This is a genomic window from Paracerasibacillus soli (assembly GCF_042432965.1).
Classification (GTDB): Bacteria; Bacillota; Bacilli; order Bacillales; family Amphibacillaceae; genus Paracerasibacillus; species Paracerasibacillus soli.
Genome location: NZ_JBHLWL010000022.1, coordinates 324,692 through 382,362, shown reverse-complemented (window position 1 = coordinate 382,362; position 57,671 = coordinate 324,692). Strand labels below are relative to the sequence as shown.

At 35.0% G+C, this 57,671-nt stretch carries 61 protein-coding genes, 1 tRNA gene and 1 pseudogene (1 of these 63 cut by a window edge); 22 read left to right on the top strand and 41 right to left on the bottom strand.

The genetic code is table 11. The annotated features are described in order from the left end of the window. A protein-coding gene (locus ACFFIS_RS08540; protein ID WP_320378722.1) for a 2,3-butanediol dehydrogenase crosses the window boundary here: on the top strand, positions 1-578 show its 3' portion. 472 nt of this gene lie to the left of the window's left edge; the window shows 578 of its 1,050 coding nt (coding positions 473-1,050); its start codon lies beyond the left edge, outside the window; it ends in the stop codon at positions 576-578. A 138-nt stretch (positions 579-716) separates the two neighbouring features. On the opposite strand, the gene ACFFIS_RS08535 is transcribed toward ACFFIS_RS08540, so the two are convergent. From ACFFIS_RS08535 to ACFFIS_RS08510, 6 genes are all read right to left on the bottom strand, one after another. Next, positions 717-1,259 (bottom strand): histidine phosphatase family protein, encoded by a 543-nt coding sequence (locus ACFFIS_RS08535; protein ID WP_320378721.1) that lies wholly within the window; start codon positions 1,257-1,259, stop codon positions 717-719. Between the two features lie 82 nt (positions 1,260-1,341). Continuing rightward, the gene (locus tag ACFFIS_RS08530) at positions 1,342-1,935 is read right to left on the bottom strand and encodes an HAD-IA family hydrolase (protein WP_320379767.1); all 594 of its coding nucleotides are present in this window, start codon (positions 1,933-1,935) and stop codon (positions 1,342-1,344) included. A gap of 67 nt (positions 1,936-2,002) precedes the next feature. Continuing rightward, a complete protein-coding gene (locus tag ACFFIS_RS08525; RefSeq protein ID WP_320379766.1) occupies positions 2,003-2,800 on the bottom strand; it encodes a DUF817 domain-containing protein in 798 nt (265 codons plus the stop codon). Between the two features lie 46 nt (positions 2,801-2,846). Continuing rightward, entirely contained in the window at positions 2,847-3,062 is a 216-nt protein-coding gene (locus tag ACFFIS_RS08520; RefSeq protein ID WP_320378720.1) for a helix-turn-helix domain-containing protein, read from the bottom strand. Between the two features lie 11 nt (positions 3,063-3,073). Next, complete coding sequence (locus ACFFIS_RS08515) at positions 3,074-3,556, bottom strand: DUF2975 domain-containing protein (protein ID WP_320378719.1); 483 nt, start codon at positions 3,554-3,556, stop codon at positions 3,074-3,076. A 317-nt stretch (positions 3,557-3,873) separates the two neighbouring features. Next, on the bottom strand, positions 3,874-4,452 hold the full coding sequence (locus ACFFIS_RS08510; protein ID WP_320378718.1) for a DUF4256 domain-containing protein: 579 nt from the start codon (positions 4,450-4,452) through the stop codon (positions 3,874-3,876). A 473-nt stretch (positions 4,453-4,925) separates the two neighbouring features. Between ACFFIS_RS08510 and ACFFIS_RS08505 the strand changes: the two genes are divergently transcribed. After that, positions 4,926-5,513, top strand: a complete 588-nt coding sequence (locus ACFFIS_RS08505; protein WP_320378717.1) for a cell wall hydrolase — start codon at positions 4,926-4,928, stop codon at positions 5,511-5,513. Positions 5,514-5,654: 141 nt separating this feature from the next. On the opposite strand, the gene ACFFIS_RS08500 is transcribed toward ACFFIS_RS08505, so the two are convergent. Beyond that, the gene (locus ACFFIS_RS08500) at positions 5,655-5,978 is read right to left on the bottom strand and encodes a DUF4870 domain-containing protein (protein WP_320378716.1); all 324 of its coding nucleotides are present in this window, start codon (positions 5,976-5,978) and stop codon (positions 5,655-5,657) included. A 210-nt stretch (positions 5,979-6,188) separates the two neighbouring features. Between ACFFIS_RS08500 and ACFFIS_RS08495 the strand changes: the two genes are divergently transcribed. Continuing rightward, on the top strand, positions 6,189-7,124 hold the full coding sequence (locus ACFFIS_RS08495; protein ID WP_320378715.1) for a metal ABC transporter solute-binding protein, Zn/Mn family: 936 nt from the start codon (positions 6,189-6,191) through the stop codon (positions 7,122-7,124). A gap of 202 nt (positions 7,125-7,326) precedes the next feature. On the opposite strand, the gene ACFFIS_RS08490 is transcribed toward ACFFIS_RS08495, so the two are convergent. The 4 genes from ACFFIS_RS08490 to ACFFIS_RS08475 all read right to left on the bottom strand — a co-directional run bounded on the left by ACFFIS_RS08490 (position 7,327) and on the right by ACFFIS_RS08475 (position 12,245). Then, positions 7,327-7,983, bottom strand: coding sequence for a reverse transcriptase-like protein (locus ACFFIS_RS08490; RefSeq protein WP_320378714.1), 657 nt, complete (start codon positions 7,981-7,983; stop codon positions 7,327-7,329). 55 nt (positions 7,984-8,038) lie between these two features. Next, complete coding sequence (locus ACFFIS_RS08485) at positions 8,039-8,464, bottom strand: OsmC family protein (RefSeq protein ID WP_390186974.1); 426 nt, start codon at positions 8,462-8,464, stop codon at positions 8,039-8,041. A gap of 152 nt (positions 8,465-8,616) precedes the next feature. Next, on the bottom strand, positions 8,617-9,789 hold the full coding sequence (locus ACFFIS_RS08480) for a hydroxymethylglutaryl-CoA synthase (protein ID WP_390186973.1): 1,173 nt from the start codon (positions 9,787-9,789) through the stop codon (positions 8,617-8,619). 254 nt (positions 9,790-10,043) lie between these two features. Beyond that, positions 10,044-12,245, bottom strand: coding sequence for an MMPL family transporter (locus ACFFIS_RS08475; RefSeq protein WP_390186971.1), 2,202 nt, complete (start codon positions 12,243-12,245; stop codon positions 10,044-10,046). A gap of 236 nt (positions 12,246-12,481) precedes the next feature. Between ACFFIS_RS08475 and ACFFIS_RS08470 the strand changes: the two genes are divergently transcribed. Continuing rightward, positions 12,482-13,105 carry a TetR/AcrR family transcriptional regulator gene (locus tag ACFFIS_RS08470; RefSeq protein ID WP_320378713.1) on the top strand — a complete coding sequence of 208 codons (624 nt, stop codon included), beginning with the start codon at positions 12,482-12,484 and terminating at the stop codon, positions 13,103-13,105. A 158-nt stretch (positions 13,106-13,263) separates the two neighbouring features. Here the strand turns inward: ACFFIS_RS08470 and ric are convergent, their stop codons facing one another. The 3 genes from ric to ACFFIS_RS08455 all read right to left on the bottom strand — a co-directional run bounded on the left by ric (position 13,264) and on the right by ACFFIS_RS08455 (position 15,848). Next, positions 13,264-13,956 (bottom strand): iron-sulfur cluster repair di-iron protein, encoded by a 693-nt coding sequence (gene ric / locus ACFFIS_RS08465; protein ID WP_320378712.1) that lies wholly within the window; start codon positions 13,954-13,956, stop codon positions 13,264-13,266. Between the two features lie 242 nt (positions 13,957-14,198). Further along, positions 14,199-15,104, bottom strand: coding sequence for a Gfo/Idh/MocA family protein (locus tag ACFFIS_RS08460; RefSeq protein ID WP_320378711.1), 906 nt, complete (start codon positions 15,102-15,104; stop codon positions 14,199-14,201). Between the two features lie 126 nt (positions 15,105-15,230). Beyond that, positions 15,231-15,848, bottom strand: coding sequence for an NUDIX hydrolase (locus tag ACFFIS_RS08455; protein ID WP_320378710.1), 618 nt, complete (start codon positions 15,846-15,848; stop codon positions 15,231-15,233). Between the two features lie 182 nt (positions 15,849-16,030). Between ACFFIS_RS08455 and ACFFIS_RS08450 the strand changes: the two genes are divergently transcribed. Further along, on the top strand, positions 16,031-16,270 hold the full coding sequence (locus ACFFIS_RS08450; RefSeq protein ID WP_320378709.1) for a thioredoxin family protein: 240 nt from the start codon (positions 16,031-16,033) through the stop codon (positions 16,268-16,270). 24 nt (positions 16,271-16,294) lie between these two features. Here the strand turns inward: ACFFIS_RS08450 and ACFFIS_RS08445 are convergent, their stop codons facing one another. The 8 genes from ACFFIS_RS08445 to ACFFIS_RS08410 form a co-directional block, all read right to left on the bottom strand. Then, positions 16,295-17,206, bottom strand: a complete 912-nt coding sequence (locus ACFFIS_RS08445; RefSeq protein WP_320378708.1) for a LysR family transcriptional regulator — start codon at positions 17,204-17,206, stop codon at positions 16,295-16,297. A 117-nt stretch (positions 17,207-17,323) separates the two neighbouring features. Then, positions 17,324-19,417 (bottom strand): catalase, encoded by a 2,094-nt coding sequence (locus tag ACFFIS_RS08440; protein ID WP_390186967.1) that lies wholly within the window; start codon positions 19,415-19,417, stop codon positions 17,324-17,326. Between the two features lie 251 nt (positions 19,418-19,668). Beyond that, on the bottom strand, positions 19,669-20,520 hold the full coding sequence (locus tag ACFFIS_RS08435) for a formate/nitrite transporter family protein (protein ID WP_390186965.1): 852 nt from the start codon (positions 20,518-20,520) through the stop codon (positions 19,669-19,671). Between the two features lie 679 nt (positions 20,521-21,199). Then, a complete protein-coding gene (locus tag ACFFIS_RS08430) occupies positions 21,200-21,832 on the bottom strand; it encodes a response regulator (RefSeq protein ID WP_390186963.1) in 633 nt (210 codons plus the stop codon). Continuing rightward, positions 21,825-22,865, bottom strand: coding sequence for a sensor histidine kinase (locus tag ACFFIS_RS08425; RefSeq protein ID WP_320378706.1), 1,041 nt, complete (start codon positions 22,863-22,865; stop codon positions 21,825-21,827). The genes ACFFIS_RS08430 and ACFFIS_RS08425 overlap by 8 nt, the downstream gene beginning before the upstream one ends. Next, complete coding sequence (liaF, locus tag ACFFIS_RS08420; protein WP_320378705.1) at positions 22,862-23,593, bottom strand: cell wall-active antibiotics response protein LiaF; 732 nt, start codon at positions 23,591-23,593, stop codon at positions 22,862-22,864. The genes ACFFIS_RS08425 and liaF overlap by 4 nt, the downstream gene beginning before the upstream one ends. Positions 23,594-23,690: 97 nt before the next feature. After that, entirely contained in the window at positions 23,691-24,329 is a 639-nt protein-coding gene (locus ACFFIS_RS08415) for a PspA/IM30 family protein (RefSeq protein ID WP_320378704.1), read from the bottom strand. A 51-nt stretch (positions 24,330-24,380) separates the two neighbouring features. Further along, entirely contained in the window at positions 24,381-24,734 is a 354-nt protein-coding gene (locus ACFFIS_RS08410) for a lmo0954 family membrane protein (protein WP_320378703.1), read from the bottom strand. A gap of 610 nt (positions 24,735-25,344) precedes the next feature. Here ACFFIS_RS08410 and ACFFIS_RS08405 point away from each other — a divergent pair. Beyond that, a tRNA-Val gene (locus ACFFIS_RS08405) sits at positions 25,345-25,417 on the top strand. A gap of 271 nt (positions 25,418-25,688) precedes the next feature. Beyond that, positions 25,689-26,096, top strand: a complete 408-nt coding sequence (locus tag ACFFIS_RS08400) for a DnaA N-terminal domain-containing protein (protein WP_320378702.1) — start codon at positions 25,689-25,691, stop codon at positions 26,094-26,096. A 485-nt stretch (positions 26,097-26,581) separates the two neighbouring features. Here the strand turns inward: ACFFIS_RS08400 and ACFFIS_RS08395 are convergent, their stop codons facing one another. Beyond that, a complete protein-coding gene (locus ACFFIS_RS08395) occupies positions 26,582-28,642 on the bottom strand; it encodes a catalase (RefSeq protein WP_390186961.1) in 2,061 nt (686 codons plus the stop codon). A 351-nt stretch (positions 28,643-28,993) separates the two neighbouring features. On the opposite strand from ACFFIS_RS08395, the gene ACFFIS_RS08390 reads away from it, so the two are divergent. The 6 genes from ACFFIS_RS08390 (at position 28,994) to ACFFIS_RS08365 (ending at position 35,446) form a co-directional block, all read left to right on the top strand. Continuing rightward, on the top strand, positions 28,994-30,724 hold the full coding sequence (locus ACFFIS_RS08390) for an ABC transporter ATP-binding protein (RefSeq protein WP_390186960.1): 1,731 nt from the start codon (positions 28,994-28,996) through the stop codon (positions 30,722-30,724). After that, positions 30,714-32,537 (top strand): ABC transporter ATP-binding protein, encoded by a 1,824-nt coding sequence (locus tag ACFFIS_RS08385; RefSeq protein WP_390186959.1) that lies wholly within the window; start codon positions 30,714-30,716, stop codon positions 32,535-32,537. The genes ACFFIS_RS08390 and ACFFIS_RS08385 overlap by 11 nt, the downstream gene beginning before the upstream one ends. Before the next feature lie 249 nt (positions 32,538-32,786). Continuing rightward, positions 32,787-33,515, top strand: coding sequence for an alpha/beta hydrolase (locus tag ACFFIS_RS08380; RefSeq protein WP_390186958.1), 729 nt, complete (start codon positions 32,787-32,789; stop codon positions 33,513-33,515). A 177-nt stretch (positions 33,516-33,692) separates the two neighbouring features. Then, positions 33,693-34,211, top strand: coding sequence for a YjcG family protein (locus tag ACFFIS_RS08375; protein ID WP_320378701.1), 519 nt, complete (start codon positions 33,693-33,695; stop codon positions 34,209-34,211). Beyond that, positions 34,208-34,636 (top strand): GNAT family N-acetyltransferase, encoded by a 429-nt coding sequence (locus ACFFIS_RS08370; protein WP_320378700.1) that lies wholly within the window; start codon positions 34,208-34,210, stop codon positions 34,634-34,636. The genes ACFFIS_RS08375 and ACFFIS_RS08370 overlap by 4 nt, the downstream gene beginning before the upstream one ends. A 108-nt stretch (positions 34,637-34,744) precedes the next feature. Beyond that, positions 34,745-35,446: a DUF421 domain-containing protein gene (locus ACFFIS_RS08365; protein WP_320378699.1), complete on the top strand. Its 702-nt coding sequence runs from the start codon at positions 34,745-34,747 to the stop codon at positions 35,444-35,446. Between the two features lie 17 nt (positions 35,447-35,463). Here ACFFIS_RS08365 and ACFFIS_RS08360 read toward each other — a convergent pair whose 3' ends face one another. From ACFFIS_RS08360 to ACFFIS_RS08350, 3 genes are all read right to left on the bottom strand, one after another. Further along, complete coding sequence (locus ACFFIS_RS08360) at positions 35,464-35,688, bottom strand: hypothetical protein (RefSeq protein ID WP_320378698.1); 225 nt, start codon at positions 35,686-35,688, stop codon at positions 35,464-35,466. A 56-nt stretch (positions 35,689-35,744) separates the two neighbouring features. Next, on the bottom strand, positions 35,745-35,945 hold the full coding sequence (locus tag ACFFIS_RS08355; RefSeq protein ID WP_320378697.1) for a hypothetical protein: 201 nt from the start codon (positions 35,943-35,945) through the stop codon (positions 35,745-35,747). Between the two features lie 273 nt (positions 35,946-36,218). Continuing rightward, entirely contained in the window at positions 36,219-36,497 is a 279-nt protein-coding gene (locus tag ACFFIS_RS08350) for a hypothetical protein (protein WP_390186955.1), read from the bottom strand. A gap of 355 nt (positions 36,498-36,852) precedes the next feature. Between ACFFIS_RS08350 and ACFFIS_RS08345 the strand changes: the two genes are divergently transcribed. Then, entirely contained in the window at positions 36,853-37,341 is a 489-nt protein-coding gene (locus ACFFIS_RS08345) for a CotY/CotZ family spore coat protein (protein ID WP_320378695.1), read from the top strand. A gap of 67 nt (positions 37,342-37,408) precedes the next feature. On the opposite strand, the gene ACFFIS_RS08340 is transcribed toward ACFFIS_RS08345, so the two are convergent. After that, entirely contained in the window at positions 37,409-38,011 is a 603-nt protein-coding gene (locus ACFFIS_RS08340) for a CotO family spore coat protein (RefSeq protein ID WP_390186954.1), read from the bottom strand. A 135-nt stretch (positions 38,012-38,146) separates the two neighbouring features. Then, positions 38,147-39,502: a magnesium transporter gene (mgtE, locus tag ACFFIS_RS08335; protein ID WP_390186953.1), complete on the bottom strand. Its 1,356-nt coding sequence runs from the start codon at positions 39,500-39,502 to the stop codon at positions 38,147-38,149. Between the two features lie 220 nt (positions 39,503-39,722). Between mgtE and prpE the strand changes: the two genes are divergently transcribed. Further along, entirely contained in the window at positions 39,723-40,478 is a 756-nt protein-coding gene (gene prpE, locus ACFFIS_RS08330) for a bis(5'-nucleosyl)-tetraphosphatase PrpE (protein WP_320378693.1), read from the top strand. Here the strand turns inward: prpE and ACFFIS_RS08325 are convergent. From ACFFIS_RS08325 to yjbM, 3 genes are all read right to left on the bottom strand, one after another. Beyond that, on the bottom strand, positions 40,462-41,340 hold the full coding sequence (locus ACFFIS_RS08325; protein ID WP_390186951.1) for an RluA family pseudouridine synthase: 879 nt from the start codon (positions 41,338-41,340) through the stop codon (positions 40,462-40,464). The two genes, prpE and ACFFIS_RS08325, sit on opposite strands and share 17 nt — an antisense overlap. A 69-nt stretch (positions 41,341-41,409) precedes the next feature. After that, complete coding sequence (locus ACFFIS_RS08320) at positions 41,410-42,213, bottom strand: NAD kinase (RefSeq protein WP_390186948.1); 804 nt, start codon at positions 42,211-42,213, stop codon at positions 41,410-41,412. Positions 42,214-42,252: 39 nt separating this feature from the next. After that, complete coding sequence (gene yjbM / locus ACFFIS_RS08315; protein ID WP_320378690.1) at positions 42,253-42,858, bottom strand: GTP diphosphokinase; 606 nt, start codon at positions 42,856-42,858, stop codon at positions 42,253-42,255. 148 nt (positions 42,859-43,006) lie between these two features. Between yjbM and ACFFIS_RS08310 the strand changes: the two genes are divergently transcribed. The 4 genes from ACFFIS_RS08310 (at position 43,007) to ACFFIS_RS18190 (ending at position 45,594) form a co-directional block, all read left to right on the top strand. Further along, entirely contained in the window at positions 43,007-43,579 is a 573-nt protein-coding gene (locus tag ACFFIS_RS08310) for a CYTH domain-containing protein (RefSeq protein ID WP_320378689.1), read from the top strand. A 120-nt stretch (positions 43,580-43,699) separates the two neighbouring features. Then, a complete protein-coding gene (locus ACFFIS_RS08305) occupies positions 43,700-44,095 on the top strand; it encodes a globin domain-containing protein (protein ID WP_320378688.1) in 396 nt (131 codons plus the stop codon). Positions 44,096-44,111: 16 nt separating this feature from the next. Then, positions 44,112-45,008, top strand: a complete 897-nt coding sequence (locus ACFFIS_RS08300) for a ClpXP adapter SpxH family protein (RefSeq protein WP_320378687.1) — start codon at positions 44,112-44,114, stop codon at positions 45,006-45,008. A gap of 406 nt (positions 45,009-45,414) precedes the next feature. Beyond that, positions 45,415-45,594: a hypothetical protein gene (locus ACFFIS_RS18190; RefSeq protein ID WP_320378686.1), complete on the top strand. Its 180-nt coding sequence runs from the start codon at positions 45,415-45,417 to the stop codon at positions 45,592-45,594. 101 nt (positions 45,595-45,695) lie between these two features. On the opposite strand, the gene pepF is transcribed toward ACFFIS_RS18190, so the two are convergent. The 4 genes from pepF to spxA form a co-directional block, all read right to left on the bottom strand. Then, positions 45,696-47,531: an oligoendopeptidase F gene (pepF, locus tag ACFFIS_RS08295; RefSeq protein WP_390186944.1), complete on the bottom strand. Its 1,836-nt coding sequence runs from the start codon at positions 47,529-47,531 to the stop codon at positions 45,696-45,698. A gap of 119 nt (positions 47,532-47,650) precedes the next feature. Beyond that, complete coding sequence (locus ACFFIS_RS08290; protein WP_390186943.1) at positions 47,651-48,856, bottom strand: competence protein CoiA; 1,206 nt, start codon at positions 48,854-48,856, stop codon at positions 47,651-47,653. 208 nt (positions 48,857-49,064) lie between these two features. Beyond that, positions 49,065-49,745, bottom strand: coding sequence for an adaptor protein MecA (mecA, locus tag ACFFIS_RS08285; RefSeq protein WP_390186942.1), 681 nt, complete (start codon positions 49,743-49,745; stop codon positions 49,065-49,067). 387 nt (positions 49,746-50,132) lie between these two features. Further along, the gene (gene spxA, locus ACFFIS_RS08280) at positions 50,133-50,528 is read right to left on the bottom strand and encodes a transcriptional regulator SpxA (protein ID WP_320378682.1); all 396 of its coding nucleotides are present in this window, start codon (positions 50,526-50,528) and stop codon (positions 50,133-50,135) included. Positions 50,529-51,144: 616 nt separating this feature from the next. Here spxA and ACFFIS_RS08275 point away from each other — a divergent pair. Beyond that, positions 51,145-51,306, top strand: a complete 162-nt coding sequence (locus tag ACFFIS_RS08275; protein WP_320378681.1) for a hypothetical protein — start codon at positions 51,145-51,147, stop codon at positions 51,304-51,306. Then, positions 51,294-51,536, top strand: a pseudogene (locus tag ACFFIS_RS08270) (transposase); the annotation flags it as partial. The gene ACFFIS_RS08275 and the pseudogene ACFFIS_RS08270, both read left to right, overlap by 13 nt. Positions 51,537-51,651: 115 nt before the next feature. Here the strand turns inward: ACFFIS_RS08270 and ACFFIS_RS08265 are convergent. The 3 genes from ACFFIS_RS08265 to ACFFIS_RS08255 all read right to left on the bottom strand — a co-directional run bounded on the left by ACFFIS_RS08265 (position 51,652) and on the right by ACFFIS_RS08255 (position 54,340). Further along, positions 51,652-52,242, bottom strand: a complete 591-nt coding sequence (locus ACFFIS_RS08265) for a GNAT family N-acetyltransferase (protein WP_320378679.1) — start codon at positions 52,240-52,242, stop codon at positions 51,652-51,654. Positions 52,243-52,480: 238 nt separating this feature from the next. Continuing rightward, a complete protein-coding gene (locus ACFFIS_RS08260; protein ID WP_390186940.1) occupies positions 52,481-53,695 on the bottom strand; it encodes a putative glycoside hydrolase in 1,215 nt (404 codons plus the stop codon). 306 nt (positions 53,696-54,001) lie between these two features. After that, the gene (locus ACFFIS_RS08255) at positions 54,002-54,340 is read right to left on the bottom strand and encodes a DUF4363 family protein (RefSeq protein ID WP_390186939.1); all 339 of its coding nucleotides are present in this window, start codon (positions 54,338-54,340) and stop codon (positions 54,002-54,004) included. 153 nt (positions 54,341-54,493) lie between these two features. Here ACFFIS_RS08255 and ACFFIS_RS08250 point away from each other — a divergent pair, with 153 nt between their 5' ends. After that, the gene (locus tag ACFFIS_RS08250; protein WP_320378678.1) at positions 54,494-55,183 is read left to right on the top strand and encodes a YetF domain-containing protein; all 690 of its coding nucleotides are present in this window, start codon (positions 54,494-54,496) and stop codon (positions 55,181-55,183) included. A 45-nt stretch (positions 55,184-55,228) separates the two neighbouring features. On the opposite strand, the gene ACFFIS_RS08245 is transcribed toward ACFFIS_RS08250, so the two are convergent. The 3 genes from ACFFIS_RS08245 to ACFFIS_RS08235 all read right to left on the bottom strand — a co-directional run. Next, positions 55,229-56,347, bottom strand: a complete 1,119-nt coding sequence (locus tag ACFFIS_RS08245; protein ID WP_390186938.1) for an ABC transporter permease subunit — start codon at positions 56,345-56,347, stop codon at positions 55,229-55,231. After that, a complete protein-coding gene (locus tag ACFFIS_RS08240) occupies positions 56,344-57,228 on the bottom strand; it encodes an ABC transporter ATP-binding protein (protein WP_390186935.1) in 885 nt (294 codons plus the stop codon). The genes ACFFIS_RS08245 and ACFFIS_RS08240 overlap by 4 nt, the downstream gene beginning before the upstream one ends. A gap of 18 nt (positions 57,229-57,246) precedes the next feature. Beyond that, positions 57,247-57,671, bottom strand: a 425-nt coding sequence (locus ACFFIS_RS08235; RefSeq protein ID WP_390186934.1) for a hypothetical protein, incomplete at its 5' end; no start/stop codon positions are given.

The following is a 57,671-nucleotide window of genomic DNA, read 5'->3' as shown; positions in this document are numbered from 1 at the left end:
AAGCTGTGAAAGAAGGTTCCCTACAATTTGGAGATACCGTCGCTATTTTTGGTGCAGGACCAATCGGATTATTAACAATTGTTGCAGCAAAAGCAGCTGGTGCAAGTAAAATTATCGTACTAGATTTATCACAAACTCGCTTGGACAAGGCTAAAGAAGTAGGTGCAACACATATCATTAATTCTGGTGAACAAGACCCTGTACAAGCTATTAAAGAGTTAGTGCCAAATGGAGTCGATGTTTCATTTGAAGTAGCTGGTGTTTCACCAACATTTAAACAATCTATTGAGGCTACCAAGGCACGTGGTACAATGGTCATTGTTTCTATTTTCGCTAGACCGATAGAATGGAATCCACTTCAACTTACAAATAAAGGTGTAAAAATTACATCTTCTATTGCTTATACACCTACATCATTTAAGCAAACTGTTGATTTAATGGGAACTGGTCAATTAAAACCACAAAGTATTGTGACTAGCCAAATAGAATTGGACAATATCGTTTCTGAAGGCTTTGAAGCACTTACAACAGATAAATCACAGGCAAAAATTTTAGTTAAATTAAGTGGCGAAATGTAATTGACATCAAATAATTATAAAGTAACTACCCATGCTTGTTAAGCTGACGGGTAGTTACTTTTTTTAAAAACCCAAATTGTTTGTTCACCTTTGAATAGTTCTAATTAAGTAGTCTTACAATCATTTACCATTTGCTCTTTAGGCCCATATACGTTTCACATCGAAATCGCTATATGAAATATTCAAATGATAAACGTCTGGATTACTTAGTTTTTTCCATTGTTCAAATCCAAAGTTATCATCATAGTAATTTAATAATAAAGAAATAATGCCTCCATGTGCAACAATAACCGTATTTTTAAAATCATTTACCATAATATCATCTACAACTTCTACAATTCGATTTCTCGCTTCAATACTAGATTCTCCACCTTCATACTTTAATTCCATATTATAAAATGTTGCCTCCAGTTTTTCCATCCAATTTGGCAAGAAGGTAGAACTAAGTACTCGTTCCGTTAAGCGACTATCCGTCTCCATTTTCATATTTTTGCGTTTTACTAAAGGCTCTATCGTTTGAATTGCTCGCAAAAAAGGACTAGAAATAACGCTATCAACTTTTATACGAGATAGAAATGTTGATAGTTCTTTTGCTTGAATGAATCCTCTTTCCGTTAATGGTGCATCAGCGGATTGCCCTTCCGCTTCGCAATGTCTAATCACGTAAATATTTTTACTCATATTTTCTCCTATTCCTTTTATTTTTTAGCTTTTGTTCCCACACTTCACATCTCCGTACATTTCATACCTTTCATCCTAACTACTATACTATCTTTTTCCAAAAATCACGATAATCATTTAGATGAAAGTCTGCCAGTTTACTCATATTATTTTGAAACAAACACGTTGCGATTCCTAATTCTTTTGCAGGAATTATGTCAAGCTCACGATCACCAATTACTAAATCAATCCTATGATTTTGATGAAGATATACATAAGATTCTTTATTAGGTTTCCGAGGAAAACCATCGTCTCCCGCAACAATCTCACTAAAATACTTATTCCACCCATAATATTCCAGTATGTTATGTACATCATTCCTTGGTTTATGTGTCATCATCACATTTTTATTCGCATATTTTAAAACATCTTCAACACCGTCGAAAGGCTTCATTCTTTCTGGTGTAATACCTTCTTCTAATAAAGACATTTCATTTAGCTGTTCCGAAGATAATTTGTAATAATCACTAGCATGTCGAAATGATATCTTTAATTGCGCATAAACTTCTTTTTCACATATTTCTTCATTGTTCAGTATCCTTTTAAATATTTTAGTATAAACAGGGTAAGTATCAAATAGTGTACCATCAAAATCCCATAAAATAGTTAATTTTTCATTATGATTTAGCACCTTCATCATTCCATTCCATTTTTTAATCAATCCTCATTTTCATCATCGTAAACAAAACGTATATAAAAAACTTTTAAGTCGCCTGTTTTCCCTTAACTAGTTTTAATGTCGCTACGATAAGGAAACTAACAATGACGAGTAATATCCATGAACTAACCTTTCCAAGACCTACGAGACTCCATGAAGCAGTCTGATTGGGATATTTCCATGCTCCAAAAAACGTGGCAATATTTTCAGCTATCCAAATAAAAAATCCAATAAGTACGAAAGAAAAAGCAAGTGGCATACGGTAGAGAATACCATTAACCTCATATCTAACCTTAGATTGCCAAAAAACAATAATGACTAGGCCAAATAGCCACCAACGAATATCAATCCAAAAATGATGTATGAAAAAGTTTAAGTAGATTGCCGTTGCAAGAGGTACAACTTTAAAAAACGATGGCCACATAATCAATTCTATTTTTAATCTGCGCCACGCCTGACAAAGATAACTCGCTACGCTTGCATACATAAATCCACTATACAAAGGAACACCTAAAATTTTAACATACCCATCTTCCGGGTAAGACCAAGATCCCATATTCACCTTAAAAATTTCTAAAGCTAAACCAATAAGGTGAAATAGCGTTATCACTTTTAATTCATCCCGTGTTTCGAGTCCAGCGCGCACCATCCACCATTGCATGATTAGAAAGATAAGAAGCAACCAATCATACCGCGGTAAGAAAGGAAATGGTATAAATTGCGTTAAAGCCAAAGAAGCAAAAACCACAACAGGAAACAAACATGACAGCGCTTGTTCCCAACCAAAGTGAATAAGTTGTTTTATTCCCTTTGTAAATTTTATCTTTAGATTTTCTTTTTGCATAACATCTTTTACAGTTGCATTCATCATTAACTCCTTTTTTAAGTTTTTAGTTTTCCACTTCTTTTCGGTATTCTAAAATATCACCTGGTTGACAATCTAGCGCCTCGCAAATGGCTTCTAACGTGGAAAATCTAATAGCTTTTGCTTTTCCGTTTTTCAATATTGATATGTTTGCCATCGTGATGCCAACCTTCTCAGAAAGCTCGGTAACGCTCATTTTTCTTTTTGCTAACATTACATCTATATTAATTATAATTGCCAATGTCATTCACCTCAGACTGTTAAATCATTTTCGGATTTTATGCGAATAGCTTCTTGTAAAAGCTTTTGTAGAACTGCAGCAAAGAACGCAATCACCATCGAAGCAAAAATAATGACCATTCCAAGTACGATAATTCCTGGAGCGTCATCCCTCTCCGCTAAAAGGTAAAAGAGTGGCAGACCAACAACATATAAAGTACTAATCACAATCGCACAATATTTTATATTTTTTAAAGCAGTTACAGAAATAGCTGAAAATGCTTTATTCTTGTCGATATAACTTAAAAGTTTAAAAGCTTGATAAAGCGCAAAATAAAATGGTATTGCCGCTGCATACATAACGATTAGAATAAGATATTTCAAATAAGCAAATTCTGGATAAAGTTCCGCAGCAAATTCGCCTATTCCCGGAACTACGAATATGCACAGTGCAAGAATTGGCATACCAATGACAATTAGCGCGATTTTTAAAAATAATGTTGATCCTCGTTTCACAATAAGCACCTCACTTTATTTATTTGAATTTAAGTTTAATACATTATTTATCGTTTTACAATAAAAACATATTAATATTCACTATTTATTTATCGTGTTACTTGGAATTCTTAGGTAAAGGGGTCTATTACTTTGGAGAATGATTGGTAAGTGGATTTATTTTCACACAGAGAAAAAAGACTGCATCTATAAAAGATCCAGCCTACATTTGAATTTACTATACGAGACATATTTTATTCCTTTATCGACAACTAATTGACTTTCAGCTACCTTAATTCGAAGTTCACTTTCCCAGGCAAAAGAAAAAATGTAGCAATCTAAACTTTTAGCGAGCCACGGAACCCCCTGGAAGCATAGTAGGATTCCGCTCCATTATGATACATAAAGACATGCCCAAAGCGGTAATCGCAAAATAGTGCACCACCGAGTTCTCTTATATCAGCAGGAGTTTGTACCCAACTAGAAGTTTTCCTATCGAAATCATCTAGTTTCTGTAATGCACGGTATTGCTCTTCTGTTAGCAATGTAATCCCCATAGCAGTCGCCATATCGATTACATTATTTTCTGGTTTATGTTTTTTTCTAGAGTCTTGTGCCTGACGATCATAACAAACACTTCGCCGCCCTTTAGGACTTTCAGCTGAACAATCATAAAAAGTATATTCACCTGTATGTTTATCATAATCTACAACATCCGGTTCACCGCCAGTTCTTTCCATTTCATGGAGCGACCACAGCTTTCCAGTATGAGCATGTAGCTTTGCTTCCACTTTATCCCATTCAAGGCCTTCATGGCGGTGCATATTCTTCTCAAATCGTTCTTTTAATACTATCAATAATTCTTCATGTTGTTTTGGTGATAACATCTTTTGATTATTATTTTCTATCAAGTTCATTTTCCTCCTTTGCATGATAAGCTTCTTGCTTATTTTGACAAACCTTTCCATAGCTCATGAATATGTCACAATCTCTCAACCTATATTTTACTTTATCATATCTTTAAGATTAGTATCTATTCATTACTTTTCATTTATAATGCTATTTCCTTTAACCAATAAGCTATGTTAAAGGAATAACATAACAATTTGCTCCAAAATTGGATAGTACCCATCGAACTCCAAGAATTCCTTTTCTAGCCAACTTTTTAACAAGTTTGTTACTAGTTTGAAAAGAAACAGCAAAATATTCCCAGTCCCACCGAGATATGTCAGATTACGGAGCCTGGTATATATTTCCTTATATTTGACAAGACCACTCATGCTCTATATTTTAGAACCATTTCATGTAGCTGCTAAATTTTAGGTAATGATAGATTATGTTACATCTAGTAGTCTAGTATGTAACAAGTTCCACTACGAGGAGGAATGGCATGAGAAAGATAAAATCATTTTTAATAACAACCGCATTATCACTTGCAGTTTTTACTTTGCCAGTTGGAGCACAGGCTGCTTCCTATACAGTAAAAAGTGGAGATTCCTACTGGAATATTGCCAATAAATATGGTGTATCCGTGAAGGATCTTCAAAATGCAAATAATAGATCAAACGCTACGCTTTATGTAGGAGAAACATTAACCATCCCTAATCAGGTTTCATCAGCAGATAAGAAACTGATGGCAAAATTAATACACGCAGAGGCGAAAGGCGAAAGCTATGCAGGAAAAGTTGCAGTGGCAACCGTCATACTAAATCGTGTAGATCATAAAGATTTTCCTAATACAGTCAAAGGTGTCATATATGAAAAGTCCGGTGGTGCCTACGCTTTTACTCCAGTACAAAATGGTTCGATTAATCAAGATTACAACACCGAAGATATGAAAGCCGTAAATGAGGCAATAGCCTTTCGTGGACAAGGTTCGGGCTCGCTTTATTTTTACAATCCAAAAACAGCAAAGAGTACGTGGATTTTATCGCGTAAAGTGACTGTCACAATCGGTAATCATAGATTTGCAAAATAAAAAGAAGAATGGGGCTGGGACAAAACCAGAGTGTCAGCCCTCAACAACTACATTTAGTTTGAAGCGCTAAGTTTTTTTACTAATCTAATAGTTAAACGAGAAGTCAGCTCCTTATGTCCCATCCGTTTTAAATCACAATATTTACTTAATGATTCTAAAAATGAGCGGAATACGGTATCGCTCACCTTGATTTGCTTTTACTAACGCAACGATTAGAAGGATAAATCCAGTAATACCCACTACAAAAATTAGTAAAAATCCAATTAACACAACCATTAATATTGTACTTACCACTACATATATAGTAAAAGAGATTAAATAATTAAAATACTCTTTTCCATGATAATCTACAAAATCAGATTCCTCACGTTTCATCAACCAAATGATTAGCGGACCTAACACTGGTACAAAAATACCTATTAAATAGATTAGCATAGCAAACATTCTTTCATCATTCGTTGGCATTGTTCTCCCCCTTTCCCCTTCTATTTTAATATCATATCTTTTATGGTAACATAATTTTCTGTTAATAAAAGGGACTTTAGTAGTATGTATTAGAAAAATATTTCATACTTATTCGGAAAGAATGTTTTACAATAAATCGGAATGGTTCTTATTTACAAATCGGAATGATTACGATAAAATCTATTTTGTACTGTAATTTAGGAGGAAAATATGAATAATCATATAAAGAAAACAATACTTACCATTGGATTGACATTACTCGTTGTTTTAAGCGCATGTGGCGCAGAAGATTCATCTCGTGATAGAAGCGAGAAGTTAATGATTTATACAACACTTTATCCATTACAGGATTTCACTGAGAAAATTGGAGGGAAATTTGTTGAGGTTAAGACAATACTTCCTCCTGGTGCAGATGCTCACACGTTTGAACCAACATCAAAGCAAATGGTTGATATTGCAAAAGGAGATGCGTTTTTTTATAACGGTTTAGGTATTGAACCATATGCTGAAACAATTGCGTCTGCTTTAAAAAAGGAAGATATCACATTAGTTGAAACTGCAAAAAATATACCATTACTTGAGAATCATGAGCATGAAGCTCACGATGATCATCATCATCACGGTGACCATGATCCTCATGTTTGGCTAGACCCAATACGCTCTATCCAAATAGCTAAAAATATTAAAGATACACTTATCTCTTTTATGCCTAAGGAAAAGGAAACATTTGAGGATAATTATCAGGAACTAAAAAGTAATTTAGAGAATTTGGATTTAGCATTTCAAAACTTAGTAAAGACGAAAAAGAATCCTGAAATACTCGTATCACACGCCGCTTATGGTTATTGGGAAAATGATTATGGAATTGAGCAAATTCCGATTGCAGGCTTGTCTTCATCAGAAGAACCTTCCCAAAAGGATTTAGTAACCATCATTAAACAAGCCCAAGAAAAAGATATTAAATATATCATTTTCGAACAAAATATTACACCGAAAGTGGCTGAGATTATTCAAAAAGAGATTGCAGCCGAACCTTTATATTTACACAATTTAGAGGTTTTAACGGATGCAGATATTGCTAATAACGAGGACTATTTTAGTTTAATGTATCGAAATATAGAAGTTTTAGATAAAGCATTGCAGTAACACAACTAAAATAAAATAAGGGACTGGGACAATCTGACTTCCTCGTCCAACTACTATAATTAATAAAAATTTCAGTATATAATACTAAATATAGTAGTTGAGAGGTCTGACACTTTGGTTTTGTCCCAGCCTTTTGAAAAATCATCCATTATCCACATGCCACTCATTTAATAGGATGCAATTAGTTTCATTTCTTTCAATCTTACGCCTTATTTATTTCCATAACACTGGAAATCTCAATTCTCTTAAGCGCCTGTATTGCTAATTGATCCGTTTCCTTGTTCTCATTTCTAGGAATTAATTGATACGTAGCCTGAATCCCAAGCTGTTCTAGTCTTTCGTCGATTCGGTCAGCCCATTTTACTAATTCAACCTCATAACACGGCCACTCGCCGCTCATTTGTTTTATAACGACCTGAGAGTCTCCAAAAAACGTTACAGGCAAATGGTGAACACCAAGCTCCTCTAACTCCTGAACAGCTAGATGTAAGGCGGCATATTCTGCCTCGTTGTTATTTAAAATTTGCTCAATACGTGCATTTTTACGTTTACGGTATGTCTTTTGACGCTGCTCATAATAAATAACAATGCCTAATCCCGCTAGTGACTTATCATATCCTCCATCAAAGTAAACTTCCACATCATGCGGCTCTTCCTGTATTTCTTCTTGTTGCTTTTTAAGTTCTTTTAACGTCCATTTATTTTCATGTGTGTCAATAAAAACAACCGATTTTACTCTACCCGTTTTTTGTAAGTCGCCTATTAGAAGGATTGCCTTCTTAGCCAATAGATCTTCAGAAGTAAATGTTGCCTCTGTTCCTTTTTTCGTTTGGTAGGTCAACTCCAATCTTCCACGCAAAAAATTTCTACCTCCATTCATGATGACCTAAATTTAGCATTTCATTACCTCACATTCACACAATTTCTTTTCCCTCCGCACCATTAATCGAATAACTTGCCGTTATTTCAGCATTTAATGAATGGGCAACCGTGCAATATTTATCTTTTGATAATGTAATCGCCCGTACAACCTTCTCTTCCGGTACATCCCCTTCCAGTGCATAATGAATATGAATTTTTGTAAACCGTTTCGGATGTGCTTCAGCACGTTCTCCTGCTACTTTCATTTCAAAACTCGTAGGATTTAGACGCATTTTGGTTAATATGGATATGATGTCTATCCCAGTACATCCTGCTACAGCATTTAGCAATAATTCCGTCGGTCTGGCACCTGTATTTTCTCCCCCCACTTTTTCCGACGCATCCATTTTTATATCATGTCCTGATGGTGTCATGCTTGAAAAAGCCATTTTTTTATTCCATTTTACTGTTAGTTCCATTTTTGTTGCACTCCTTCCTCATCGTTATCAACATAGTATTAAATTACCACTTAAAATGACAATTAAACAAAATCACACTAGGAATAAATAGGAAAAGGGGGTCTGACCCCCTTAAATGAGAGAGCCAGCCCCTTATGTTCACTTTCATTACTTTAGTTGTTTTTATTTACATATTGGCGTTTATTTTCAGTCACTCCAGCAAGGCAAATTATTGCTGGATCCTGATTAATATCTAATTCCACTGTTGATCCATCAGTTGGGAGTGTTTGTTGGAATACTTCTTCATATTCCGCAATTGATAACTCTTTACGATTAGCTAATAGTTTTTCATGCTTGTCCCTTTGTACATGTTGCTCAAAGTTTGGTTGCAATACCCCTGCAAAGAACTCCCCTACTGCACCAGAACCATAACTATATAGTCCAATTTTTGTACCTGCCTGTAAATTTTGGGCTTGTTCTAAAAATGAAAGGAGACTTAAATAAAGTGATCCCGTATAAATATTTCCGACATTTCGATTGTATGTCGTACTAATTTGATAATGGTTTAACAAACGCTCTTGCACGGCTTCCGATGTTTCATCTAAAACAGTGCGTAATGCTTTAAGGCCCATTTTCGTATAAGGAAGGTGGAAACAAATTGCTTCAAAATCTTCTAATGTTGCCCCCGTCTGTTCCTTATACTGACCCCAAACTTGATTAAAAAATGCAATATATTGTTCATTAGAAAATTTACCATCAACAAATGCAGTATCAGAGTATACTGGACGCCAAAAATCCATAATATCATTTGTAAAATATGCACTTTCACTTTCTAATTCCATAATGCTCGGATTGGCGCTAATGACTATTGCAACAGCACCTGCACCTTGTGTAGCTTCTCCACCAGTATTTAAACCATAGCGTGCAATATCTGATGCTAAAACGAGCGCTTTTTTTTCAGGATGAAGTGCAATATGTCCTTTTGCTAATTGCATCGCTGCTGTTGTACTGTAACAAGCCTGTTTCATTTCGATGCTACGCGCATGTGGATTGATTCCTAGTAAATGATGCACATAAACTGCGGCAGATTTAGAATGATCAATGCCTGATTCAGTTCCAAAAATAACGAGATCAATCTGGTTTCTATCTTCTTCATCCAAAATTTCTAGCGCTGCATTAGCTGCCAACGTGACGGAATCCTGTGTTAACGGAGGTACAGCCATTTGGCTTTGACCAATCCCGATTGTAAACTTTTCAGGTTCAACATGACGGGCAACTGCTAATTTATTCATATCTACATATAAATGTGGGGTATAAAACCCAATTTTATCAATACCAATTTTCACGATGATTTGCTCCTTTTTTAAAAAATCCTATTACTTTCTTCATATGTTTGCTAAATTGTGAGTCCATTCACATAAATACTACTTCACTATACCATATTTAGCAATGATATTTCTAAAAATATAACGTTTCAATGATTGAAAAGCCTCTGCGTTCTCTATAAACATTTTCTCATTTATAAAGAGAAAAACATAATAATAGGGCTGGAATATATCCAGCCCGTAAATTTAACTATAAATGAAAAATACATTCATACTTATTCTTTTTCAGACATAACAGTATTATCCTGTTTTCTCCACAGTTTTCCAGGCCAAAATGCATATTTTCCAAGAACTGTTGTAATTGCTGGCACAAATAACGGCCTAATAATAAAGGTATCTAATAAAATCCCGATAGCTGTAATTGTACCAAACTGAACCAACACTTGCATCGGTAATACTGCTAATACAGCGAATGTCCCTGCCAAAATAAGACCTGCTGAGGAAATGACATACCCAGTTTCTCCTACACCTTCTGAAATTGCTTGTTTATGTGGTAACGTTTTTCTTTTTCGCCATATACTCGACATCATAAAGATATTGTAATCACTACCAAGTGCTACTAAGAAAACAAAGGAATAAAGTGGGATTAAACCTTGCATGGCTGGTTCACCTAAAATGTAATGTATAACAATCCACCCAATTCCTAGTGCTGATAGGAATGAAAATACAACAGTTGTTAACATATAAAGCATGGCTGGAAGGGAACGGAAATATAGTACCAATAATAACGCCATGATGCCTAACACAACTGGCATAATGATGTTTTGATCCCGATTGGTTGTTTTTTGAGTATCATAAAGTGTCGCTGTTTCTCCTCCAATCCAAACCTCACCTTTAGAAATATCTGCTTCTTTCATCGAATCTTTCGCTAACGATTTAATCGCAGGCACATGGTCCACCGCTTCTTGTGAATACGGGTCAATTGCTAAAGTTACTTCATAGGATAAAATGTTCTCATTACTTTCCCCTATCTTGCCATCACTTACTGCACTAACATAAGGTAATGCGGCTAATTTTTCTTTTAAATCAACATCCGACTTGCCAACAGTTTCTAAAATTACATACATAGGAGCTACTTCTCCCGCAGCATAATGTTCTGAAATCAAAGTATATCCTTCTCGTGAAGGCATATCTTCTGGAAATGAATCAAGCAAACCATACGTGTATTCTATTTTTGGTACAAATAAGGCTAATCCGCCCAATAGAATCATACAAACAACAATAATCGGGATTGGCTTTTTCGTTACAAGTTCGCCCGTCATCGTACGTAAGCGACTTTTCCCTTTTGAATCGCGTAGCTTTTTCCCTTTCTTTTTCTCAAGCTCTCTTCTCATTTCTTCTGTCCGAGGGATAAATGGATAAAAAGCGACTCTACCAAACAACGCCAATAATGCTGGGAGAATTGTCATCAATGCAATCGCCATAACAAAAATAGCTAAACTAAATGGTACTGCAAAACGGTGATAAGATGCATAATGTGCTAGTGACAACGTGAATAGCCCGAGTACAGTTGTCATTGCACTCATCATAATAGCTCCCCCGGTTTTACTCATTGCCCTGCGAAGCGCGGTATATTGATTCTCAACCAATAATAATTCGTCACGGTACCTTGAAATTAAAAACAAACAATAATCCGTTCCAGCTCCAAATAATAAGACGGTCATTATCGAAACAGCTTGAGCATCAACTTCTATCCAGCCTTTGCTTGCCATCAGTCCCAACAATGGATTAATTAACCCATAAGCAAAAGCTACAGCTATTAACGGAATAAAAGCCAATATTGGCGAACGATATAAAGCAATTAATAAAACCAACACAATAACAACGGTTGCAATTAACAACTTAACATCCGCTTGACTAAATAAACTTACTGCATCTATTTGAATGGACACTGGACCGGTATATTGTACCTGTAGTTCAGATTGGTCCGAAATCCCATCCACCATTTTATTTAAATTACTTACAGCATCTTTTAACTGATCTGTTTCTGCCCGTTTACTAAAAAATATCGGAGTTACAATTGCTTCACCATCTTCTGACGATGCGGCAGCTAATGCCTGAGCTGGCATTTGATCAAAAGGTGGAATTTCTGATTGATAAGCTAACGGTTTTTCTCCCAGTACTTTATATAATGATTGTATTGTTTCAAAATCCGCCTCTTGTAAGCCACCATCTCGTTGCCAAACGACTAATAAAGGTACTCCAGCATGATTAGGAAATTGTTCGTTCATTATTTTATTTGCTTCAATGGACATCACATCATCTGGCAAAAGATTATTTGAACCAACTACCTCTTTATTTACAGACGGCCAAGAAATTGAAAAAATAGCAATAATCACAACCCAAATAATACTTATAAACCATCTACTTTTTGAATTAGCCACGATTTGGCCCCATTTATTTAAAAAACTTTGCATGATTTCACTTACCTCCTCTTTTTCTACAAACACCCTTGATTTAGTATGTAACAAGTTGTTGATTATACCCCTTCCAAACCCCGTGCATGGAGATATGGTTTCTTGTAAACTTCGCTAGTAAATTTCAATACAATTAATTATATATACTGGTTAGTTAATTTTCAATCATTATTTCGTAATTATTAAATTTCCTATGGTATAATGATGTATTATACCAACATATTGGGGGGATACAGATGGCTAGTTATAAAAAGTCCCTAGGCCGACCTCGTGCAAATGATTTAAAAAAACCTACTGAGCAAACAATTTTAGAAGCTGCTACTTCTCTGTTTTTAAATCAAGGTTATCAAGAAGTATCAATAGATGAAGTTGCTAGCAAAGCGCACGTTACGAAAGCTACTGTTTACTATTATTATGCTAGTAAAGCAGATTTATTTACAGAATCAATGGTACAAATGATGTATCGTATACAAAAACAAATCGACACAGTTTTAAATAGGGATGAACCATTACAAGTCCGCTTAAAAGAAATTACAAAAGCACATTTACAAGCTACAGTTCATATCGATATGAATGGTTTTATGCGTGAAACAAGGAGTGCTTTAACAAAAGAACAAATACAAAGCATACAGCAAGCCGAGGAAAATATGTATTCTTCTATTGAGATAGCGATTCAAAACGCAATACAAAAAAATGAAATACCACATCATATTCACCCAAAATTTGTAGCACATACTTATATTGCCCTTTTACAAGTAGGTAATTATCGCAATGCTAATAATGAACCAATATTTTCATCTGTAGATAAAATGGTCGATCAGATTTTACAATTTTTTTGGAATGGGCTTGATCATAAGTAATCTTTTTAGCTGTTCGACTAACTATTTTGCAGAATTTATTCCTACTTCATACCATTTAAAAAAGGCTGCTCATTTAAATAGGAGACAGCCGCTGTTTTTCCTTATTTACTTGTCTTTCTTTTTACAGTTTGTATCGTATGGAAAAACACTTTTTTCCTTTACAACCGTTTAAACAATATATTGTTTTCTAAGTGAATATGTTCAAACGTATTTGACTCCATTTCAGCTAGACGTGCATATGTGACACGATAAGTTCCACATGCAGTTACAGGTGGTTCGAAACCGCTTGTGACTTGCCGTATTTTTTTTAATAAATCTCCGGCAAATTCATGTTCAGCTTCTAAACCACCATTTGCTATTCTAATTCTTTCCAAAAGTTCTTCACTCGGTTTCACTGCATATTCTTTTATTAATGGAAAAACTTCCTCTTCTTCTTTTATCGTATGTTCTGCCATTTCCTGGCTAAATTCATCATAAAGGCGATGTAATTCTCTCAAATGGGGTTGATTACTTCCATGGGCATGAAATACCCTCGTAACAAACTTACTTAATGCGGGTAATTCTTTCTTCAAATAACCATGATGATGATCCACAATATAATCAACCAAATTGGAAATAGATACAGAATCCCAATCCTTCGCTTGATGACCATTCTCCAGCCATTTTTCATAGCGTGTATTTAATTCAAATAATATTGTATCGCCTGCAACTTGATGTTCTTTAAATTGATCTCTTAATATTTTGTCACCGCCACAACAAAAGTCAATGTGGTTTTCCTTAAACAAATCACTCGCATACGGGAAAACCTTTACTATCTCAGCTGGTGTATGTTCTGCAGTAAATGAACGCATATATATAGCCTCCTTATTGTATGTATATATATGATAGTCATTTATTGCATCCATTGCAGTGACCCACATCACTTTAATGAAATCTATCCGCTATACTTGGCTTGTCTATTTTCAAATTCTTTCATCAAATGAATGAGGTAATTCGTGACTTCGTACAACAATCACGAATTGCAACCTTAATAAAGAGGCGGGGACATAAGCGTCTGACACTTTGGTTTTGTCCTAGCCTTTTTGTCATTCTATTATTTATCAATTAGCGCTTGTACGACTTCTTCTGCCAAAAGATGTCTTCGTAAGTCTTGTTCATAGTCCGTTACGTTCATTGTGTTACTTTTTACCTTTTCTAAAAATCTTGCAATGATGGCATGAAAACCTCGCTTATGTAATGTTGGTTCCCAGTCATTACTGCCTAACTGAACGACATCTTTATTTTGATGACTACTCACTTCATTTACATTTTGAACCGTACGTGTTTCGTTGGAACTGAACACTTTCACATGTTCTTCTGTCGTCCCCGAATCTCGATTCATGATTCCGATTCCAGTACCTTCATTTGCTTCAAGCTGTAAGACAACATGATGGAGGCCCTGTTCGTCTTGTTTGCCACGAACATGCATTTGTTCAATGGAATACGGAAATAAATATAGTAACGTATCAATAACGTGAATAAAGTCATCAAATATAAAGGTCCGGATATCATTGACATGATGTGCACGATTTTTTTGAACGATAACCATATTAGGATTCGGTAAATCTGCTAATTTCTCATAAGGTGGTGCATACCGACGGTTGAATCCAACCATTAATAGTAATCCCTTTTGCTGCGCCTTTTCTATAAGTCGCTTCGATGATTCTCCATCATATGTGATTGGCTTATCTACATACACATGAATATCGTGGTCTAATAATGTATCAATAATTTGCTCATGAGATTCAGTCGATGAGTGGACAAAAGCAGCTTTTATCCCACTTGCAAGCCATTGCTCCATATCATCATACGAATGTTGCAGGCGATATTTTTCAGTAACCTCTTGTAAAGTAGCTTTATTTCTAGTACAAATATGTAATTCAATCCCACTTAATTGTGTTAATACTGGTAAATATGCTTTCTTAGCAATATCTCCAATTCCAATCATTCCTATTTTCATGACATTACCTCTCCATTTAGATTTTCTATTTATTAAAAGACATGGTTTTTTTTAAAAACATGTCTAAACCAATCATATTCTATGTAGTCATTCTTCATAACTATTATCAGATATCATTCACAATTACTAATCTATCATCATTTCTTTAAAAGGATCTTCCGCAAATGCAAACATACTCTTTATTTGCGACATCGTATTTCTACCGGTAGACAGTTCAGGTAAATGCGCTTTAGAGAAAAACTGTACATCATTTGTTTCCATACCGATTGTTGCTTCTCCACCAACAATTTCGCACTGAATAAACAACTTATAATAATGGTGTAACTGTGGCGTATGTGCATGAATATTCATATCTAATAGCGCTAACGGCCTCACAGCTTTCACTTGAAATCCTGACTCTTCTTCGACCTCTTTGATAGCATTCTCTAACGGAGATAAACCTACTTCACAAAAACCTCCAGGTAATGCCCATTTCTCATCATTTCTTTCTTTTACTAATAAGATTTCTCCATTTTGAAAAACAACACCTCTTACATCAACTTTTGGTGTTGGATATCCTGATTCTTGTAGAAAGATATTCTGAATTTGTTCGAACTCCAGTTCCGTATATGTTGCGATTATATCAGCACTAATCTCTCTAAGTTCTTCATATCGCTCTATATCAAACGGATCCTTTGAAAAAGTTAAACCAGCTTGTGATAATGCTTGTATTCTTCTCGCCCACTCCAGCCATTTTAGATTCATCAGACTACCTCCAAAAACTGTCTTAAACTTATTCAGAATCTTTATATAGTGTAGCATATACATCGTTCCATTTCATAGCAACCTATTGTTTTAACCTATCAGACTGATAGGATATTTTGTATTGTTTTGTAGCGCTACACAGCTTATGGTATAGATAAGTCAAGTTTAAGGAGGGAATAAAAATGAAAAAGGCAATTTTTTATCATGCAGGCTGTCCTGTCTGTGTTGACGCTGAACAATTGATACTAACATATTTAGATAAGTCAAAGATTGATGTAGAAGTCGTACATTTTGGCAATGATGCTTCTCGAATAGAAGAAGCTGAATCTTTCGGCGTCAAATCTGTACCTGCTTTATTAATTGATAAACAAGTTTATCATATTAATTTTGGAGCAAGCATGGAAGATGTAAAAAATGGTTAGTTCATATACAAACAAGGGGCCGTATTATTTTGCCTCTTGTTTGTATATATTTAAAGACTTACTTATATCTACAAGCTGATTTATAAATATTTGCGTTGCTGTACACATGTATTTATCTTTTCTGTACAAAAGTCCAATTTGTCTCATTGGTGTTGGGTTGACAAGTTTTACCGTTACAATCTTATCATTATTAATAAAATCTAAATATGGTACAGGTAAAATTGTCGCACCAATTCCTTCTGAAACCATTTGCACAATAGACTCCAATGTCGTCATTTCCAGAGTTGGCTTCAAATAAACTCCCGCTTCATTACAATATGATTGAATAAGCATGCGCAAATAATAATTTTCAGGTAGTAATACAGTTTGTATTTGTTCTATCACCTTCCATTCTATTTCTTCTACATTTGTAAGCGAATGATTTATTGGTAGTGCCAATGCAAGTTCTTCTGTAAATAAAGAAATCGTTTCAAGTTCATCATTTTCTATTGGTAAAAAAGTAATACCTAAATCTAGATTGTTCTCAAGTATTTCCTTTTTAATTTTACCTGTTCTCATTCCTAATACAGTTAGTGCAATATTTGGATACATTTTTTTAAAATTAAAAATGACTTGCGGTAGTAAATAATGCGTAGTTGTTAGCAATGAACCAATTGTAAGTTTTCCTCTTTGTAACCCATTTAAATCTTGTAGTGCGGACCGAGCTTGTTCTAGTTCAAAGAAAATGCGTTGACTATGGTGTCGTAATATTTTCCCTGCCTCGGTTAATGCCGTTCTTTTTCCGATTCGGTCAAACAGTGGTACACCTACTTCAAACTCTAAATTCTTAATTTGTTGGCTCAAAGACGGCTGGGAGATATTTAGATTTTCCGCAGCTCTTGTAAAATGTAATTCTTTACAGACTTCTAAAAAACATTCTAATTGTCTAATCTCCATTTCCTCATCCCCCATAATAATAGTCTATTACTATTATTATGACTATAATGATAATACTTTTCAATAATAGGAATAAAAAAGGACCTCACATATGCTCATGTGAAGCCTTTCCTTTCATTACGTTCTATTCCAAAATCTTTGTTGTGCAATCGCACCTACAAATTCTTCGCCAAAGTTTGGATTGTTTGCGGCAAATACAACACCTAACAAGTTATTATTTTCTGATGGCTGCAAATATCGTTGTCCTGTTGTAGCGACACCAATTGGCTTATAATGCTTATATTGTTCATAAATGAATTCCATTAAATCTTGATTAAATCTAGCTTGATTATCCGCTCTACCTCCAACAACATAAATAGAGTCGTACAATACTGGATATTTTGTAGTAAATGTCCCATCTACTTTTAATTTCGTACCATCAGACCCCGTGACATGACCAAGCTTTTCACTAATAATATCGATAAATACACCATACTGTTTCAGCGTGTCTAATGTATTTCTTACTTCTTCACTATTAAATCCATTTTCAATTAAGACACCTACTTTTTGTGTATAAGCGTAATGCGGAGTGTTTGCTTCACTTATTGCTGGTGAGCTTTTCGTAACTGGTACGTTCGTTGCCTGTGGTCGATCTACCCCGATATTATCAGCAATGATACAGGCCATTTCCCTATCAACATGCGCCCACATCTCCACGTTTTGCTGCCTAACTGATTTACTTTTTACATTTTGCAGATGATAAATAAATGTATCAACAAGGTCTTGTTTTTCAAAAGAAGTAATACTGTTCCAAAATAATCTTGCCTGTGAAAAGTAATCATAGAAAGAATCACTAGGAAGTTCCCTTGTTACGTGCCCTTGAACCTTTTCTGGATAATGAACAAATCCACCTTCTTCAAACGTAGATTCAGCAGGCGTATTGTCTGCTAACGAATTATTATGATAGGTTACTGCGTCAACATCAATACGATGTCTCTGATAACTATCACGCAAATTATAGTTTCTTTCTACAAGCGGTCTGTTAACCGGGATATCCTCAATGTTCGCGGAATTTTGTCGATATAATTCTGTATCTCTATAAGCAATTGCCCTCCCCTGTAAGACGGGATCATTCGTAAAATCAATTCCTGGAACGACATTAGAAGGATCAAATACCGACTGTTCTTCCTCGGCAAAGAAATTATCTACAAGACGATTCAATGTCAATTTTCCAACAGATTGCACAGGAATTTCTTCCTCAGGCCAAAGTTTCGTGTCATCTAAAATATCGAAATCATACTTAAATTCATCTTCTTCATTAATCAACTGTATCCCTAATTCATATTCTGGGTATGCCCCTTTTTCAATCGCTTCTATGATATCCCGACGGTGGAAGTCTGGATCGACCCCGCCGATTATATTCGCTTCATCCAGCAACAATGAGTGTACACCAAGCCTAGGAATCCATTTAAATCTAACGTATGTTGACTTTCCTTGTTCATTGATAAAACGAAACGTATTGATTGGCCAACCAGCCATCATACGCCAACTTCTTGGTCGTCCTCGTAAAGACATAAGCCACATCACCATATGTGCAGATTCCTGATTATTTGCGACATAGTCCCAAAAGCTATCATGAGCTACAGTCGCCTGGGGAACGTCCGTAATCGGATTTGGCTTTACTGAATGTGTAACATCCATAAATTTCATTGCATCCGCAAGTATAAATACTGGAAACTGAAGCGCTAACATATCATAATTTCCTTCTTGTGTATAAAACTTTGTTGCAAAGCCACGTATATCAACTGCTGTATCCTTTGATCCTTTACTACCAATAAAATTAGAAAAGCGAACAAATACAGGTGTTTTACGTCCTGCCTCACCTAAAAAATGTGCTTTTGTGAGATGCTTGAGAGATTTGTATACTTCGAAATCTCCATACACACCAAAGCCTCTAGCATGCACCACTTTTTCAGGAATACGTTCCCTATTAAAATGGGTTTGCTTTTTATAAAAATGAAAATCCTGCAATAATGTTGGACCGCGTCTTCCCGCTCTTAATGACGTCTGGTCATTGGAAACCTTTATTGCATTTTCATTTGTCATTTTCTTTCCCGGTCCCGTGTTTTTATGGCGATATTGTTCTAATTGCTCATCTTTTTCATCTTTAAAAACTCTTTTATCATTATCAATGTGATCTTTATCGACACTTTTTTCATCTTTACGATCCATGAAAACCACCTATCCCTTCCTAATCTTTTCAGTCCCATATATACATATGCAACAGTTAAAAATCCGGGACATTTTCATTAGTTTCGAGAGTATTTCACGCAAAAAAGATGATATTCGTTGTACATTTTCAAACTAACATCACCATCAAACTTATTTGAGGAAGATATGTGGCGTAAATCTATCATTTTAATATTTATATCCTCAACATATTAGTCACTTTACATCTATCATTATTGGTAAAAATATGTATATTAACTATGTATTTTTTCACCCTTCTTAGGACTAGCCTGATTAAATATCGTTTCTCTCTTATGCTTGGTTACTTCTTCATCTCTTTCCTCAAACTTTTTATATGCTAAAACATATAGTCCACTAACGAATACCGCACCTCCAACTGCATTCCCTAGCCAAACTGGAATGATATTTTGAAGAAACGCTAACCATGTTAATTTTCCAGCAAAAATAGCAGCTGGAACAATAAAGAAATTTGCAACAACGTGTTGAAAACCAATCAATACAAAAGTCATGATTGGAAACCAAATTGCAAGTATTTTACCGGCAAAATCCTTTGCCCCAAAACAAAGCCAAACACTAATACCGACCAACCAATTACAACCAATTCCAGATATAAATGCTTCTATAAATGAGGAGTCCACTTTTGCCTGTGCAGTCATCACTGTTTTTTCTAGAAATTCCCCTTCAGTTAACCCAACAACATGTCCAAACATATAGGCAACAAAAATAGCGCCTAAAAAATTAAAAAACGTGACTATCCCCCAATTTTTTAGCAAGTTTAAAAATGTAATCTTATTTGAAAACCATGCTGCGGCAACTGCCATCATGTTGCCAGTAATTAATTCACCACCGCCTAAAAGTATTAAAATGAGCCCAATTGGAAAGACACTTGCTCCTAGAAAATGAGGTAAGCTTCCCCACTCACTCGGTAAATTACCTGAAACTCGTACATAAGCTAAATAGCCTAAAGCAATAAACGCTCCCCCCAAAAAGGCGAGTACTTCAATCTTTTTTCTTGGCATTTGCGATTTTTCGGTTCCCTTTTTAATTGTAATATCAATAATTTCATCTGGACCAAAACAGTTCATATTTTCTCTCCACACTTTCATTACCTATCTATCACTGTTTTTTAGCGTCTAACCAACTACTTTGATGTCGATATGCGCAAAAAGGATTGTTAATCATTGAGCATACTACTACAAAAAAATATTATCACTGCGTATATTTACATAGAAAATAGCGGTTTCATTTCTTACTCCTATTATACATGGATAACATCAGCTATCAAACGCTATTATTAGTTAAAGTGAATAAGATCTCAGCAATCTTCATAAAGTGTTCAAGAAGTGACGAACAGGCTTTTCATCCTTCTCTTATCATACTTTAACTCCCCCCTCTAATTTTGAAGTGGATGTCTTATAGCACCACCTGTGCCCTTCCTATTGCTACATTAATTCTTTCGGGGAATTGTGTTGCAAGTAATTTATAGCATTCTACAATGTTGAAAGGTTTATAATGTGGTAATAACGTAGCCACTGCACTGAGTCGAAGCTTATTCGTTTTCGAACCAATATAAGCCAAGCTTTGCATATCGGGCCAGGTAAGCTATTACTGGCATACGGTGATACACTGCCATTCAATAACGAACATACCCCCAAGTTGGTCACATAGTACTGCAAGCTCAGCGGAAGCTTTTCGTCATCTTTAACCGTATTTCCAGTCGAAATTGGGGGTTGGTCGAGGATATTTCATTTCACCACTCCCCTATTATTTAACTAGTTCATGTTTAAATGCATAAATAACCGCTTGTGTACGGTCTGAAACCTGTAGTTTTGACAAGACGTTACTAACATGAACTTTAACCGTTTTTAAAGCAATGAAAAGTTCATCAGCAATTTCTTGATTTGATTTCCCTTGCGCGATTAATAATAAAACTTCCATTTCTCTATCTGTTAAATCCTCGTATAATTCGGTTGTTGACTGTTTTCGCATGCGATTCATTAATTTTCCAGTTACTTCTGGCTCTAAGACTGGATGTCCCCCATACGTTGCGCGGATTGCCTCTGCAATTTCATTTGCTTTCGAAGTCTTTAACATATAACTGGTAGCCCCAGCTTCCAGAGCCGGATATACCTTTTCGTCATCCAAAAAGCTCGTTACAATAATAATTTTTGCTTCCGGCCATTTTGCCATAATATTTCTAGTAGCTTCAATTCCATCCATTTCCTTCATTACGAGATCCATTAAAATAATATCTGGCCGCAAAGAAAGTGCGAGGTCAACAGCTGCTCCACCATCATCAGCTTCCGCAATTACTTCCATGTCAGGCTGTGCAGAAAGATAAGATGTTACACCAATCCGAACCATTTCGTGATCATCCGCAAATAAAACTTTAATCATGATTGACACCTCCGACCTTGGGTACTTTTACTTCCAACCTTGTTCCTTCACCTGGTATGCTTATAAATTTCATTGTCCCGCCAACTTCAATTGCGCGTTCATTCATGTTACTTAAGCCATACGAACTCATTGTTCTCGTCTCTTCTACATCAAATCCTATTCCATTATCAACAATACGCAATATAATTGTCTCATCCCGCTCAATCAACATCACATGTAACATCGTAGCTTTTGCATGCCGTAGTGTATTTGAAACTGCCTCTTGTAAGATACGGAATAACTGATCCTCCACACCTTTTTCAACTTGAAACTGTTCAATTTTCCATTCAATCTCCATTGGTACTTTATGAGTAAGTTCCATTAAAAGCTCTTCCATTCCATCTTGAATTGACTTGCCCTTTAACGGTACTGGTCGTAAATGAAGCAGTAGTGCCCTCATTTCTAATTGTGATTGATGAATCATCTTTTCCACCATTTGCAACTGTCGTTTGATAGAAGTTCCCTGAGGTGGATTCGTTTCATTAATTGTCGACATCATCATCGATGCAGCAAATAACTGTTGGCTAACCGAATCGTGTAACTCCCTAGCTAAACGATTACGTTCTTGAACAACAATTTCCTGTAAGCTTCTTTCTCGCTCATTCGCCCGTTCTGTTGCCATTTTTTGCACATGCTCTGTCTGTATGCGTAGTTTTTCTTGGACTTTATCAATTTGCTCCTCTATCTTTGCAAGTTCAGGATACGTATCTTCATCTTTTGAAATTACTTGTCCTGCAATGACATCATCTAGCTGGCGTCTCACGCTTTGAACTCTTTGTTGCCAATATATAGCGGACGATACCCCATATATAAATCCTGCAAGCAATGGCATAAAAATAATAATGGCAAGAAAAGGAATGTCACCAACTTTTAAATCAAAAAATGTTGTCCAGTTTTCAATTGGAAAAGCAATCAACAAAGCACCTGTCGTCATTGCGGTTAGTAAAATGCTGTATAAAATTGCCGTAAAGATCTGTTTCAGAATTAAATTCATATCCGTTTCACCTCGATATCTCCTGAAAATAACGAGGTAATGATTTTAACACGCGGATTTGCCACGTTATCATATTCTTTTGTTTGATAGATGAGTGATTGATTCATTAATTTCCAATGTTTTTTACCAAAAATATTTGCCCGTCCAAATACAGCACTATGTTGAATACTAACTTCAACCTCATACGGAACATAGACCTCAATCTTACCTAGTACATGTCGAATTGAAACAACGATAGTATCATTTGGCAATACAGTGTTACTCAGATCAACGATTCTATTTCCAATACCACCGTGAATATTAATATCACGCCACTTATATACACGCTCATCTGTTTTTTGATCACCAAAAAGTTGATGATTAAACAGTGGTTTGATTTGCTCTAGTGGCTCTTCTGGATTATCATCATACGTTAATATTGGCTGAATCTGTGTGACATCATGTCTTGTCTTCCAATAATCATGGATAAATAAAACAATACCTGCCACTAATAAAAAACGGACTGCCATCATGTTTAATATGGAAAATACGAGACTCACGACACCTAGCCAAAATATAATTTTTCCCCACATTTGATAAAAATACTTCCGACCTACATAAATCATCAGTACAGCAAATAGCGCTGGAAAAAGCATTCCACCGTGAAAAAAGGCAATCTCTATAATAAATAGGGCTACCCCAATTATCATGATTAAGTTTAGCATATCAGTTGAAAGTCGATGAAACACGGGACTAGCCCCCTATATATATAATCAAACAGGCGTAAGTATTACGCCTGTTCAGTATAACATGATTGTTCTTTTTCCTGCATGTAAGAAATAAATGTCATGCTCTATTTTCACTACGTTTTTGCATTTCCTTCTCTAATTTTGAGATTTTACTATCAAATGTACTACGATAATATGCACTATTCACCTTGTATTCCAATCCCTCAATGTAACGTTCCATCTCAGCAAATTTAGAAAATGGTTTATCAGATATATTTTCCATAATCCGATTCATTTGATGGCTCGCATGGGCAACATTTTCTCTTCCCATTAATTCCATACGGCGTAAACGCATATCTTTTAATTTATGTTTCATTTCCTCGTATTTTTGTTCTAATATCTCTAATTGTTCTATGGATTCTTCACGAGCTTTTTTCATACGCTCTGCACGAGTTTGATATTCTTCATACTCCTTCATTGCAAATTCATACATCTGTATTTCTTCAGCTTTTTCAGCAATGGCAGCTTGTTTCAATCGCTTATCTGCTAAATCCTGTGCTTGATGATATTCCTTTGTAAACTCATCTTTCAAACGATATTGTCGCGCAACGAGTTGTCTTACTTTTTCTGTTTCTCGCTCACTTTGTCGTAAATACTGATTTAAGGATGCTATTGGATTATTTTGCTCCTTTTGATCCATCAAATTGTGTAAATCAGCTGAAACTGAATCCTTAATACGTTTAAAAATATTTGTCATTTTATATTCTCTCCTTTTTCGGGATTACACCCTATGTTTAATAGAACATAATTAATGGTTCATATCCGCCCATTGGCGCTCAAAATTTTTAAATGGGTCATCATCCTTATCAATGATTGTCACAACTGGGTCATCTGATTTTCCCCAGTGCTTATAAATCCAGTACAATCCAAACGCGGCTGCAATACCAATAACTGAATAAATATTAGATAGGGCAATACCAAGTACGATTAATCCGGCAATGATCCATCCTACTTTGCCTATAGTAGATGTACTTTTTATAAATTGCTTGAAAATAACATAAAGTAACCAAATGCTAACTCCCAATAAAACCATTGGACCAAGATTAATAAACAAAATCATTAACGCAATTAATCCTGCAATAAATAGCATGAATTTCTTCATATAAAATGCCTCCTTTCTTGATCTTACATTTATTGTACTAGCTATAATAAAATGAGGTAACGAGCCTAGGAAGTATTTTCATATAGGTCTTGAGACTTAGTATTGTTAGCTGTTTCACAAGAATTGTTAAGGTTTGTGAAACAGCATAGGGTTTTTATATTATATAGAGCACCTAGCGTATTTTTATAAAAGCAATCAAACATAAAGCTTGTTACTCACTCATAATGTCCATTCAACATGAAATAAAAAATTGCATAAGAAAAGATGTCATGCCCACCTCTTTTTAAGTAGTAGTTCATGACACCTTACGTGTAACAACATCTTTTTTTAAGTTCCTGTTATAAAATCTAGAAAAAAAATTCTTGGCTCTTTATGATCTGTTTCTACGGTGCCTTTCTTTTCCACCTTTCATTTCATTTAATTCCTTTTTACTTTTGTTTTTCTTCTTTTTATCTTTACTCATCTGTATGACCTCCTTTACAAACAGTGTTTGTCAAACACCAAAAAAAATGTATAAAAAGGTGAGCCATGCTGCAATATTCAACAAAAGTAATTGACTTATATGAAAATCCGATTTATAATATAATTTGTTGAATAAAATAATACATATGATTCCGTAGCTCAGCTGGGAGAGCGCTACCTTGACAGGGTAGAGGTCGTTGGTTCGAGCCCAATCGGAATCACTAACTAAAACCTTGTAGTATAGCGACTTCTAGCTTTTTATTAGAAGTCGCTATACCATTTTATTTTTTCATTCACATTGCCGATATGTTGATGCCGAACTCCTAAAACACAGTATTTCTTTTTTTTTAGTGTGGCCTATTGTTTCTTAGTGGTGTCAGATCACCCCCCCTTCATAATGTTTCATACAGAAAAATTACATAGCAAATTCATTACTCCATTTTACATTAACCTGATTTCGCTATAAATTATAGACTGAAGAGGTGATACCAAATGAATAAAATTGTTAGTGAAGATATTTATAAAATTATTGATAAGGAACGTATTAAGTCTGCATTAGATAATGGTAATCTTAATGAGGCAACAATCTTACTAAAATATTCGTCATTATCAAGACAAGAATTTGATAATATACTACTAAATCATCCTTCTGCTAATAAAAGGTCGTATGACGATATTTGGGTACAAATTTTAGATTTAATATCTATCAAGGTTTCTGTTCCCCAATATAATACATGGTTTGTACATACAAATGGGATAATTAATGAAGATACATTGATAGTTTTTTGTAAAAATGAATTTCAACGTTATTTTCTAGTGGATCAATATCAGGAATTTATTGAGGCTACTGTAGAGGAAGTAACAGGTATTAAATATAGAGTAATTTTTGAAACGGAGTAGCATACTTCGGTTAATTCTTTAGCATAATAATTCTAGTAATATAAATAGAAAAGACCATGTATACGACTTTTAAGATGTATCATGGTCTTATTTTTCATTTCATTGCTCCTTCTTGCTTCTTCTCTTGTTTTGTACTTATTCTCCTTGAATTTTTTACCCGATTGTGTAAAGTGTGTTTTGAAATATTTAACTCACGAGCTACATCAGCATCCGCTTTCCAGCCGTCACTATGCGTACTGCATCAAGTTTACATTCACAATCGCCACTTCCTCTTTTCATGTTAGGACACTGCTAATTAATAAAGTGTTATAAATATTATCAACTAGTTTTTTCAATTTACTATGTCCATTTTTATACTAACATCGGAATGATTAACTAAAAGAGCCCGTAACCCCTTAATCTAAGAAGATGCAGGCTCTTTTTATTTGGAAAGCGGATGAGGGAAATTAGGCTTTGACTAAACTTTTCGCCCCCTCCCTCTCCGCTTATTTCCTATCCCAAAACCGTTGCTGTGCGATTGCAGAAACAAACTCATTTCCAAAGTTAGCATTGTTTTTGGTATAAATTACTCCTGGTGAAGTGCCGATGCCCAATGTTTGCATATACGGCTCTCCTGTTGTTGCAACACCTATTGGTTTATAATGTTCATATGCTACTCTAATATATTTGCTTATGTCAGTCTTAAATTTCGCCTCATTTTTAGGACTCCCTCCGACAACATAAAGAGTATCAAGTAAATAAGGGCTTGATGTGAGAAATGTTGCATCAACTTTTAAATTAACACCGTTATCACCTGTAACCGTACCAAGTGTTTCACTTATGATTACAAAAAATACACCATATTCTTGTAGTAAATTGAGTAGATTCGTAACCTCATTTCCGTTAAACCCATTGCTAATCAGTACACCTACCTTTAATGAATATGCATATTTAGGCGTATGATACTGACTAAGGGAAGGGTAGCTTGTAGAAACAGGTACATGGCTACCTGTTGGTCGGGCTACACCGATATTGTCTGCCACAATACATGCCAGTTCCTTATCTACTTTAACTAGTAAATTAACATTTTGCTGACGAACAGACTCACTTTTTACTTTTCCAAGTTGATAGCTAAATCCTTCAATTGTATGTTGCCTTTCTATAGGTGTCATACTATTCCAGAATATTCTTGGTTGAGAAAAGTAATCTTTAAACGAATCACTTCTCGCACGTATAACGTGTCCTTCGACCTTTTTTGGATAAGATGCATAGCCGCCTTCTTCTGGAGGTGTTGTGAATGGGGTGTTATTTGCTAGAGAATTTTCATGATAGTTTACGTTATCTACATCAATACGCTGCCTCATATAGCCTCGTCGCTGATTATTATGAAATGGACAGAGTGGTCGATTAATTGGTAATTCTACATAATTAGCACTACCAAGTCGATGTTGTTGTGTATCCCGATATGCCATTAATCTTCCTTGTAGTACAGGGTCATTGGAAAAGTCAATCCCAGGGACGACATTCGCAGGGTTAAATGCAACTTGTTCTGATTCTGTAAAGTAATTTTTAATATTTTTATTTAGTGTTAACTTACCAATAATTTGAACCGGTATAAGTTCTTCAGGCCAAAACTTTGATGGGTCAAGCACATCGAAGTCGTATTTAAATTCATCCTCCATCGAAATTAACTGCACCCCTAGTTCATACTCAGGGTAAGCACCTTTTTCAATCGCTTCTCGCAAATCTCTCCTGTGAAAGTCTGGATCAAGTCCCCCAATCTTTAGTGCTTCATCCTGAAGTAACGAATGGACACCTAAAAGCGGTTTCCATACAAATCTAACAAAGGTTGCTACACCTTTTTCGTTAACAAATAGATACGTATTAATGGACCATGATTCCATCATCCGATAACTTCTTATAATGCCTCGATCAGACATTATCCACTGTACCATATGAAGAGATTCTGGATTATTGGCTACATAGTCCCAGAACCGATCATGTGCACCAGACGCTGTTGGTATATCATCACTTTGTTTTGATTGGTACGCGTGCATTGCATCGGGGAATTTCATCGCATCTTGATTAATTAAAACAGGCATCGCAATCGTTGTTAAATCGTAATTACCTTCTTCTGTAAACAACTTGACACCCTTACAACGTAAATCTCTTGCAGTATCATAGGAACCTTTAGGACCTTGAACAGTAGAAAAGCGAACAGTTACAGGTGTCCTTTTACCAGGTTCTTGTAAAAATCCTGCCTTCGTTACTTGCCGCATCGATTGATAACATTCAAATTCTCCATGGGCACTGTAACCCCGAGCGTGAACGACCCTTTCTGGTATTTCTTCATGATTAAAGTGGGACATTTTTTCAAAAAACTCATAGTCTTGGCGTAACGTAGGACCGCGAATGCCAGCTTTTAATTGATCCTGGTCTTGTGAAATCTTTTTCCCTTCCTGTGTCGTCATTGGTTTTCCTTTGTTTTGTACACGGAATTGGTCAAGTTGCGCTTGTTTCAAATTCTGGCCAGTAGGCTTTTGGTTTCTTGATGACTTCTTATCCAATGTAATCACCCATCCCAAGGTATTATTTTTTATTCCATTTATATACCTATGCATTTAATCTGGACTTATAACAGTTTTCGTTCTATTTATGTGTGTTTTGTCATCAATTCTTCTTAAATTAGGAAGTTGCAGTATGGTTGTGTTACCTGAAAATATCAAAAGGTTCATTTTTATACGACAGTCCCTTCTGATGATCAGTTGAACGAGCTGTGCTTTTACTCCCGAAAAGTAAAAAGAAATATACATAAGCTATATATATTTCCACTCCCGAAATAAAAACATGGATTTGCAGAATATTTTCTATTATACTTATTATTAATGTTAAATAGAAATCGTATATGGAGGTCATCTGTGAAAAACATTTTATCCTTTTTAAAACCTTATAAAATTTCGATCATCATCGCCTATTGTTTAATGCTTACTGAACTAGTTATTGAACTCTTGCTCCCATTCTTTCTCGGTAAAATGATAGATTCTGGTGTAATGCATGAAGACCTAAATAACATTATCATGTGGGGAAGTATTATGATTGGGTTGGCATTTGTTTCTTTTATATGCGGTATCGTGAACTCATTTTATGCCTCTCACACAAGTCTGGGATTTTCCTATGATATTCGCAAAAAACTGTTTGCCAAGGTGCAAGCTTTTTCATTTGCAAACTTAAATGAATACCCTACATCTGGCCTTGTCACTCGATTTACAAATGATGTTCGACAAATTCAAAATACTGTTTTCATGGCTTTAAGAATTATGTCACGCGCTCCATTGCTTGTACTAGGTGGGGTGATCATGGCGTTTGTTGTAAATGCACGACTTGCCCTTATTTTTCTCATTACAGTCCCGCTACTAGTTGGCTTTATTTTATGGGTATTAAAAAAAGCATCCAAATTATTTAATTTACTGCAACAAAAAGTTGATAATGTAAACCGGGTCATGCAAGAAAACTTGGCGGGTATGCGTTTAATTAAAGCGTTTATGAGAAGGAAACATGAAAAGTCTCGTTTCCATCAAACAAATAAAGATTTGGCAGATGTAACAAGATTTACGTTTCGATTTGTTGAATCCTCCATGCCTATATTACTTTTCGTCATGAATTTAAGTTTAATTTTTATTTTATGGTTTGGAAATATGCAATCTATTGCAGGTACGACTGAAGTCGGAGATGTTGTAGCAATTGTAAACTATGCGATGCGTGTAGCAATGGCAATTTCCATGTTTACCTTTATCATTATGGCGTTTTCTCGTGCAAAAGCATCGGCAGACCGATTAAATGAAGTATTGGTTGCAGAAGTAGATTTAATTGATCGAGAAGATGCAAATGATATGTCTACTATTAAACAAGGTAAGGTTGATTTTCAACATGTTACATTTACCTATCCAGGTTCAGAAGAAGTTATTCTCCGTAATGTAACCTTTTCAATCAAACCGAAAGAAAAACTAGCAATTATTGGTGCAACTGGTTCAGGAAAGACTTCCTTGTTTCAGTTAATACCTCGGCTTTATGATACGTCAGATGGCAAAATTACAATTGATGATCGCCCTATTACACAATATAAACTAGATGCTTTACGAAAGAGTATTGGTTATGTCCCACAAAGTCCGCTACTATTTAGCGGAAGTATCGCCGATAATATCGCTTGGGGGAAGAACAATGCCTCAATGAATGAAATTGTGCAAGCAGCAAAAGATGCGCAAATTCACGAGACAATTGTCGGATTACCTGACCAATATGAAACAAAAATTGGGCAACGCGGCGTCAACCTTTCCGGTGGTCAAAAGCAAAGACTCTCGATAGCACGGGCACTCATTCGACATCCAAAGATTTTAATGCTTGATGACAGCACAAGTGCATTGGATTTGACTACTGAAGCAAGACTACTCCAAGCGATGGCTAAATATGAAACAACGACATTAATCATTACACAAAAAATATCTACTGCAATGAACAGTGATCGTATTTTATTGTTAGAACGCGGCAAATTACTTGCAATTGGTACTCATGCGGAGTTATTACAAAGCTCAGAACTATATAAAAAAATTGTAGTTTCTCAATTTGGAAAGGAGTATTCACATGCTACTTGATGAACTAAAACGTCCTTTTCAATACAAAAAGATAGCCTTAGATGATGTTTCATTACAAAAAAAGAAACGTGCTAAAAATACAACAGGAACGATAAAACGTATATGGGCATATTTAGCGAAAGAAAAAGGAAAGTTATCACTTGTGATTCTAATGGTCCTCATCAGTACTGTACTTGGATTAATGGGTCCATTTATGATTGGAATGGCAATTGATCATTACATTATAACAAAGGAAAGTTCTGGGCTTGGTATGCTACTCATTTGGCTTATTATTATTTTTCTTTTTAACTCATTAGCCATTTTTCTACAAAACTATTGGATGGTTGGCATCGCCCAAAACACTGTATATACGCTGCGTGAACAATTATTTCATCAGTTTCACCAACTGCCTATTTCCTATTTTGATAAAAGGCAGCACGGAGAATTGATGAGTCGTGTAACAAATGATATTGATAATGTTAATAACACGCTAAATCAATCAGTTATCCAAATTTTTTCAAGTGTACTTACTTTAGTTGGTACTGTTGCAGTCATGTTATATTTAAGCCCTTTACTTACAATCGTTACCATGTCCATTATCCCTATCATGTATATTGCGATGCGTTGGATTACAAAAAGAACTGGTCCTTTATACAAGTTACAACAACAAGATTTAGGTGAGTTAAATGGATATGTCGAGGAAATTGTTTCTGGGCAACATGTCGTCAAGACTTTTTCCCAAGAAGAACGTGTAATAGGAGAATTTGATGTTCGTAATGATCATTTAAAACTATCGGGTTTCTGGGCCATGACGATATCTGGATTTATACCGAAAGTAATGAACATGTTAAACTTCCTTAGTTTCGGACTAATTGCCCTTGTTGGTGGATTACTCGTTATATATAGCGACGGATTAGTAACCGTCGGGATAATCGTCATTTTTGCAGAGTATTCGCGACAATTTACACGTCCACTAAATGAATTATCGAACCAATTTAATATTTTATTATCAGCCGTGGCAGGAGCAGAGCGTGTTTTTGCCGTATTAGATGAAGAACAGGAAGAAACAGACGAAAAGGAAGCAGTAGATATACCAAACACGAATGGGAAGTTTGAATTTCATCATGTGTCATTTGCATATGAAAATGAGCTCATACTGAAAAACATCGATTTTACTGTAGATGCTGGAGAGTCTGTTGCCTTCGTTGGACATACTGGTGCAGGTAAAACAACCATTATTAATTTAATTTCCCGTTTTTATAATTATAATGACGGAGAAATCCTACTTGATGGAATTGATTTAAGGAAATGGAAACGTGGAAGTTTACGCTCCCATATGGCATTTGTTTTACAAGACTCTTTTTTATTTCATGATACAATTCGGGAAAATATTCGTTACGGCAAACTGGATGCAACAGATGATGAAGTTTTAATAGCAGCAAAAAATGCAAATGCACATGACTTTATTATGGAATTACCAAATGGATATGACACGGTGTTAGATCAATCTGGCAGTGGTATTAGCCAAGGACAAAAACAATTACTTGCAATTGCACGTGCATTTATTGCTAAACCATCCATTCTCATATTAGATGAAGCAACAAGTAATATCGACACGATTACCGAAGTGAAAATACAAGAAGCACTTGAGCAACTCATGAAAGGTAGAACTAGTTTTATTATTGCACACCGACTTAACACGATTCAAAAGGCAAATAAAATTATTTTATTAAAAAACGGGGAAATTCAAGAACAAGGTAACCACGAACAATTACTGCGTGCAAAAGGACAATATTATAATCTTTATCAAGAACAATTGAACGCTACGAAATAATACGATGTGTAGTGTTTATTGGGGTCAGACCCCTGATTTGGGGTTGACCCATTCTTTTCATTTCATTTGCATGATCTGTTCATCATGTAGCACGTGAAATCACATTTTTTTTGATATACTCAAAATAAAAAAGGCCGATTAAATTTGGACGTTAAGACTTATTAACAGCATGCTTTACATTGAAACTTCCTTCACTTTGGAATGTAGAAATGGTACGCTATCCATATAAAGTAAATGAGGGGTGTAAAGATGGCGAGAAAAGGAAAAACAATTGATCACGACATACAAAGTCGCTATTTAAACGAGAAAATTACATTACGAATCTATGAGCCGGAGTCTTTTTCGGAGCTCTATAAATACCACATATGTATCATGCAAGATGGTAATGATTATTTTCAATTAGGGCGTGTTGCTACATTTAGTGATCGCCTCCATGAAAAGGTGGAAATTGAAAATACAGTATTTGTAGGGATCCATTATCAAAATCGACAAGACCGTTGGAATAAATACCACCCTAACGGTAAACAAAATGAAGCATACATGAAGTTTCTTGTTCAGGAAGTAGTCCCGCTACTTGATACATTACTTCCTTCATATCATATGGGACAATCACGCGCCTTAATGGGAGATTCTTTAGCAGGTACACTTGCTCTGATGACTGCCATTCAATATCCACATACATTTGGAAAAGTGATTATGCAGTCACCATATGTAAACGAAACCGTTCTAAATGCAGTTAAGAATGCTACAAATCTTCAATCCATTGATATTTATCATACAATCGGAACAGCTGAAACTGCAGTAAAAACTTTGGAAGAAGATCAAGCAGACTTTTTAACGCCAAACCGAAAATTACAATCTTTACTTGCTGAAAAAGAAACGACATATACATATAAAGAATTTGAAGATGGATTACACACGTGGAAATATTGGCAAAATGATATGATAACCGCTCTAACGACAATGTTTAGCAATTAATTATTATATTTTTTATAAAACTTTCACATTTGCTATAAAATAATTTGTAATCTTTGTTATAATAAAGGATAAATTTACAAACTGAAAATGGATGTTTATATTCTTTCCTCGAATGATGAACATCCTTCAACTTCATTTAAAGCCCAAAACTTATCATTAATTAGGAGGTAATATTCGATGAATTATGGTATCGCAATTTTTCCAAGTAGAGAAATCCAAGATTTAGCAAATTCATATCGAAAACGATATGATAGCCGTTACAAGCTAATCCCACCTCACCTCACGTTGAAAGCAGCATTCCAGGCGGATGAAGCAGTAATTGACGAGCTTGTTCCAGAATTAAAAAAAATTGCCAATGAATTAAAGCCTTTTTCTATCAACATAGAAAAGGTAAGTTCCTTTGTCCCCTTATCTAATACGATATATTTAAAAGTGAACCCAATCGATGAACTAACATTGTTATATGAAAAGTTACACTCAGGTAAATTTCCAAAAGATAGTGAACATCCTTTTGTCCCTCACATTACAATTGGCCAGGACTTAAAAGATGACGAGTTCTCAGATATTTATGGCAGTCTTCGAATGGAAAAATTTAATTTATCAGATACGGTAGATCGTTTCCAACTGCTCTATCAATTAGGCAACGGTTCATGGACAGTACATGAGTCATTTGTTTTTGGTAATGAAAAACTATGATAATTAAAATTGCAAGAACAGAACAAGAAAAAAATGATGCTTTTCATGTCCGAATGACCGTTTTCGTTGAAGAACAGCATGTGCCTAAGGATATAGAACTAGATACATTTGATCAAACCGCCATTCATTTTATTGGGTATGAGAATAAAAATCCAATTGCAGCAAGTCGGCTAAGATTTGTTGATCATTATGGAAAACTAGAACGTATTTGTGTACTACAAACAAAACGCGGTAAATCATTTGGGAAACAAATGATTCAAAAAATGGAAGAAGAAATAATGAAACAAGGAGTTACACTTGCGAAATTAAATGCACAAGTACATGCTATCTCTTTTTATGAACAACTTGGCTATCAAGTCATTTCAGAAGAATTTATGGATGCAGGGATTCCACATGTTACGATGACAAAAACAATAAATAATTAAATCATAACCATCAGTATGCATATTGCACTATCTGGTGGTTTTTTCCATACATGAATACCTTTATCTTGGTAAGCATAAGCAATAGCTTAGGCAAGGATGGTGTTCTATGTGAAATATTTATTTATGTTCATAGATACAATTTTTAGCTTTATTGCTTTATTTATATTGACGAGATTACTTGGTAAGACTCAAATTTCCCAATTAACAGCGTTTGATTTTATTGCAGCAGTAGTTTTGGGTGAGCTCGTCGGGAATGCTTTATTTGATAAAAATGTTGGTGTCACCGAAATAGGCTTCATCATTATTCTTTGGGGTGGTTTACTTTATTTAGTAGAACTGATTGCACAAAAAAAGAAACGATCTCGTTATATATTAGAAGGCAAGCCAGCTTTAGTCATTCATAAAGGAAATATTATTTATGAAGTACTTAAAAAGAATAAACTTGATATTGATGAATTAAATCAATTGCTACGTCTAAAAGATGTCTTTTCCGTTAAGGAAGTAGAATATGCCGTATTTGAAACAAACGGAGAGTTATCCGTATTAAAGAAATCACCTTTTCAACCGACTACGAAGAGTGATTTAAATATTAAACCTTCCCCTGTTTACTTACCTACAACGCTTATATCTGACGGTGAAATTATTGAAGATAACCTAAAGGAAGCAAAATTGACAAGAAAATGGCTTGATGGTGAATTAAAAGTTCAAGGATTTGAAGATGTTGAAGAAGTCTTATATGCCGAATATACAGAAGGAGAAACACTGGTCGTCCACCCTTACACGAATAAAACTGAAAGGGAAATAGATTAACCGGGCATATCACCCGGTTATATTTTTTTATCAATATATATCCCTTTGTTTATTTTTTGCTCGGTAGTTAACATACGATTATAAAGTGAATATTCAGGTGTATTTTTATTCCATTTTTCATATTGCGCTGCAGCTATTATTTTAAATGGTCTTTCGATAAACATCGTCTTTCGTGCTTTCTTTATTTCCCTTACTTGATAATCAGCGTACTGTATATGATTCACTGGTAAAATATACCCCATCAGATCCACTCCCGTTTGTCTTTAACCTTTTGATTTCATTATAAACTATATTATTATTAATTTTCCATCTTTTTAATTAACTTATCCATCACTTTTTCTACTTCACTCATACTCTTTAGAAACTCTTCATTCCATGACGCCAATTCATTCTCAAATTCATACAACTTTTCCTCGGGTTTTTGAAAGAGCGATTCATTTTTTTCTAAATGCTTTGCAATAATATCCAATTGCCTCTTTAACGTGTTTTTCTGTGGCATTATCCTTACACTCCTATCCAATAACTTTCAATCCATTCGTTTATAATGAACCAACTAAGCTCACCTACACTTAAATGGATGAAGCAAAACTTCAATTCATTGGGATTGTCTCACTTCGCTCATTGTTAGCTAATCGAATCGGGCTATTACTGCAATTGATCCCTTTATCTTTCTATCAATTCCCCCTCGTATTTTTAGTACGAGTCTTATATCCAGTTAATCTGTGATAAAAAAAATGGCAGCTACTTACGCATAGCTGCATCCCCCTTTTATTTATATCCAAGAAAATGGTCGGTAATCTTTGTTATCTCCATCTTCATCATGGTTATCCTCTTCTGTATGTGCAACTTTACCATCGGAGATTTCTTCTCTTTGTAACGGTCGTCTTCCGAATAACGGCATACCCATCCTTGTTTCGCCGTCTTCCCGAGCATCCCGCAACCTCATTTGTTGATGTTCTCGTCGTTGCGGATGTTCACGAACAACTTCTACATGGTCTGCCTTAATAATGAGATTATCAACATGTAACACTTTTTTCTGCCCTTTTGACATACAATTATCACTCCTTCTCACTTTGAATCCATATTAGTCTATGTTCTATCCCTAATTTAGGTATGGACAAATGCCCTAATTTTGCTGGCTCTTTTTAGGTAAACATATTATACGCTTTCAAGTTACGAATCAGTGGCGGAATCTAAAAACATGAAATGAAAATGTCATCTAAATTGAAATGGAATCATAAGTGCTATAGAATACCACAAATAACTATCTAATTAAAATGTAATAAACTTTAATGGTTAACAAAAAGATAAACGTGTAATTTTTCAACGCCTGCCCACACCATATACCCTAAAGGACATATTCTAGTAGAGAATAAGGTATTAAATACAGAAAGGAGAATTCATTCATGGGTTGTGGATGTGAAAAGGGAGTTCATAGAGAAAATTGTGTAGTTGGTGTTATAGAGGAAATAATTGATGCACAAAATGACATTGTAGAAACTTGTTGTACAACGAGTTGTGAACAATCAATAAATGATTTACTAGGAGAGAATGAACCTGCTACTGGATTAGATACAGTCCCAATTATTTTGTACTGTAAAGATAGTTGCAAGCCGTTCCAAGGATATGGCGCCTTACCTGTAAATGGTCAAGATTTAGATGATATTGGTAAAATGAGATCTAGCTTTATTTTCCGCCCAAAAAAGATGTTAAACGACCACTGTGCCGTATTAGAATTAGTTATCTCCAAACATGATCATGATGAATGTAATTTTGAAAGTCCATGTTGTCAAAAGACGAAAAATCTTCGCGCTACAGGAATTTGTATCACAGTTGACCTAAATTGCTTCTGTCATGTGACGTGCTTACCAGCAGTATCATTGTTTAATAACTAATAACGTATAATAATGTGACAATTTAGGAAAGGGGAACCACCACCTTCCCCTTTCTTTTACATATTTTTTAATGTCTTTTAATACTTCGCAATCCAAGCAAACGAATATCCTCCACTTCGTCCGCATGTAGTGTCTGCTTTTTCCTGCCTTCATGGACTTGTATAACGTTATCTTGATATGCTGATATAATACCCCGAATCGTTCTTTTATTTATCGTTTTGATTTCACAACGTAACTTTGGCAAATAAAGCGAATCCTTTGCCAAATATACCAACTTTTCATGTAATGACATATCTTTAAATGCAACTTGTTTCGTATTTTCCTGATTGTCTGTTGTTTTATTGATGTCATCTTTTGAGTCTGTTTTTTCCTGCTTTTCTTCGTCTTCTCCAACAACTTCTTTCTCCTCGGTTTTAAATGGATCCAAGCCATCACGTTCTAACCTAGCAAGCTGCGCCCTTCTTCGATCCGTTATCTTTTTTAGTGCTGGAGACTGAATGGTTGATATTTCTCCCTTATTTTCTTCGATATTTTCCTCGATATTTCCCTCGATATTTTTTTCTCCCGCTTTCGATGTCATGTAATCATGCTGCATACGGGCTTTCGGTATCGTAATATGAGGTTGCTGAATATACATTAACGGTTCATGAGCAAATGGTTTTTTTCCCATATGTTTCTCTCCCTTGCATTTCATCATCACCACAGTATATGAACTCCCCTTGTCTTTTGTGTGTTAGTCTAGTTTTTCTATAAAAAAAAGCTAGGACATAAGGTTCTATCCCTTGTCCCAGCTATTTTTATTGCCTTATTCCAACAGTAGATTCATAAAGGCAGTTGCCATTCCAAAGTAAATTAATACGGAAATAATATCATTTATCGTCGTAATAAATGGACCTGACGCTACAGCCGGATCAATATTTAATTTATCCATAACAATTGGGATTAACGAGCCAGCTAAAGTAGCGATGGTTAACGTTGTTACTAATGTAACACCTACTAAAACTCCGAGGAAAAATTGCCCTTTCCATAAAAAGATAACGAGAAAGATGGTTACTCCGCAAACAGTTCCAGTTATTAAACCAGTTCCTGCCTCTTTCAACATTAATTTAACTTTCCCACCTTTTCCGTATTCACCTGTTGCAAGCCCACGAACTGCAACAGCAAGTGCCTGTGTTCCCGTGTTCCCAGCCATACCAGCTAAAACAGGAATAAAAGCAGCTAGAAGCGCAACCTTTGAGATTGTTTCTTCAAATTGATCAATTAAACTTGCTGTAAATAACCCTAAAAATAAGAGAATAATAAGCCAAGGCAAACGTTTTTTTGCTGCTATAAATGGATTATCATCATGATGGTCTACGTCTGCTACAGCAGCAAACTTGGAATAGTCATCACTTGCTTCTTCATCCATTACATCTAAAATATCGTCTACAGTAATAATTCCAAGTAAATGTTTTTGGAAATCTACAACAGGCAAAGCAAGAAAATCATAATCTCGAATCATTTGGGCGACTTCTTCCTGGTCTTTCCCAACAGACACATAGACAACTTTTTCTCCCATAATTTCTTCAATTCGCTTATGATCTTCCGCAACAATCAAATCACGTAATGATAAAACACCTACCAAATGCTTTTCTTCATCAACTACATACAAATAATAAATCGTTTCCGCCTCAGGTGCTTCTTCACGAAGCTGTTGCATCGTCTCTTTTACAGTCTGAGATTTATTAATTGCGACAAATTCCGTCGTCATAATACTCCCAGCGGTTTTTTCCTCATAATGTAATAATTGCTTAATTTCATTTGCGGCTTCTTTATTCATAATGGTTAAAAAGCTGGCTACTTTTTCTTTTTCCATTTCATTTAATATGTCTACCGCATCATCAGTCGCCATTTCTGCTAAAACAGATGAGGCAAAACGTGGATCCATTTCCGTGAAAAATGGTTCAATATCCGGCAGCTCAATATGCTCCATTACGCCAGCGATTTCCGTGGGTGACAAATACGCATATATACGCATTCTGCTATTTTCCGATCGTTCCATAAAATAAAGCGCCTGATCATAGGGGTGCATATCTAAAAATCCATCTCGGAATGCTGTAATATTCTCTTGATCTAACGCTGTTGTAATTTCTATAATATGTTCTTCACGAGTATTTTCCATCTTCATGCCTCCCTGCGCTCTTCACAATATGTATCATTTATATCATATTCCCATATAATTTGGTAGAAAAACCTATTCTCATCCCGTCTTTACGAATTTTCTATTTTTAGTTACTGTCGTATTTTTTGTAAGTCATTTTAGCGATTTTATATCCCGCTTTTAAAATTTGGCAAACATGTCATACTATACACATAACCTATTATGTATAAGGATGATTTTTATGAAAATTGATGTTATAGGCGATATTCATGGATGTTACGATGAATTATGTTCTCTTTTTGAAATGCTTGGATATCGTTATGAAGCTAATATGAAAACTTATATCCATCCCGATAACAGAATTCCTATCTTTCTAGGTGACTTAACAGATCGTGGCCCACATTCGCTTCTTGTCATCGAACTTGTGTATCATATGACCATAAAACAGAAGGTTGCAAAATATGTACCTGGCAACCATTGCAACAAGCTGTACCGCTATTTTATTGGGCGCAATGTAAAACAGCAACATGGGCTTGAAACAACGGTAGCAGAACTAAAAGCACTTCCTAAAAAAGAACAGGAGAAGATTGCCCAAAAGTTTATTCACCTATATGAACACGCCCCCTTATACCTACAATTGCCAGAGCTCCAAGTAATTATCGCACATGCTGGAATCAAGGAATCTTTAATTGGACGCCATGATAAAAAAGCTGAAACATTCGTTCTTTATGGAGATATAACTGGTGAATTTGATATTTCCGGAAGACCCGTACGTAGAGATTGGGCTAAACATTATCAAGGAGAAGACTGGATTATTTATGGACATACTCCTGTATTAAAGCCACGCACAATCAACCATACAATCAACATAGATACAGGTTGCGTTTTTGGTAACGCATTAACTGCTTTTCGCTTTCCTGAAAAGCAAACAGTTTCTGTCCCATCACAACAACCATTTCAAGAGAACCACTTTCGGTCATTTACTGATTCTGAATAAGTCGTTGCATATCTTTTGGTAAAGTAGAATGGAACACCATTTCTCTATTTGTAAATGGATGAATAAATGATAATTGTGAACAATGAAGTGCTTGCCTATTCAACAATGCTTGTGATCCTCCATATAAATCATCACCAATTAAAGGATGTCCAAGCCAAGAGAAATGAACTCTAATTTGATGCGTTCTACCTGTTTCCAGGCTTACTCGCACAACGGATAATTGTTCTTTCTCTTCTAGCACTTCATAATGTGTTATCGCTTGTTGTCCATCTAGACAAACTGTTCGTTCAATAATAGAATCTGCTTTTCTACCAATTTTTGCATCAATGGTACCGATTTTCTTTGTTAATATTCCTTCTGTTAAGGCGGTATATGTTCGATTTATCTTCCTAGCCTTTTGCGATGCAGCTAATAAGGAATGACTATAACGATGTTTAGCTACTAATAGCAAACCAGATGTATCACGATCAAGTCTTGTTACAATGTGAACGGTATATGGAATATGGTATTTCTCATAATGGGCTAGTATGCCATTTGCAATCGAATCATTTGAATGATATAAGGATGGTATTGTTGTGACACCTGCCTGTTTATCGATAATTAATACCGCATCATCTTCATATACGATGTTCAATTGGATAGGTGAAGCCTTTAAATTCCCCTTCTTTTCTGGAGGAAATGTGATACTTAATGTGTCTCCTACAGTTAATCTGTCTCCAACTGTACATTGGCAACCATTCACAAAAATTTCTCCTCCATCAAACTTAATTGCTTTCACAATACGTCTTGAAAAGGACTTTTCTTCACGTAAATAATCAACAATTCGTTTTCCATTGGCACTATCTTCTATGATCCATTCCATTTCAAGTCACCTTCACTATACTTTCTAATGATTGATTCAATCATTTACGTTCGGCATTTTAAATAAAATTTAAAAGTCCCCTTCCGCAACAAATGAATCTCTAACACGATCCCAAAATGGAAACGGTCGAAAACGAGCAAATCTAATTTTTTCTTTTGCAACGCGGCATTGAATGGATTTCACATTTTCATATGTTTTCGTGTAATGATCAATCGTAATAATTAAACTTCGGTCATTCATCGGTTTTAACATACATGTATGATGTTTAGGTAAAATCAAAGGTGAGCCAATTGTACGAAATACCCGATTATTAATGGAGGCCATTTCGGTTAACTGTATCGATGGCAATGATGGATGTATAATACCACCACCTAATGCTTTATTATAAGCCGTACTACCAGATGGAGTGGAAATACAGAGGCCGTCTCCACGAAATGTTTCAAAGTGATCTCCTTTAATTTCCACATCCATGACAACCGAACCTTCTAATGTTTTAATCGTTGATTCATTTAATGCTAAAAAGCGACTTTCATTCTTATCTAGTTTAGAACGAATAATGACTTCTAATAATGGATATTCGACAACTTGATAAGGAGTCTTTGCTATTTCTATGATGAGTTTTTCTACTTCATCCGGTAACCAATCTGCATAAAAACCTAAATGTCCTGTATGAACACCGATAAATGCTGTTTGATCTAGACGATGAACATACCGATGAAATGCTTCTAAAAATGTCCCATCTCCACCAACAGAAATTACTAGATCTGGCTCTTGTCGACAATACTCCAAATCAAAGTCTGTCAAATATTGCTTTATTGTGGATTTGATTTTATTTGAGCGTTTATCTCCTTTAGACACAATTTTAAACTTCATTTTTTCTCCCCTCCACTATCTATTAACCATACGCGCATATTACTTTCGATGAAAAATACGTTGTGCTTCCTGCACTTCTTTTCTAATTTTAGACATCTCTTCGTCTAATCGAAACGCTGCTTCTGCTGCTATTTTTAAACGTGCTTTTATTTCTTCTGGTATTCTACCTTTATATTTATAATTTAATGAGTGCTCATTTGTTGCCCAAAAATTCATTGCTAATGTACGAATTTGTATTTCAGCTAAAACCTTTTTCATACCATGAATAGTTTCTACTGGATATTCAATAATCATGTGGAAAGAACGGTATCCACTCGCCTTTTTTTCTGATACATAATCTTTTTCTTCTATAATTGTTAAATCTTTTCGTTCCCTTAACATATTTACAACAGTATATATGTCATCTACAAACTGGCAAACTACGCGAACACCTGCGATATCTTGAATTTCCTGTATACGATTCAACGGTATTTGTTTTTTTTCTGCCTTTTCTATAATACTCTCGACTGGTTTCACTCGTGCGGTAATAAATTCAATTGGAGAATGCCTTGATTCATGCTCAAATTGTGCACGCATTCCTTTAAGCTTTACTTTTAGCTCTTCAACCACTTGTTTATATGGCGCAAGTATTCCTTCCCAATTCATCCACACACCACCTATTCGTTGTTTTCAATTTTATTTTACCATATTCCTCGGCAATGGATAATCTTTGCATATCTCCTTATTATTCGCCATAATCAATATTAAACAAAACTCAGAAAGAATGCACCTTTTTTCCTAGTGGAGGTATCACATGGCACAAGAAATAGAACGTGAGTGGAAAAACTTATTAACAAAAGAGGAATTCATTGTATTACATCAAACACTCCCTTTTCCAAAAAATGGTCAAAGTCAAATAAATTATTACTTTGAAACAAATGATTTTCAATTAAAACAACACGCAAGTGCTTTAAGAATTCGTGAGAAAAATGGTACATACCAACTGACTTTAAAACAACCACATCCAGAAGGAATTTTGGAAACACATGATGCATTAACAAAAAAAGAAGCCATGTGTTGGATGGATGGACATATCATTCCAAAACCTGCTATAGCAAATGAATTAAATAAAATGAACATTCCTATAGATTCACTAATATACTATGGAAAATTAACTACCGTAAGATATGAATATAAGGAAGAAGATTTAATTTTTGTACTCGATCATAGTACTTACAATCGACACGAAGATTATGAGTTAGAAATAGAAGCATCTTATCATGAGATTGGAATGAAAACATTTGAGCAAATTTTAACACGTTATAATATCACAAAAAAACAAACTCCAAATAAGATTATGCGCTTTTTTAAAACGTTAACATTCTAGTCTCTTCTGCTCGTAATAAGTCAGATAATTTGCCCAAGGTCACTTCCGTTGCTACAATGTAGACAACTATTTAATAAATCAAACGAGGAATCCTTTTAATAAATTTGATAGGAGTAAATAATGGAACAGCAAAATAGAAATTATCCAGGGACTATATTCGAAGCTATTGGTGGGGCCGATACAATCGCACAACTTGTTCACCATTTTTATAAACGTGTAGGAGCTCATCCAGATTTGATACCAATTTTCCCAGATGATTTGACAGAAACAGAACAGAAGCAATATTGGTTTCTTACCCAATTCTTTGGTGGCCCCGCACTATTTACATTAAATCGTGGGCATCCGATGATGAGAAGAAGACATTTGCCTTTTGAAATAACCCCAACAAGAAGAGATGCCTGGTTACAGTGTATGGATAAAGCGCTTGACGAAACGAACATTGATGAACCATACCGAACAGCCATGTTTGAAAGGTTAACAATGACCGCACACCATATGATGAATACACCAGAATGATGAAAGGAGAATCGATGTGAGCTGGAATCATACGGAGTTTCTTGACTCAAAGGACTCGAACACCCGGTCACAATATAGCTACTTTGACTTTGTCCAAAAGCCAATAGAAATGTTCGTGTTTATTGATCCTTTGTGTCCAGAATGTTGGTCTCTTGAACCATATTTAAGAAAATTATCATTAGAATATGGCCGATTTTTTACGATAAGACCAGTCCTAACCAATTATTTAGTTCCTTTACAAAATGAGCCATTCGATACTCCGCGAAAGATGAAGGAGATTTGGGAAAGAACTGCTAAGCGAACTGGCATGAGCTGTGACGGTGATTTATGGGATGAAAACCCAATTCTCACACCTTGGGCCGCCTCACTTGCTATAAAAGCAGCTGAGCTTCAAGGCAAAAAGTCTGGTCGCGTATTCTTAAGAAAATTACAAGAAAGTTTGTTTTTAAAGAAGCAAAATATAACAGAAAAAGCAGTATTACTAGCCTGTGCCAAAGAAGCGAATCTAGATATCGACGAATTTAAAAATGATTTAGAATCTACTTCTGCTAGAAACGCACTTCAATGCGACATTAGATTAACAAAAGAAATGGAAGTTGATTATATTCCTACGATTGTATTTATTAATCAACGAACAGAAGAACAGGGTATAAAAGTATCTGGTTTATATCCTTATGATATTTATGTACGTGTGTTAGAGGAAACTTTAAAAAAATATTTAATACCTTCAGAAAAGCCACCTTTGGAAAGTTTTATCGCCTTTTATGGTGTTGTGGGTAGTAAAGAAATCTCTGTTGTCTATGATTGGTCTATCGCGACAGCCGAACGAGAAATGAAGAAATTACAATTGAAACAAATCGTTAAAAAAATGCCAGCAAAGCATGGTAACTTTTGGAAGTATATAGTGGAATGATATATTATTTTAGATGCTAACTACGATTTTACTAAATGTCGTGGCAAAGCATCTTTTTTTCAAAGTAAAAAGGATATACGGGGCAGCGTATATCCTTTTACTTCTCATTCTTTGTATAAACAAAGGGGGATGGGAGAAAGATTCATGATCAAACAAAGGGGTTTTGTTTGTGATTCATCTCACATTTATATAATAACAAGTTGATTCGATAATTACAATACCTTGTGCCTATTTTCACAAAATCGTCACTTCTAATTCACGAGTTTGCAACATATAAATAATAATAAAAATCATATATATATTTAATCTTGACATTTTATGCGCTTTATAGTCGGAATTGATAAAGTTGAAGCTACTAAGTTTCATTAGGACTTCAAGATATATGTATATTAGGGGTTGAAGATGAATGAGAGAGATACTTCCTTTTTTATTTCTATCTTTGGTAATTGTTGCGTTCTTTTTAAATATTTTAGGACTCATGCGTTTAATACCACTTTATTTTACATTACCATTGTTGTTCTTCTCCATCTATTTCACCATTTTTTCGTTTACCCATCGAAAAACTTATAGAGGAAGAATGCGCTAAGATATTAAAAAACGTAGAGAGTAATGGGTACCCTCCCCTCGAAAGTTAGCGTAAGAAAGCTAATTTTTTGGGGAAAGCACTCCTCTCTACGTTTTTCTCATTTATTTAGAAAGTAAAAGTTTTTCCATTTCATCTAATTTCTCTTCAAATACATCTAATGCAGCTTGGACAGGCTCTTTTGATGTCATATCAACTCCTGCACTTTTCAACACTTCAATTGGATAATCACTACTACCGGCTTTTAGGAAATGATTAATGTAACGCTCAACAGCCCCTTCTTCTTTAGCAAGAATTTTACTTGCGAGAGCAGTTGCTGCAGAATAACCAGTTGCATACTGATAAACATAATAATTATAGTAAAAATGCGGAATCCTAGCCCACTCAAGGCCGATTTCCTCATCAGATACGACATCCTCACCAAAATACTTTTTGTTCAAGTTATAATAAATTTCTGTAAGTTTATCCGCAGTTAATGCCTCACCATCTTGTAAATGCTTGTGAATGTCATGTTCAAATTCAGCAAACATCGTTTGACGGAACACTGTACCACGAAATCCTTCTAAAAAGTGGTTGAGTAGATATAACTTTTGTTTCTCATCTTCAAGGTGGTTGAGCATATAATCACTTAATAACGCTTCATTGCATGTTGAGGCAACTTCTGCAACAAAAATAGAATAATTACCATAACGAAATGGTTGAGATTTTCTTGTATAGTAACTATGAACAGAATGGCCTAATTCGTGTGTCAAAGTAAATAGGTCATTTACACGATCCTGCCAATTTAGAAGAATATACGGATTCGTTCCATATGACCCAGAAGAATATGCGCCACTCCGTTTCCCGATATTTTCTTCTACATCAATCCAACGATTTGCAAATCCTTCCTTTAAAATGCTGTTATATTCTTCACCTAATGGTTTTAAACTATCCAATACATATTGTTGTGCTTCCTCATATGTAATTTTCATATCCACATCTTTTACAAGCGGAGTATAAACATCGTACATATGCAAATCTTCAAGACCGAGTACCTGTTTTCTAAGTCTCAAATAACGGTGTAATAAAGGGAGTCTATCATTCACTGCCTCCACAAGATTATCATACACTGATTCAGGAATATTGTTATCATCTAATGCGGCTTGTCTTGCAGATTCATACTTGCGAACTTTTGCATTAAAATTATTCACTTTGATATTTCCTGTTAATGTAGATGCAAATGTGTTTTTAAACTTACCATATGTGTCATACATCGCTTTAAACGCATCTTCTCTCACACGACGGTCTTTGGATTCCAAGAAAGTACCGTATCTCCCATGTGTTAAATCAACTTCCTCACCATTTTCATCTTTAATTGTTGGAAACTTCAAATCTGCATTATTTAACATACTAAATGTCTGTGAAGGACTAGATAATGCTTCCGAAGCTTCCGCTAAAATCTCCTCTTCACGTTCCGATAAAACATGTTCTTTTTGACGTAAAATTTGATTTATCGTGTGTTCATAAAGCTTTAATTCTTGCTTTTCCTCTAAATAACCACGAAGTTTCGCTTCTTCCATACTTAATAGTTCTGGAACAATAAAACTCATCGCACTAGATGCTAATGTTAATACCGTTTCTGCTTTTGCATTTAAAGCTTGATAAGTAGCATTCGTTGTATCTTGATCATAACGCATATGTGCATATGTATAAAGCTTACCTAGACGCTCGGAAAGTTCATCTTGCAACTTAAACATGTTATAAACTTCTTCGGCAGATTGGGCTAACTTACCCTGTAATTCTTGGATTTTCGGAATATCCTGCCGTAAACTTTCTAATTCTTTTTCCCAGTCATGATCTGTAGCAAAAATATCTTCAAGACGCCACGTTTTTTCTACTGGAATATCGCTTCTTTTTTGTAGTTCTTTCGTCGCTTTAGCCAATTTAAAAACCTCCTTCATGAATATAACATTTATTTTACTGGATTCGAAACATTCTTTCAAAGTATAACACTTCGTAAAACGAAATATTATAACAAGCGCATCATCAACTAGTATGGTGAATTCATAGTGATTTATTCTCACCATGATTTTTCCTCAATCCAGATGGGTTTACCAGTTCTATCTGCTCTATCCGCTAGTAGAAGCTGATCACCAGCTAATGCATGTTCAATATTATGATATGACTTAATAATTTTTAATATTTTATAGTGGTGACGAGAGACTTTCATCAAGTAGTTAAAATAGACAAGCCATTGAAGATATTCGTGTATTGGATGTCTAGAAGATTCAATAAGTGGATGGTGCTTAGTCATACGTTGGTGATTTTGCAATAAAAATTCGCATGACTGAACGGAAAATACTTCCCCTACATGTAACGGAGCCAAAATATCAACATAAATGCGACTTTGCCAATTCCAAAGTGGCGTTATCATTTTATGTTGGGATTGTACAGGTAGATAAACAATAGATGGTAAAGTTTCAATGTGGGTCTTTCTCAAATAAAGCCATTGTAGCCACTCTCTTTCTTTTCCATATGCACGTCCTCGTGGCTTCATACGAAATCTCTTTTTCTCCCTTTTCCATAATAATCGCTTCTCCACATCTTTTAACGTACTTAATTTAAATAATGCCGAAAAAGAGACTTGGTTTATTTTGAAAAAGTGTAACTTGGCAATCGCCTTCTGTGGTGTACAGATTAAGATATCGTTTGCAACTACGACTTGTTTAGACTTAGGGCAGTAAAAATAAAGTGAAGGCGGAAACGTAGAATGAAATTGATGAATGAATTGCAGAATAAATGGACTGATTTTAATGTAATTGGGCCCAATTCGCTTAAAAAACATGGCTCCCATTATCCATATTGGTTTAATACCTAATGATTGGTAGCTTATCGTCCGAGTTCTTATTTCAGAAACAGATGTAGTCGCGCATTGAAATTCTATTACAATCTTACGCTTATTTAAATACATCAATATATCGGGCCTTTGATTAATTTCTCGTATGTACGGTTCTAACAATACATTGGAAGTTTGCTGTTTTAGCCAATAATACAACTGTAGCTTCCCTGCCAAATGGTATGGACCCTCTCCCCCAACCCGTGCTGGACAATCTGATTTAGGTAAATGCGCAAAATGCGGAATCTTTGTTTTTCCTGCTTTAATTTGGACCTTTTCATGACAAGTTGGGCAAAAAAATTGAGATGTTTTTTTCAACACTGCAATCTTTTCCTTTGTTAATGTAAAAAGTGTAACAAATTCTCCTTTTTCATTTTTAGCTTGCAACATTACTCTTTAATCCTCTCCTTCCCTTGTATATCATATACGACAAGGATAAGGAGAAATCCTGCTAAAAGTGAGGAATTTATTATGAATATATAAAAAGCAAGATGAAAGAAATCTTTCGTAAAATTCGTCACCGAAGTCAAAGGTTCCCGCAATTTATCTATGCCAAAATCAAAAATAAAACCAAACGCTACATAACATAGCATTTGGTTTATGCTGAAAAGTAATTTCGTGTTTGTTTGAATACGTTAGCCTCGAATACTTTCTTCCCATACTCCTCTAGTATGTGAATGGTCATATCGGAGTCATTTCCGTATTCAAAAATCCGACTAATTAGGTTTTCTTGGCGATTTTCTTCAATTAATTCATTCATAAATTCTATATATAAATAATAAGAACCTTCATATGCATATAAAACAGTATTCATATCGTCTTGCACATCTTCTAAATAATGACTTAACTGAATGACATCTTCAAAGTCTTTAAAACTAGCAATAATCCAGAAAAAGTCTTCTTCATCTTCTAGTTTCTCTATTGCATCTGGCTCAGATTCTCCAAATTTAGACTCTAAGAAGTTTTCAACTTTTTCTTGAATAGATAAATCTTCTAACTCTGAGTCATTCGGTATTTCAAGTTTCTCCCCATCTTTTGAGAGTTGCGCTTTTGTTACAATGATTTCCAACCCTTTTTCCAATGCTTGAACTTGAATCCATAAAGGTCCTTCCACATTGAAATCTTCCTTATAATTAAGTTCCTCCATCATTTGCCAAAAGAGTTGCTCACTTCGTTCACGATTATACCAGATTTCTTCTTTCTGAAATCCACGATCTTCTATATCTACATATGAAATGTAAAACTTAATGGTGTTTTCATTAATTCTTTCAATTTCCATACATACTCTCTCCCTTCATTATATTGTTTTTGGGGAGTCAAATATAACTTTGAACAACCTTTCATTTTGCTTACTTCTATCCTATGACAAATTATTTCATTTGGAAATATAAATGCCTATAAATACTGTATAAATATTTATTCTAACCTATTACAACAGTTTTGTCATTACTTTACCAAGCAAAACTTCAATCATTGTTTTTTTCGTGCACTGATTGTTAGTTGTGTGTTTTAGGCTATAAAACCCCGCCTCGTATTATGTGTGTAGAGTCGTGTAACTAGTAAATACAATTTGTATCATGTTATTTGAAAATTCCATCTTATAAGGAAAAATAAAAACGGTAGACCATTAAATTCGATCTCCGCTTTTATCGTATCGAAATTGCGATTAATTCACCATGCGCTGAGCTTCACGTAATTGGAACGTCCGAACTGTTCTAGGTAAGAATCGTCGTATTTCATCTTCATTGTACCCAACTTGGAGTCTTTTTTCGTCCAATATGATTGGTCTTCTTAATAACCCTGGGTTTTCTTGAATTAATGAAAATAATTCTTTCAAAGGTAGTTGCTCGATATTCACATCAAGCTGTTGAAATACTTTTGAACGAGTAGAAATAATTTCATCTGTCCCATCCTCAGTCATTCGTAATATTTCCTTGATTTCTTCCAATGAAAGTGGTTCAGAAAATATATTACGCTCCTTATATGCTATGTCGTGCTCCTCAAGCCAGGCTTTCGCTTTTCTGCAAGATGTGCAACTTGGTGAGGTATAAAGTGTTACCATGGTACTTCACTCCTCATTCTGTATCTATATTTACTACACATGAAAACAGTACGATTATTAAATAATATTTATTTTAATGTACTCTATGTATAAGTATACTATAATTGTCAAGTAAAAGGTAGAGCTACGACGAAAATATTATATTTATTTTTATGTTATTTTCAATATCGTCATATATGTAACATACCCATTAAATACCTTCTATAAACGGTAAAAATAAAATTCATTTATAGCTCTGAAATATGATTGTGGTTTTATCTCAAGCGAACATGCCATTAGAAAAAAACGACATTTGTCGTTTTCTTGTTTACACGAATTAATTTCATAGGCCAAAAGTAGTTGTTTGAGGATGAATATTAAATGGCGCGTACATACCGTTGTCCTACATGAAAATTGACACGCTTTCCGTGGGCACGGCTTCAGCCTCCTCGGAAGCAAAATCCGCTTCCTGTGGGGTCTTCAGACTTGTGCTGTTTCCACAGGAGTCGGTCACTTTTCATTCCGGACAACTAGTATTGTGGGATGATGTTTATGAAAATGATTTATAAATAGAAAACAAGTGAGATTCCCTGTAGAATTAAAGTCGACGAAAACCAATTCATAGGAGGGAACTCACTTGTCTATATCAAATGATATAAGAAATGTGCTAGATATTCAAGATAAAAATATTTATATAAGCGATAATGCAGTAACATATGGAATACATAAAGGGAAAGCTTGTAAATTTAAAGAAAACAATGTCCAACTGATGCATCCACTTATTAAAGAACAAGCATGAAAACATTAAGAAAGCACTTACCCTATACGAAAAATAGCTTCCAATACACCTATAACAACGGCCGAATTGAAGGTATTAATAATAAGATCAAGGTACTTAATCGAGTCGCATATGGCTATCGGAATTTTAATCATTACAAAAATCGAATAAGAATACATTTCAAGTTGAAACCATTAGTCAAAACACCAAATACATCTGATAAAAACAAATCACACGCTAGGGCAGTATAACTTCCCTAGCGTGTGATGACCAAATACATTTTTTGAATTGACTAAAAATCAATACCAACGTTATTTGAAGTAGATCCGAAAAAACCGACATTTGTTGGTTTCTCATACGTTAAAGTTATTCGGTCATTTCTACTTCTTTCATCAAATTATTTATCGCACGATTTTCATCTAACATCAGGACATCATCCACTTCAATTTTTGACTTTCCATATATCTCTTGCGCCTTATACATATGAATTTTTTCATACATCATTTTTACCTGATTATAAATATCTTGGTCTGTTTCTTCATTGTTTGGCGACCAATATAAAATTTCCATTGGATTTACTTTATTAGTTTCGAGAGATTTCGGTTTATAACCAATTGCCTGTGCGTGGACGAAATTCTCGCGATTATAAAATCGTAATCTTTTCTCGGTATCTGAATCGTCATAATCAATTGGCTCCACTTCAAGAAGAATTGGTTTTTGCTTTTCTTTCATCTTTTTAAGTAATAGATGACCAATTCCTTGTCCTCTTGCCTTCGAAGATACCCATAAATAATCTACAAACGTAAAATCGTTAAATTCTGCGTATATCATGACATGATTTGAACCTTCATCCTTATGGTATATGTCACCTTTTTCTTTTAATAAAATGTCTATATGTTTTTTTGACTTCATTTCCTCTGCTGGAAAATAATCATTTAACTTATCATACCAATCCATTGATCTACTCCTCAAATCGAATTCATTTTTGTTACAAGTGTTAGTATAACGATTTGAAAGCCCCCATGCAAAATGGAAATACTACGATTTTAAACATTGAAGCTGGATATTTTAGGAAAATGGTACGTGTTCACATCTTACTCTCTAAATTATGCGTGTTTATTCTACATAGCTTCATTATTTACAGTTAATGAAAAAAGGAAAGTTTATTTAATTGGTGAACAGAGGTTTCACTATATTATGGCTTATAATCCACATTTTTAGTATAAATGTTTCCTGCATTCCAAAGTAAATATTCATCGATTCCATTTTCTTTTAGCGCTTTTATTTGGGCTTCAACTTCATCCTTGCCATATTTCGTTGGAGATCCATTGTATAGCCATGGCGCCTCAAAGTCTTGTAACCACGGGCGCGATATTGGTGGGTTGTCTAGCTTACCCAATACATCATTTTCAACTTTGGCATATTCCGCTACCAGTCGATAAGGCTCCTTGTCCGGCATTGGGATACCAAAGTAATTATTTCCCCAATGACTTGGATATATCATAGAAGAAATAACATCTACATTTTCGGCAATTTTTGAGAAGTTCTGTCCAATTCCAGGTGTTTCAGGAATTGTTGCAGCGTAACCAAAAATGTCTACTGACACGTCTACGTCATAGTATGCTAACTCTTTTTTTGCAAACTTTACAAAATCAGTGACAGCTTCCACCCTTCGTTGAACGTTATCTAATTTAGAATTCTTATAAGTTCCCTCTGTATATTCCAAACGTTCATCTCTTGTTTCAAAGCCTTCCGGAAAACGAACATAATCAAATTGAATTTCTTTAAAACCCATCCTTGCCGCTAATTTCGCTATTTCCACGTTGTATTCCCATACCTCTTTTAAAAATGGGTTTACAAATGCCTCACCACGTCTGTTTACCCATACTTTACCATTTTCTTTAAATGATAAATCCGGTCTCGCTTTAGCTAAATTTGTATCTTTAAATACCACAACTCTCGCGATTGGATAAATTTGTTTTTCTTCCAACGTTTTCATCATTTGTTTTGGGTCATTTATATAATTTGTCGCAATATCTGTAAATGGTGATCCTTTTTCGGGCACAAAAGTTAAATTTCCATGATCTTCCTTTATATCGATAACCATCGCATTTAAATCCGAATGTTCCACAAGGTCTAGTAATGATTCAAATCTGGCCCCACCGGCAGAATTTCCAGTTACGTAAATTCCTCTCACCGCATCTGGATATGAAAAGTCGTAATCAGTTGAAAACATATAACGACTAAACTTTTGTTCTACATCAATTGGTTCAATTTTACTCATTCTAAGCTTGTGTAACTTCGCGAGTACAACACTATCTGCCTGAACAGCTTGGGGTGTAGTGAAAATTGTCAAAAGTAGTAGAAAAATACCGATAATTTTAATTGAACGTACATGATTTTGCTCCATCCCACTGTCTCCAATCCTATAGTCTTTAATATATTCCATTATATAGGAAAACAATTGTTGTTTAAATGGGTATTAAGATAAATGTCGAAATATCACCTTTATCAAGTAGTCCATTTTTCCATACGCTAATAAAGCAATAAATAAATTTTATTCGTAAAAATACAGGGACAGGGCCGTAGATGATATACCAGATAGGCGATATTAAAAAAGATGATTTCAAGTTATATAATTGGAAGTCTGATTCCCAATTTTACTATTGTATATAATTGAAGGTGCTGACACCTATGCTTATGCCAAGCACCATTTTTATAATGAATATATCGCTTGAACCAACGACCTAATCGTAGCTAATTCTAATTTTGCTTCTGTTTGCTTCCTCATCTCAATGGCTGCAATAAATTTATCAATACTTTCATCCAGCTGTTCATATTCCCCTTCATCCCCAATGAGTTGGATTTTCCATTTATTTTTATCGTACAGATCCTTTAATTCCGTTGCTTGGTCTTGTAAAGGTTCCCAATCCTGTTTGTTTAACGCTTCTTCCAATTGATCAATATGTGCTGATAATGCTTTTTTTCCGGTCACGTTGGAACAACCTACCAACAACACGAGCATACATAATAATACCCATTTTTTTCTGAACATACGTTATTCACCCTCTTATGCATGGTTGTGCTTAGATTACCCCATAATAAAAGAGCTACACTAGGAAGATTATAACTATAATTTCAGTTGCAAGGTGAAAAACCTTTACAGACAAAAAGGAGATAATTGTATATATATAATGGAGGGTAAATCATGCCAGAGCTTGTATTAATTCTTATTCGTTCCATCGCTTCCTTTCTTTTATTACTTATCATGACACGTATAATGGGAAAAAAACAATTATCACAATTAACCTTTTTCGACTATTGTGTCGGAATTACTATCGGATCTATCGCAGCTTCCATGTCCGTTGACCAAAATATCAAAATAGCAAATGGTCTCGTTTCCCTACTCATATGGGGGCTATTTCCCCTAGCGCTCGCATTCACCGGGTTAAAATCAAGGAAGTTCTTACGGATGACTGACGGTAGACCGGCAATTGTCATTAAAAATGGGAAGATACTGGAGAAAAGTATGAAGAAAAACCAATTAGCAATTGATGAATTAATGATGCTCTTACGTGAAAAAAGTGTATTCAAAGTAACGGACGTGGAGATGGCAGTGTTGGAAACGAATGGAGAATTAAGTATCATGAAAAAAGCAGACCAACAACCGGTTACACCAAAAGTGTTGGGAATGGTAGTCCAACAAGAGTCGTCACCTAGCTTGCTTATAGTAGATGGGCATGTGTTGGAAAAGAATCTATCTCGTTTAGGGTATACGAAAAATTGGTTAGAAACTGAAATTAAAAACCAAGGAGCGAATTCCGTACAAGAAGTATTTTTAGCGCAGGTTGATGCGAATGGAAAACTTTATGTGGATGTGTATAACGACAAAATCTAGGGGAAGCGAAATGCCTAGCAGAAAATTTCTCGCTAGGCCTCCACTCTATTCTACCTTACTATTCCGAATGATCATCATGGAAATAACGTACAATACAATTGCAACAACCATTGTAATAGGCACCGCTTGATACCATACTTGATTGTTTTGATACAAAATAGCATCGGCTGGCAGCATAGACATAAATGGATTCACCCAAGCTAGTGATTTCCATGGTAAAAATGTAGTTAACGCATACCCCGCCAAAAGCGTACCAATTAAAGTAAATAATGTCGGTAATGTTTGTTTTATGAGTAAGCTGAAAAACAAATATAATGTTGTAACAAAAATAATTACTATGATATGGAGGATGATAATTTTTTGCATATAATCATAAATAGTCATTAATTGTAAATTTCCGTCTTGTTCGAATATGACAGGATATTGAAAGCTTCCGTCCGTACCAAGCAATTTACCAATACTAACTGATGCCCCAATTAAACCGATGAAGACTATAAAATAGCCAAGTAGTGCACTCCCCATTTTGGTCGTTATAATATGTGCTCGGTTCAGCGGCTGGGTAAATAACAGTAAAATCGATCTTCCCTCATATTCTGTGGCAAGCATTTCACTAATAAGCAAAATCAAAATAATTAAGGCACCATATGTAACAAATAAATTCACAGCTTGTTTTAAAAAGTTCGGTAAAGCAATACTGTAATTTTCAAATTCAGGTGGAATATTTTCTGTCAATAACGTCTCATTTTTTAGAAGTGTATACGTAATCTCCTTTTCCGACAGTGAATGTTCGCCACCAGCTAGTTTAAATTCTTGCGTTTTTTGTAAATAATCACTTTCTAGTTGAAGCCATTCCCGCCAGTTAGTTGGTGTGAACACATTTCTTAACGCAATTGCCATGTTCAGTAGTTCCATATTCATCTCACGTAACTGTTCGATTTCCTCATCTTTTCCGACTCTTTTTAATTGCAATTCATAGGAAGTTTCATTCATTTCACTTACCTTAATATAAGCATTGTATTCCGACCGTTTTTCTTCTACAGCGTAATCTTGTAATAACATATTACGTACAAATAAACCTACGACTGCAACAATACATACGGAAAATATAATCCAATATTTTTTCGTCCACATCAACTTTTTGATTTCAAATAGAAATAACTTCATGTGTGAACGTTCCCTTCAAAAAGCTCTCGATATCTTCGTTCCGCACCTACTCGCTCACTTTCAATCTCTTCTATCACAATATTTGCTTTGTTTAGTGTGTCAATAACGGTTTGTAATGCGACATCTGTTTCCATGAATTTAATTTGTGAATCGTAATAAGTTTCAAAAGAAATGTGATGTTCTGCTAAAACATGCTGTGCTTTTTGTAAATCGGAAATAGAAACATAATATTCCTTTGTTGCAAATTGTTCCAATGACTCTTGCAGTATTTCGCCGTCTTTCATAAAATATATGGTATTTGTGAGGCGGTCTATTTCATCTAGATTGTGAGACGAGACAATAATCGTTGTACCTTCTGCAGCTAACTCAAGTAAGATTTCGCGCATATTAATCGCACTTGTCGGGTCTAAACCATTTAATGGTTCGTCCATCAGCAAAAGTTTTGGCTTATTTAAAATGACCATTGCTAACAATAAATGTTGTTTCATCCCAAGTGAAAAATTTTGCACCCGTTTTTTCAGGTAACTTTCCATGCGGACACGTTTTGCCACTTCATGGATGCGTTTTCGGGGCAGTTTTTGCATATCACAAACAAATTTCAAATGGTCGTATGCTGTTAAATTCCCATATAGAATTCGATTATCTTGTAAATAAGACACTTCTTTAAACAATGATGTATCGTGATTTCTTTTGCCTAATAATGTAACCGTCCCTTCATTAATAGATACTAAGTTGGTCATACAATTTAATAATGTTGTTTTTCCCGATCCATTTGGACCAACTAATGCAATAATTTGTGGTGTTTCAATCTGAAATTGTACACCTTTTAAAACCCATTCTTTTTTATATTTTTTCTTGAGATTTTTCACTTCTGCAATCATGTTACCACTCCCTCCCTTTTATTGGGCATGTCGCCTCGACATAAAATACGTAACGAGTAAAATGAGAAAACTAGCTAAGCCAAGTACCCAGAAGCCATTATAAATCGATAAATCAAAGTTTTTTTGCAGGGCTGCAACTTCCATGGAGACGATATCTGCCACATGAAAATACATAAACGGATTAAAAGCTACAAAATTTGTTTGCACAAATTGCCCACTTAATTGGACACCTATAAATAGAAAGGCAACTGTTAGACCTATGGCTATTGCCGTACGTTTTGTCAAATATGAAAAGAAAAATAAGCATGCATAACAAAACAAAAGTACCATATAAAATAAACTTGCTGCTAAAACAATAAATTGCCACATCGACATAAAATGAAATGCCATCTCTGGTTCATAAATTAATACTGGATATTGTAATTCACCAAATCGATCAAAGA

Coding starts and splice junctions, on each gene's coding strand:
- ACFFIS_RS18190 (WP_320378686.1), top strand. CDS start 45,415: ATGAGAGAGATACTTCCTTTTTTATTTCTATCTTTGGTAATTGTTGCG.
- ACFFIS_RS08450 (WP_320378709.1), top strand. CDS start 16,031: ATGAAAAAGGCAATTTTTTATCATGCAGGCTGTCCTGTCTGTGTTGAC.
- ACFFIS_RS08400 (WP_320378702.1), top strand. CDS start 25,689: ATGAATAAAATTGTTAGTGAAGATATTTATAAAATTATTGATAAGGAA.
- ACFFIS_RS08345 (WP_320378695.1), top strand. CDS start 36,853: ATGGGTTGTGGATGTGAAAAGGGAGTTCATAGAGAAAATTGTGTAGTT.
- ACFFIS_RS08505 (WP_320378717.1), top strand. CDS start 4,926: ATGAGAAAGATAAAATCATTTTTAATAACAACCGCATTATCACTTGCA.
- prpE (WP_320378693.1), top strand. CDS start 39,723: ATGAAAATTGATGTTATAGGCGATATTCATGGATGTTACGATGAATTA.
- ACFFIS_RS08440 (WP_390186967.1), bottom strand. CDS start 19,417: ATGGATCGTAAAGATGAAAAAAGTGTCGATAAAGATCACATTGATAAT.
- ACFFIS_RS08370 (WP_320378700.1), top strand. CDS start 34,208: ATGATAATTAAAATTGCAAGAACAGAACAAGAAAAAAATGATGCTTTT.
- ACFFIS_RS08240 (WP_390186935.1), bottom strand. CDS start 57,228: ATGATTGCAGAAGTGAAAAATCTCAAGAAAAAATATAAAAAAGAATGG.
- yjbM (WP_320378690.1), bottom strand. CDS start 42,858: ATGAATTGGGAAGGAATACTTGCGCCATATAAACAAGTGGTTGAAGAG.
- ACFFIS_RS08375 (WP_320378701.1), top strand. CDS start 33,693: ATGAATTATGGTATCGCAATTTTTCCAAGTAGAGAAATCCAAGATTTA.
- ACFFIS_RS08350 (WP_390186955.1), bottom strand. CDS start 36,497: ATGTCAAAAGGGCAGAAAAAAGTGTTACATGTTGATAATCTCATTATT.
- ACFFIS_RS08415 (WP_320378704.1), bottom strand. CDS start 24,329: ATGACAAATATTTTTAAACGTATTAAGGATTCAGTTTCAGCTGATTTA.
- mecA (WP_390186942.1), bottom strand. CDS start 49,745: ATGGAAATTGAAAGAATTAATGAAAACACCATTAAGTTTTACATTTCA.
- mgtE (WP_390186953.1), bottom strand. CDS start 39,502: ATGGAAAATACTCGTGAAGAACATATTATAGAAATTACAACAGCGTTA.
- ACFFIS_RS08425 (WP_320378706.1), bottom strand. CDS start 22,865: ATGAATTTAATTCTGAAACAGATCTTTACGGCAATTTTATACAGCATT.
- ACFFIS_RS08255 (WP_390186939.1), bottom strand. CDS start 54,340: ATGTTCAGAAAAAAATGGGTATTATTATGTATGCTCGTGTTGTTGGTA.
- ACFFIS_RS08430 (WP_390186963.1), bottom strand. CDS start 21,832: ATGATTAAAGTTTTATTTGCGGATGATCACGAAATGGTTCGGATTGGT.
- ACFFIS_RS08525 (WP_320379766.1), bottom strand. CDS start 2,800: ATGCAAAAAGAAAATCTAAAGATAAAATTTACAAAGGGAATAAAACAA.
- ACFFIS_RS08495 (WP_320378715.1), top strand. CDS start 6,189: ATGAATAATCATATAAAGAAAACAATACTTACCATTGGATTGACATTA.
- ACFFIS_RS08265 (WP_320378679.1), bottom strand. CDS start 52,242: ATGGATTGGTATGATAAGTTAAATGATTATTTTCCAGCAGAGGAAATG.
- ACFFIS_RS08325 (WP_390186951.1), bottom strand. CDS start 41,340: ATGGAATGGATCATAGAAGATAGTGCCAATGGAAAACGAATTGTTGAT.
- ACFFIS_RS08380 (WP_390186958.1), top strand. CDS start 32,787: ATGGCGAGAAAAGGAAAAACAATTGATCACGACATACAAAGTCGCTAT.
- spxA (WP_320378682.1), bottom strand. CDS start 50,528: ATGGTAACACTTTATACCTCACCAAGTTGCACATCTTGCAGAAAAGCG.
- ACFFIS_RS08485 (WP_390186974.1), bottom strand. CDS start 8,464: ATGGAACTAACAGTAAAATGGAATAAAAAAATGGCTTTTTCAAGCATG.
- ACFFIS_RS08260 (WP_390186940.1), bottom strand. CDS start 53,695: ATGGAGCAAAATCATGTACGTTCAATTAAAATTATCGGTATTTTTCTA.
- ACFFIS_RS08470 (WP_320378713.1), top strand. CDS start 12,482: ATGGCTAGTTATAAAAAGTCCCTAGGCCGACCTCGTGCAAATGATTTA.
- ACFFIS_RS08530 (WP_320379767.1), bottom strand. CDS start 1,935: ATGAAGGTGCTAAATCATAATGAAAAATTAACTATTTTATGGGATTTT.
- ACFFIS_RS08410 (WP_320378703.1), bottom strand. CDS start 24,734: ATGAAGAAATTCATGCTATTTATTGCAGGATTAATTGCGTTAATGATT.
- pepF (WP_390186944.1), bottom strand. CDS start 47,531: ATGAAGGAGGTTTTTAAATTGGCTAAAGCGACGAAAGAACTACAAAAA.
- ACFFIS_RS08445 (WP_320378708.1), bottom strand. CDS start 17,206: ATGGAGATTAGACAATTAGAATGTTTTTTAGAAGTCTGTAAAGAATTA.
- ACFFIS_RS08435 (WP_390186965.1), bottom strand. CDS start 20,520: ATGAACTGTTTTGGTCCAGATGAAATTATTGATATTACAATTAAAAAG.
- ACFFIS_RS08510 (WP_320378718.1), bottom strand. CDS start 4,452: ATGAACTTGATAGAAAATAATAATCAAAAGATGTTATCACCAAAACAA.
- ACFFIS_RS08535 (WP_320378721.1), bottom strand. CDS start 1,259: ATGAGTAAAAATATTTACGTGATTAGACATTGCGAAGCGGAAGGGCAA.
- ACFFIS_RS08305 (WP_320378688.1), top strand. CDS start 43,700: ATGGAACAGCAAAATAGAAATTATCCAGGGACTATATTCGAAGCTATT.
- ACFFIS_RS08385 (WP_390186959.1), top strand. CDS start 30,714: ATGCTACTTGATGAACTAAAACGTCCTTTTCAATACAAAAAGATAGCC.
- ACFFIS_RS08320 (WP_390186948.1), bottom strand. CDS start 42,213: ATGAAGTTTAAAATTGTGTCTAAAGGAGATAAACGCTCAAATAAAATC.
- ACFFIS_RS08340 (WP_390186954.1), bottom strand. CDS start 38,011: ATGGGAAAAAAACCATTTGCTCATGAACCGTTAATGTATATTCAGCAA.
- ACFFIS_RS08290 (WP_390186943.1), bottom strand. CDS start 48,856: ATGTTGCAAGCTAAAAATGAAAAAGGAGAATTTGTTACACTTTTTACA.
- ACFFIS_RS08460 (WP_320378711.1), bottom strand. CDS start 15,104: ATGAAAATAGGAATGATTGGAATTGGAGATATTGCTAAGAAAGCATAT.
- ACFFIS_RS08355 (WP_320378697.1), bottom strand. CDS start 35,945: ATGCCACAGAAAAACACGTTAAAGAGGCAATTGGATATTATTGCAAAG.
- ACFFIS_RS08455 (WP_320378710.1), bottom strand. CDS start 15,848: ATGAATCTAAAATGGCTGGAGTGGGCGAGAAGAATACAAGCATTATCA.
- ACFFIS_RS08500 (WP_320378716.1), bottom strand. CDS start 5,978: ATGCCAACGAATGATGAAAGAATGTTTGCTATGCTAATCTATTTAATA.
- ric (WP_320378712.1), bottom strand. CDS start 13,956: ATGCGTTCATTTACTGCAGAACATACACCAGCTGAGATAGTAAAGGTT.
- ACFFIS_RS08310 (WP_320378689.1), top strand. CDS start 43,007: ATGGCACAAGAAATAGAACGTGAGTGGAAAAACTTATTAACAAAAGAG.
- ACFFIS_RS08245 (WP_390186938.1), bottom strand. CDS start 56,347: ATGAAGTTATTTCTATTTGAAATCAAAAAGTTGATGTGGACGAAAAAA.
- ACFFIS_RS08475 (WP_390186971.1), bottom strand. CDS start 12,245: ATGCAAAGTTTTTTAAATAAATGGGGCCAAATCGTGGCTAATTCAAAA.
- ACFFIS_RS08250 (WP_320378678.1), top strand. CDS start 54,494: ATGCCAGAGCTTGTATTAATTCTTATTCGTTCCATCGCTTCCTTTCTT.
- ACFFIS_RS08360 (WP_320378698.1), bottom strand. CDS start 35,688: ATGGGGTATATTTTACCAGTGAATCATATACAGTACGCTGATTATCAA.